At 73.5% G+C, this 56,615-nt stretch carries 47 protein-coding genes and 1 tRNA gene (1 of these 48 cut by a window edge); 21 read left to right on the forward strand and 27 right to left on the reverse strand.

Annotated features, from left to right (window positions below; genetic code table 11):
• Nucleotides 1–269 precede the first annotated feature (269 nt).
• Together ACZ4A5_RS11255 and ACZ4A5_RS11260 are read left to right on the forward strand one after the other, a co-directional pair.
• Nucleotides 270–2,018, forward strand: coding sequence for a TIGR03767 family metallophosphoesterase (locus ACZ4A5_RS11255; protein ID WP_467581355.1), 1,749 nt, complete (start codon nt 270–272; stop codon nt 2,016–2,018).
• An 81-nt stretch (nt 2,019–2,099) separates the two neighbouring features.
• Nucleotides 2,100–2,173: transfer RNA gene (locus ACZ4A5_RS11260), tRNA-Lys, on the forward strand.
• A 49-nt stretch (nt 2,174–2,222) separates the two neighbouring features.
• Here the strand turns inward: ACZ4A5_RS11260 and ACZ4A5_RS11265 are convergent.
• The 8 genes from ACZ4A5_RS11265 to ACZ4A5_RS11300 all read right to left on the reverse strand — a co-directional run bounded on the left by ACZ4A5_RS11265 (nt 2,223) and on the right by ACZ4A5_RS11300 (nt 13,256).
• Entirely contained in the window at nt 2,223–3,938 is a 1,716-nt protein-coding gene (locus ACZ4A5_RS11265; protein WP_467581358.1) for a cholesterol oxidase substrate-binding domain-containing protein, read from the reverse strand.
• Between the two features lie 41 nt (nt 3,939–3,979).
• On the reverse strand, nt 3,980–5,527 hold the full coding sequence (locus ACZ4A5_RS11270) for a type 1 periplasmic-binding domain-containing protein (RefSeq protein ID WP_467581361.1): 1,548 nt from the start codon (nt 5,525–5,527) through the stop codon (nt 3,980–3,982).
• Between the two features lie 81 nt (nt 5,528–5,608).
• The gene (locus tag ACZ4A5_RS11275; protein ID WP_467581363.1) at nt 5,609–7,600 is read right to left on the reverse strand and encodes a hypothetical protein; all 1,992 of its coding nucleotides are present in this window, start codon (nt 7,598–7,600) and stop codon (nt 5,609–5,611) included.
• A 156-nt stretch (nt 7,601–7,756) separates the two neighbouring features.
• Entirely contained in the window at nt 7,757–8,416 is a 660-nt protein-coding gene (locus ACZ4A5_RS11280) for a class I SAM-dependent methyltransferase (protein WP_467581365.1), read from the reverse strand.
• 117 nt (nt 8,417–8,533) lie between these two features.
• Nucleotides 8,534–9,058: a PadR family transcriptional regulator gene (locus tag ACZ4A5_RS11285; protein ID WP_467581367.1), complete on the reverse strand. Its 525-nt coding sequence runs from the start codon at nt 9,056–9,058 to the stop codon at nt 8,534–8,536.
• A gap of 22 nt (nt 9,059–9,080) precedes the next feature.
• Entirely contained in the window at nt 9,081–11,102 is a 2,022-nt protein-coding gene (locus ACZ4A5_RS11290) for an oxidoreductase (RefSeq protein WP_467581369.1), read from the reverse strand.
• 165 nt (nt 11,103–11,267) lie between these two features.
• Complete coding sequence (locus tag ACZ4A5_RS11295) at nt 11,268–11,684, reverse strand: hypothetical protein (RefSeq protein WP_467581372.1); 417 nt, start codon at nt 11,682–11,684, stop codon at nt 11,268–11,270.
• A 27-nt stretch (nt 11,685–11,711) separates the two neighbouring features.
• Nucleotides 11,712–13,256, reverse strand: coding sequence for a glycosyltransferase (locus ACZ4A5_RS11300; protein WP_467581375.1), 1,545 nt, complete (start codon nt 13,254–13,256; stop codon nt 11,712–11,714).
• 348 nt (nt 13,257–13,604) lie between these two features.
• Here ACZ4A5_RS11300 and ACZ4A5_RS11305 point away from each other — a divergent pair, with 348 nt between their 5' ends.
• Together ACZ4A5_RS11305 and ACZ4A5_RS11310 are read left to right on the forward strand one after the other, a co-directional pair.
• A complete protein-coding gene (locus tag ACZ4A5_RS11305) occupies nt 13,605–14,357 on the forward strand; it encodes a lysophospholipid acyltransferase family protein (RefSeq protein WP_467581377.1) in 753 nt (250 codons plus the stop codon).
• Between the two features lie 69 nt (nt 14,358–14,426).
• Nucleotides 14,427–14,717, forward strand: coding sequence for a WhiB family transcriptional regulator (locus ACZ4A5_RS11310; protein WP_467581380.1), 291 nt, complete (start codon nt 14,427–14,429; stop codon nt 14,715–14,717).
• Nucleotides 14,718–14,764: 47 nt separating this feature from the next.
• Here the strand turns inward: ACZ4A5_RS11310 and ACZ4A5_RS11315 are convergent, their stop codons facing one another.
• On the reverse strand, nt 14,765–14,929 hold the full coding sequence (locus tag ACZ4A5_RS11315; protein ID WP_467581383.1) for a CsbD family protein: 165 nt from the start codon (nt 14,927–14,929) through the stop codon (nt 14,765–14,767).
• Nucleotides 14,930–15,123: 194 nt separating this feature from the next.
• Here ACZ4A5_RS11315 and ACZ4A5_RS11320 point away from each other — a divergent pair, with 194 nt between their 5' ends.
• The 4 genes from ACZ4A5_RS11320 to ACZ4A5_RS11335 all read left to right on the forward strand — a co-directional run bounded on the left by ACZ4A5_RS11320 (nt 15,124) and on the right by ACZ4A5_RS11335 (nt 19,431).
• Complete coding sequence (locus tag ACZ4A5_RS11320; protein WP_467581386.1) at nt 15,124–15,666, forward strand: type 1 glutamine amidotransferase domain-containing protein; 543 nt, start codon at nt 15,124–15,126, stop codon at nt 15,664–15,666.
• Between the two features lie 23 nt (nt 15,667–15,689).
• Nucleotides 15,690–16,334: a diguanylate cyclase gene (locus tag ACZ4A5_RS11325; protein ID WP_467581389.1), complete on the forward strand. Its 645-nt coding sequence runs from the start codon at nt 15,690–15,692 to the stop codon at nt 16,332–16,334.
• Nucleotides 16,335–16,341: 7 nt separating this feature from the next.
• Complete coding sequence (locus ACZ4A5_RS11330) at nt 16,342–17,349, forward strand: SMP-30/gluconolactonase/LRE family protein (protein WP_467581392.1); 1,008 nt, start codon at nt 16,342–16,344, stop codon at nt 17,347–17,349.
• Between the two features lie 111 nt (nt 17,350–17,460).
• A complete protein-coding gene (locus ACZ4A5_RS11335) occupies nt 17,461–19,431 on the forward strand; it encodes an APC family permease (RefSeq protein ID WP_467581727.1) in 1,971 nt (656 codons plus the stop codon).
• A 30-nt stretch (nt 19,432–19,461) separates the two neighbouring features.
• Here the strand turns inward: ACZ4A5_RS11335 and ACZ4A5_RS11340 are convergent, their stop codons facing one another.
• Complete coding sequence (locus ACZ4A5_RS11340; protein ID WP_467581394.1) at nt 19,462–19,635, reverse strand: CsbD family protein; 174 nt, start codon at nt 19,633–19,635, stop codon at nt 19,462–19,464.
• A 143-nt stretch (nt 19,636–19,778) separates the two neighbouring features.
• Between ACZ4A5_RS11340 and ACZ4A5_RS11345 the strand changes: the two genes are divergently transcribed.
• From ACZ4A5_RS11345 to ACZ4A5_RS11360, 4 genes are all read left to right on the forward strand, one after another.
• A complete protein-coding gene (locus ACZ4A5_RS11345; RefSeq protein ID WP_467581396.1) occupies nt 19,779–21,077 on the forward strand; it encodes an MFS transporter in 1,299 nt (432 codons plus the stop codon).
• 12 nt (nt 21,078–21,089) lie between these two features.
• Nucleotides 21,090–22,280 carry an anhydro-N-acetylmuramic acid kinase gene (locus tag ACZ4A5_RS11350; protein WP_467581399.1) on the forward strand — a complete coding sequence of 397 codons (1,191 nt, stop codon included), beginning with the start codon at nt 21,090–21,092 and terminating at the stop codon, nt 22,278–22,280.
• Between the two features lie 126 nt (nt 22,281–22,406).
• Entirely contained in the window at nt 22,407–23,342 is a 936-nt protein-coding gene (locus tag ACZ4A5_RS11355; protein ID WP_467581402.1) for a DUF5996 family protein, read from the forward strand.
• Nucleotides 23,343–23,351: 9 nt separating this feature from the next.
• A complete protein-coding gene (locus ACZ4A5_RS11360; RefSeq protein WP_467581404.1) occupies nt 23,352–24,047 on the forward strand; it encodes a YoaK family protein in 696 nt (231 codons plus the stop codon).
• A gap of 22 nt (nt 24,048–24,069) precedes the next feature.
• Here ACZ4A5_RS11360 and ACZ4A5_RS11365 read toward each other — a convergent pair whose 3' ends face one another.
• Nucleotides 24,070–24,927: a maleylpyruvate isomerase N-terminal domain-containing protein gene (locus ACZ4A5_RS11365; protein ID WP_467581407.1), complete on the reverse strand. Its 858-nt coding sequence runs from the start codon at nt 24,925–24,927 to the stop codon at nt 24,070–24,072.
• Nucleotides 24,928–25,139: 212 nt separating this feature from the next.
• Between ACZ4A5_RS11365 and ACZ4A5_RS11370 the strand changes: the two genes are divergently transcribed.
• Together ACZ4A5_RS11370 and ACZ4A5_RS11375 are read left to right on the forward strand one after the other, a co-directional pair.
• A complete protein-coding gene (locus ACZ4A5_RS11370; RefSeq protein ID WP_467581410.1) occupies nt 25,140–25,586 on the forward strand; it encodes a nitroreductase family deazaflavin-dependent oxidoreductase in 447 nt (148 codons plus the stop codon).
• Between the two features lie 199 nt (nt 25,587–25,785).
• A complete protein-coding gene (locus ACZ4A5_RS11375; protein ID WP_467581413.1) occupies nt 25,786–26,673 on the forward strand; it encodes an MBL fold metallo-hydrolase in 888 nt (295 codons plus the stop codon).
• 99 nt (nt 26,674–26,772) lie between these two features.
• On the opposite strand, the gene ACZ4A5_RS11380 is transcribed toward ACZ4A5_RS11375, so the two are convergent.
• A complete protein-coding gene (locus tag ACZ4A5_RS11380; RefSeq protein WP_467581416.1) occupies nt 26,773–27,720 on the reverse strand; it encodes an SMP-30/gluconolactonase/LRE family protein in 948 nt (315 codons plus the stop codon).
• 200 nt (nt 27,721–27,920) lie between these two features.
• Here ACZ4A5_RS11380 and ACZ4A5_RS11385 point away from each other — a divergent pair, with 200 nt between their 5' ends.
• Nucleotides 27,921–28,745 (forward strand): ZIP family metal transporter, encoded by an 825-nt coding sequence (locus ACZ4A5_RS11385; protein WP_467581419.1) that lies wholly within the window; start codon nt 27,921–27,923, stop codon nt 28,743–28,745.
• Between the two features lie 49 nt (nt 28,746–28,794).
• Here the strand turns inward: ACZ4A5_RS11385 and ACZ4A5_RS11390 are convergent, their stop codons facing one another.
• On the reverse strand, nt 28,795–33,354 hold the full coding sequence (locus ACZ4A5_RS11390; protein ID WP_467581422.1) for a caspase, EACC1-associated type: 4,560 nt from the start codon (nt 33,352–33,354) through the stop codon (nt 28,795–28,797).
• Nucleotides 33,351–33,752 (reverse strand): effector-associated constant component EACC1, encoded by a 402-nt coding sequence (locus tag ACZ4A5_RS11395; protein ID WP_467581425.1) that lies wholly within the window; start codon nt 33,750–33,752, stop codon nt 33,351–33,353. The genes ACZ4A5_RS11390 and ACZ4A5_RS11395 overlap by 4 nt, the downstream gene beginning before the upstream one ends.
• A gap of 223 nt (nt 33,753–33,975) precedes the next feature.
• Between ACZ4A5_RS11395 and ACZ4A5_RS11400 the strand changes: the two genes are divergently transcribed.
• From ACZ4A5_RS11400 to ACZ4A5_RS11410, 3 genes are all read left to right on the forward strand, one after another.
• Complete coding sequence (locus tag ACZ4A5_RS11400) at nt 33,976–35,103, forward strand: PP2C family protein-serine/threonine phosphatase (protein WP_467581428.1); 1,128 nt, start codon at nt 33,976–33,978, stop codon at nt 35,101–35,103.
• A 175-nt stretch (nt 35,104–35,278) separates the two neighbouring features.
• Entirely contained in the window at nt 35,279–36,895 is a 1,617-nt protein-coding gene (locus ACZ4A5_RS11405) for a serine/threonine-protein kinase (protein WP_467581728.1), read from the forward strand.
• Nucleotides 36,892–38,481, forward strand: coding sequence for a serine/threonine-protein kinase (locus ACZ4A5_RS11410; protein WP_467581431.1), 1,590 nt, complete (start codon nt 36,892–36,894; stop codon nt 38,479–38,481). Before ACZ4A5_RS11405 ends, ACZ4A5_RS11410 begins: the two co-directional genes overlap by 4 nt.
• Nucleotides 38,482–38,667: 186 nt before the next feature.
• On the opposite strand, the gene ACZ4A5_RS11415 is transcribed toward ACZ4A5_RS11410, so the two are convergent.
• Nucleotides 38,668–39,462 (reverse strand): SDR family oxidoreductase, encoded by a 795-nt coding sequence (locus ACZ4A5_RS11415; protein WP_467581434.1) that lies wholly within the window; start codon nt 39,460–39,462, stop codon nt 38,668–38,670.
• Between the two features lie 491 nt (nt 39,463–39,953).
• On the reverse strand, nt 39,954–40,706 hold the full coding sequence (locus ACZ4A5_RS11420) for a uracil-DNA glycosylase (protein WP_467581438.1): 753 nt from the start codon (nt 40,704–40,706) through the stop codon (nt 39,954–39,956).
• A gap of 72 nt (nt 40,707–40,778) precedes the next feature.
• Between ACZ4A5_RS11420 and ACZ4A5_RS11425 the strand changes: the two genes are divergently transcribed.
• A complete protein-coding gene (locus ACZ4A5_RS11425) occupies nt 40,779–41,141 on the forward strand; it encodes a DUF488 domain-containing protein (protein ID WP_467581441.1) in 363 nt (120 codons plus the stop codon).
• 61 nt (nt 41,142–41,202) lie between these two features.
• Here the strand turns inward: ACZ4A5_RS11425 and ACZ4A5_RS11430 are convergent, their stop codons facing one another.
• The 11 genes from ACZ4A5_RS11430 to ACZ4A5_RS11480 form a co-directional block, all read right to left on the reverse strand.
• Entirely contained in the window at nt 41,203–41,790 is a 588-nt protein-coding gene (locus ACZ4A5_RS11430; RefSeq protein ID WP_467581444.1) for a 2'-5' RNA ligase family protein, read from the reverse strand.
• Between the two features lie 27 nt (nt 41,791–41,817).
• Complete coding sequence (locus ACZ4A5_RS11435) at nt 41,818–43,080, reverse strand: hypothetical protein (RefSeq protein ID WP_467581447.1); 1,263 nt, start codon at nt 43,078–43,080, stop codon at nt 41,818–41,820.
• 49 nt (nt 43,081–43,129) lie between these two features.
• Entirely contained in the window at nt 43,130–44,776 is a 1,647-nt protein-coding gene (locus ACZ4A5_RS11440) for an ABC-F family ATP-binding cassette domain-containing protein (RefSeq protein WP_467581450.1), read from the reverse strand.
• A gap of 564 nt (nt 44,777–45,340) precedes the next feature.
• Nucleotides 45,341–47,899: an ABC transporter permease gene (locus ACZ4A5_RS11445; RefSeq protein ID WP_467581453.1), complete on the reverse strand. Its 2,559-nt coding sequence runs from the start codon at nt 47,897–47,899 to the stop codon at nt 45,341–45,343.
• Between the two features lie 54 nt (nt 47,900–47,953).
• Nucleotides 47,954–48,736 (reverse strand): ABC transporter ATP-binding protein, encoded by a 783-nt coding sequence (locus ACZ4A5_RS11450; protein ID WP_467581456.1) that lies wholly within the window; start codon nt 48,734–48,736, stop codon nt 47,954–47,956.
• 193 nt (nt 48,737–48,929) lie between these two features.
• Nucleotides 48,930–50,192: an ATP-binding protein gene (locus ACZ4A5_RS11455; protein ID WP_467581459.1), complete on the reverse strand. Its 1,263-nt coding sequence runs from the start codon at nt 50,190–50,192 to the stop codon at nt 48,930–48,932.
• Nucleotides 50,193–50,197: 5 nt separating this feature from the next.
• Nucleotides 50,198–50,938: a two-component system response regulator CseB gene (gene cseB, locus ACZ4A5_RS11460; protein ID WP_467581463.1), complete on the reverse strand. Its 741-nt coding sequence runs from the start codon at nt 50,936–50,938 to the stop codon at nt 50,198–50,200.
• A gap of 498 nt (nt 50,939–51,436) precedes the next feature.
• Complete coding sequence (locus tag ACZ4A5_RS11465) at nt 51,437–52,135, reverse strand: hypothetical protein (protein ID WP_467581466.1); 699 nt, start codon at nt 52,133–52,135, stop codon at nt 51,437–51,439.
• A gap of 304 nt (nt 52,136–52,439) precedes the next feature.
• On the reverse strand, nt 52,440–53,612 hold the full coding sequence (locus tag ACZ4A5_RS11470; RefSeq protein WP_467581469.1) for an acyl-CoA dehydrogenase family protein: 1,173 nt from the start codon (nt 53,610–53,612) through the stop codon (nt 52,440–52,442).
• Entirely contained in the window at nt 53,609–54,010 is a 402-nt protein-coding gene (locus tag ACZ4A5_RS11475) for a DoxX family protein (protein WP_467581472.1), read from the reverse strand. The genes ACZ4A5_RS11470 and ACZ4A5_RS11475 overlap by 4 nt, the downstream gene beginning before the upstream one ends.
• Nucleotides 54,007–54,882: a DUF6081 family protein gene (locus ACZ4A5_RS11480; RefSeq protein ID WP_467581475.1), complete on the reverse strand. Its 876-nt coding sequence runs from the start codon at nt 54,880–54,882 to the stop codon at nt 54,007–54,009. The genes ACZ4A5_RS11475 and ACZ4A5_RS11480 overlap by 4 nt, the downstream gene beginning before the upstream one ends.
• 185 nt (nt 54,883–55,067) lie before the next feature.
• Here ACZ4A5_RS11480 and ACZ4A5_RS11485 point away from each other — a divergent pair, with 185 nt between their 5' ends.
• Together ACZ4A5_RS11485 and ACZ4A5_RS11490 are read left to right on the forward strand one after the other, a co-directional pair.
• Nucleotides 55,068–55,958: an NmrA/HSCARG family protein gene (locus ACZ4A5_RS11485; protein ID WP_467581478.1), complete on the forward strand. Its 891-nt coding sequence runs from the start codon at nt 55,068–55,070 to the stop codon at nt 55,956–55,958.
• Nucleotides 55,955–56,615, forward strand: partial view of an acyltransferase family protein gene (locus ACZ4A5_RS11490; protein ID WP_467581481.1) — the 5' portion only. It continues 482 nt past the right edge of the window; only the first 661 of its 1,143 coding nucleotides appear in the window; it begins with the start codon at nt 55,955–55,957; its stop codon lies beyond the right edge, outside the window. The genes ACZ4A5_RS11485 and ACZ4A5_RS11490 overlap by 4 nt, the downstream gene beginning before the upstream one ends.

The raw sequence follows: 56,615 nt of genomic DNA on the forward strand, positions 1-56,615 counted from the left end.
TCCCTCCCCCCCCTCCCCCCCCCCCCCCCCCCCCCCCCCCCCCCCCCTCCCCCCCGCCCCCCCCCCCCCCCCCCCCCCCCCCCCCCCGTCCGCGTGCCGGTGCCGCACCCCTCCTCCTCACCAACCCTTCTCCGTTCGTTCACGGAATGGCCCCTGCCGCTCAGCATGCTGACGGGTGACGATTACCAGCCAGTAAGTACGGCGTCGGGCCACCCGGGACGGTGGTCCGGCGCCGAGGGCTGTCCCCCACGGAGTCAGGAGCACGCGGCATGCCCGCATACAGCAGACGTCAGTTCCTCACCGGTGCCTCGGCCGCGGCGGCCGGAGTCGCGCTCGCGCTGACCGACGGCCCCCTAGCGTCCGCGGCGGTACGCGACCGGGCGGTGGCGGCCTCCGCCGCCCGCGCGGTCCGGACCGGTGGCACCACCCTGGAGCAGGTGGCCGTGCCGACGGGCACCGGCCCGTACAGGCGTCTGCGCTCCGGCCCCGGCTGGCCCCTGGTCGTACGCACCGACCTCGCCGCCGCCTCCCCGGCGCGGGACGGCAGGCGTACGGCGCTTGCGTCCTTCGTGCAGTTCACCGACCTGCACCTGGCCGACACGGAGTCGCCCGTACGCTTCGAGTTCCTCGCCCCGCACAACGACAGCGCGCACCGCCCGCAGGAGGTGCTGACCGTGCGCGGCGCCTCCTCGCTCGTGGAGCGGGTGAACTCCCTGTCCGGCGGCCCCTGGACAGGACAGCCGTTCTCCCTGGTCATGGCGACCGGTGACAACACCGACAACCATGAGCTGATCGAGCTCGACTGGTACCTCTCCGTCATGAGCGGCGGCCGCGTCACCCCGAACAGCGGTGACCCGGCGCGCTACGAGGGCGTGCAGAACTCGGGCAACGCGGCCTTCTGGAACCCGGAGTCCTCCCTCCGGGACGCCTACAAGGGCCGGGGCTTCCCCGAGATACCCCGCTTCCTCTCCGCCGCGGGCAGCCCCTTCACCGCACCGGGGCTGCGCACCCCGTGGTACTCCACCGTCGGCAACCACGACGACAGCATCGAGGGCACGCTGCCCGACCTCGGCCTCCTCCATTCCCTCTACACCGGTGACCGCAAGCTGGAGGGGTGCGACCAGGCGGAGGCCGCGAAGCTGGCGGAGGCGCTGCGCAACGACCCCGCGCAGGCCGTGCTCCGGCTCGCGCACCTGCTGAAGAGCTCGGGCCCGGTGCGGCACATCACCCCCGACGGCCGGCGCGCCCCCTTCACCCCGAAGGAGTTCGCCGCGGCCCACCTCGACCCGAAGTACACCGGCCCCGGCCCCGTGGGCCACGGCTTCACCGCCTCGGCCGCCGACAGCGGGAAGCTCTACTACACCTTCCCCGTCGCGGAGGGGGTGCTGGGCATCAGCCTGGACACCACCAACCCGGCCGGTTTCGCCGACGGTTCGGTGGGCACCGCGCAGCTGAAGTGGCTGGAGTCCGTGCTCCAGGCCCACAGCGGCCACTGGTACGACGCCGACGGCCATGTCGTCAAGGGCGGGCCCGGGGGCCAACTGGTCGTCCTCTTCAGCCACCACACCAGCACGAGCATGGGCAACCTGCTGCCGGACCCGCACCACCCCTTCGAAGGACGGCACGACGGTGCGGCCCTGGTCGCGCTCCTCCAGCGGTATCCCCACGTCGTCGCCTGGGTCAACGGCCACACCCACGAGAACCGCATCACCGCCCACGGCCACACCGTGCCCGAGCGCGCCTTCTGGGAGATCAACACCGCGTCGCACATCGACTTCCCGCAGCACGCGCGGATCATCGAGATCGCGGACAACGGCGACGGCACGCTGTCCCTCTTCACCACGCTGGTGGAGTCGGCGGCTCCGTACACGACGGACTTCTCCGACACCTCCGAGGCCGGCCTCGCGGCCCTCTACCGCGAGCTGTCCTACAACGACCCCTACGCCACCCCCGACCGGAAGCTCGGCTCCCCCGTCGACCACAACACCGAGCTGCTGCTGACGAAGCCCCGGGGCTGACCAAGCCGCGCGGCGGTCCGCCCCGGGCCAGCTCACGGACCCGGGGACGGACCATCCGGAACGTCATGTAATATTTCTTCCGCGCCGCTAGCTCAGTTGGTCAGAGCGGCTGACTCTTAATCAGCAGGTCCGGGGTTCGAGTCCCTGGTGGCGCACCGCAGAAGGCCCCCGCTCCGGCGGGGGCCTTCGTCGTGTTCCCCGCGCTCAGGAGGAGAACAGCCTTTCCAGGAAAGGGCTTCGGAAGACCCCCGCCGGGTCGTGGCGGTCGAGCACGGCGGCGGCGTCCTCCCAGCGCGTGCCCGCGGGCTGGCCCGTCCGGAAGGCGCCGGGCCACGTCCGGCCGAGGAGCGCGGCGTCGGTCCAGGCGCCGTCCGGTCCGTAGGCCCAGCCCTTGGCCCACTCGGGGCGGAGCGCGCACCAGGTGGTGAAGTGGGTGACCATCCACTGTTCGAGGTCGCGGTGGAAGGTGTACTCCCCCGGTGTGCCGGGGAAGGTCGTGGAGTTCAGCCACACGACGGTGTCCCACTCGGGGTGGTCGGGCCGGGGCCGGGCCGGTGACAGCAGCGGGCCTTCGGGAGCGGCCGCGTCGACACCGGTGATCCGCACGTCGACGGGCCCGTTGACCGGATACTCCCCGCGCGCCCGGTGCGCGTCGAGCACCTGCTGGAAGCGGGACCAGAAGCCGTGCAGCACACGCTGCACATCCGCCCGCGCGCAGAGCACCGCCCAGCCGGCGAACACATAGCGCAGCGTGGTGGGCCGCATATAGAGCACCGTGTTCTTCGACCATCCCCACAGGTCCCAGGTGGCGGTCGCGGTCAGGCCGAGCCGGATGCCCTCGGCCAGCCCCGTGGTGAGCAGTGGCGTCAGCGCGGTGGCACCGCGCATGATCTCGCCCGCCAGATCGGACAGTTGCCGGGGGACGGTGTCGTAGAAGACATAGGGGTACGGGGCGTCGACCTCGCGGGAGGTGGCCGGCCGCCGGGGTTCCTCGGTCCAGAGCTTGAGCCAGGCGTGCTCGGTGTACGGCAGCCACAGCACCTCGGCGCGCCCGCCGCCCGCGAGGGCGCGGTCGAGTCTCCGGCCGGGGCCGCCGGGCGGGCCGAAGAGTTCCGCCATGGGGATGTCGTACGAACTGACGCACCGCAGCCGGATGTTCGCGGGGACCCGGAGGGTGGCCTCGGTGACGTACGCCCGGCCGAGGTGCAGGAGGAACGCCGCCGTGTCGGGCTCGCCCCGGTGGAACGTCCGCAGGGCGTGCCGCCCGGCCGCGGCGTCCCAGACCACGGCGGTGAGGGACTCCACGAGGTCGCTGACGGTCGACGCGAAGGCGCGGCCCTCGCCGGTCACCGGGACGCCCGTGCCGTGGCCGCCGATGGCCAGGGCTCCGGCCACGGTCAGGTCTCCGATGGCGGGGACGCACGTCAGCCCGTATCCGGCGGCTTCCAGGGCGGAGTGCACCGCGTCCATGGTGGCGCCGGCCTGCGCGGTGACGGCCGGGGAGCCGCCGTGCCGGAGCGCGATCGCGGTGAGGTGTTCGGTGGAGTCGACCAGGACGAGCCGGCCGGTGTCCTCGCCCCGCCGGGCGAGCAGGGGCGACCAGGTGTGGCCGCTGCCCTTGGGGCGCAGCTTCCAGCCCCGGGCGCGCGCCCAGTCGGCCAGCGTGACCACGTCGGCGGGGGTCGCGGGGAGCGCGGTCCACACCGCGTCCAGGGCGACCTCGCCGGACCAGTTCCGGAAGCCCTGGCGGACGAGGCGGACGCCGGGAGGGAAGGACGGCGGGGTGCTCATGCCCGCGGCGTGGGCCTCCAGGCGGAATGCCGGGGTCCAGCCCATGGCCGTCCCCGCGGTGGCGGCGGCGGCCGCGGTGAGCACATGGCGCCTGCCCGGTGCTCGCGTCGGCGTGGCGTTGTCGGTCACTGGGCCCCTTTCTGCCGCAGGCGGCTACGGCAGTTCGTCCGTCACGGTGTGCGGTAGAGCGGCCCCGGGGATTCCGGGCCGGGCGGCGCCTGGATGATGGGCACCGGTTTGTTGTGCGGCCAGCCGTCGGAGGCGTCGTCGAAGCTGAGCTCGCCGCTGGCGGCGGGCACGGGGCTGGCGTCGTGGAGATTGGTGATCTGGTTGTAGACGTCCTGCACGCCGGGCGCTTCCTTGCCCGTCTGGCCGGTGACGATGCGCGTCGCCCAGACCGCCGTCAGCACGGCGTCGTGGTGCATGATCGCGTAACCGTCGCTGAGCTCGCTGTCCGGGAACTTCAGGTCGTGGAAGCCCTGATGGAAGGGCTTGAAGCCGCTCGGCGCCTGACTGCCCTTGATCCACTGCTCGGAGCTGCTCGCCGACGCCTCCAGGATGGTGATCGCGCTGTCCTTGAGCAGTCCCTTCACCTCCGCCGCCTGCTGCACGGCCCCGGTCGATCCGGTCACGACCGTGACCGGTTTGTCGTGCCCGCACTGGCCGCGCGTCGACAGCGCCCGCACGAGATCGGGCAGATCGCGGCCCCGGCCCGCGTAGAAGACCAGTTGTGCCTTGGTGAGACAGATGTTGTTGACGGCGTTGAAGAACAGTCTGGGTATGCCTTCCGGATCGCGCCCGGTGGCACCGACGAACGATACCCGCCGCTTGTCGATGTAGTCGGGGAAGACGTCGTCGTACGCCTTGCGCATGGTGCGTACGAAATTGTCCTCCCTGCTGTCGAACACGAGGTATCCGCGCCGCTGTTCGGCGGGGAGGCGGTCGAGCCGGGCGCGGAGGGCTTTCGCGTAGTCGGTGTTGGAGGGCGAGACCTTGAACAGACGCGCGGAGTTGACGTTGGTGGCGGTCAGGACGGCGCCGATCGCGGAGATCCCGTCCTTGCCGAGCGCGTCGGCGGCGCTCTGGGTCTCGGAGACGCTGACGCCCATGCCGGTGACGGCGACGAGGGGGTGCGGGCCGCCGGTCAGCGCGGCCAGCCGGTCCACCGCCCGGTGCCAGTAGGTCTGGTTGCGGCCCTCACTGGCCAGCACCAGCTGGATCTGCGGGGTGCGGCCCTGGATCCCGGTGGCGGCCTCCTCGGAGAGCGAAGGACAGGCGTTGGCCCGGCACTGCGCGGCGTAGGCCCCCTCCAGGCTGCTGCGTATCTCCTCTATCGGCAGGGCACTGGTGTCGCTGTCGGTCATCGGACCCAGCACGCCGACCTTGACGTACGGGACGGGCGTCCTGCCCTCGGCGGGCTTCTCCCACTGGTCGCGGACCCGTTGGTTCTCCTTGGCGATCCGCTCGGTGATGTCCTTGAGCTGCGGAGCGAAGGCGTAGGCCGTCTCGTCCATGACGCCGACGCACTCGCGCCGCGCGCCCGAGCCCACCCACTCCAGGCCGGGCGTGCCGGCGGCGCAGCTGTTGTCCGTGTCGTCCGGCCGCAGCAGCCATATGGCGCCCCCGGCGATGAGGGCGAGGACGAGGACGAGCGCGCCCGCCCCTCGCCAGCCCTTCCACCACGGTGGCAGTTCGTCGGGTACCGGGTTGGCGGGCATGGCTGTCTCCCTTGCCGGACGGGTGCGCTCCGCGCGGTTTCAGCGGTCGGTGATACGCGGGTGCGGTCGGTGATACGCGGTTCAGTGGTACTTGGCGGCCTCGTGCCTGAGGCCCGCCCTGCGGGGGTCGGAGTGCAGGGCGAGGTCCTGGAGCATCGAGCTGATCGTGAGATTGAGCTCCGGGCTCGCGCCGGGCAGCCGGTTGCGCGGGTCGGCCGCCAGCCACAGCGCGGTGACCAGGAGGGTCATGGCGCGGTGGGTCACGAAGGAGCGGGGGGCGAGGTCGGCGGCGAGCTGGTCCACGCGGTGGGTCGCCGACCGCTCGGGCACGACCGGCTCGCGCAGCGGGGCGGCGGTGATCGCGTACAGCTCGTACAGCCAGGTGTCGGTGTCGGGCACCTCGACGAGGTGGTGGGCGAGGTGGTCGACGACGACGTCGAGGTGGCCGCGGGCCAGCGCGTGGTACATCACGTCGGGCGTCCGGCCGCGCAGCCGGTGCCAGCTCTGCATGGTCTCGTGCGCCTCGTCCCACCGGTCCGGGTCGCGCGCCAGGGTCTGCAGGAGCAGCAGGCGCAGCCAGGGATGCAGGACAAACGCGCCGGGCGCGGGGTGGACGTGTTCGAGATAGCCGGAGCCGCGGCCGCCGCGCGCGGCCGCGTCCTGGGGCACCGGGTCGACGAGCCACAGGCCGGTGCCCACCACGCGGGCGAGGGAGTTGCGGGTGTGGAGGGAGAAGGTGTCGAGCAGGCCGGCGTCGCCGGCCCAGTCGAAGGCGCGGGCGGCACTGCAGGTGACGAGCGCGGAGCGCTGATCGGGCGTCAGCGCGTGGAGCAGGTCGAGCAGGACGGCGCGGTCCAGGGGCGGCCCGCCGTCGGGCGGGCCGTCGGTGGGCGCTTCCGGCAGGGACAGGATGCCGCGCAGCGCGGCCTCGTGGTCGCCCTGGCCCGCGCGGCGTCCCACGGTGTCGAGGAGGCGGACCACGCTCCACGGGTGGCCGCCGGTCAGCCGGTGCACCAGGGCGGGCGCCTCCGGCAGCCGCGCGGCGACCCCGGCCCCGAGCCGGGCCACCTCGCCCTGGGTCAGGTCGCGCAGCCGCACGCAGTACCAGCGCCAGGACAGGTCGGGCGGCGGGGAGGGGATGGCCCGGACCCAGTCGGCATACGACGCCTGCTCGGGTGTGCGGACGCACACCCCGGCGGGGCCGCGGGCGAACGGGCCGGGGATCCGCCCGGTGTCGGAGGCGGTGGCGACGACCAGCAGCGGGTCGGTGGCGGTGTCCGCGTCGCGGAGCTGGAGGAGCAGGTCGACGAACTCGCGGCCGCCGTCGGCGTCGATGTTGTCCAGCAGCACCACGCAGTTGCGGTCGCGACGGCGGCGGGTGAACTCGCCGCGCAGATCCGCGAGAAACGCCTCGCACAGCCTCCGGTCCACGGCGGCGCGGTCGTCGGGAGCCTCGCTCTTGCTCAGCTGGTTGAGGGCGACGAGTTCGGCGAGGGGCGTGTGGGGGCCCGCGTACCAGGAGAAGCCGGTGCGCCGGGCCACGGCGAGCGGGACCTTGGGCGGGCGGCGGATCAGACCCGCGAGCAGGCCGACGCCGGGTATCTGGACCAGGCTGAGGTCCTGGAGCAGCCCCGCGAAGTCGGTGGCGCGCTCGGCCGCGACGGTGTGCTCCTGCACCTCCTGCAACGCCCGTCGCAGCTGCCGACCGGCCTTGCGGGCGTCGGTGGCGTCCAGGGAGAGGCCCGGATCCACGACCACCAGGCCCAGGGTGAGCCGGGGGAAGCGCAGGGCGGGCTGGCGGGGGAAGCGGTGGGAGAGGCCGTAGGCGAGACGGCCCGCGATCTCGTGGGGCCTTCGGCGGGCGGCCGAGCCGAAGTCGTAGTACGCGTGCGGGCGGTGCGAGCCGAGATAGCCGAGCCACTTCAGGGCGGTGGTCCTGCCGCTGCCGCGGGTCCCGACGAGCACGGTCACGGGAAGGCCGGGCCCGGCCCCTTCCGCGCGGCCGTCCTGCACCCGGGAGCGGCACTCCTGGTAGAGCGCTTCGACGCCCTGGATCCCCACCGGGCGAGTCATCGGTTCCGGCACTCTGCTCACACCCCCTCGAACCGGCGTGCGCCCGGCCCGTGTTGGCATAGTGCCACGGTATGTACGGCGTGGGACACGGTTCCGCGAGCCCGGCCGCACGGGCCGTCGTGGCACGGGTACCGGCGCGTCGCACCCGCGCCGCGGTCAGTCGGCCGACGGCTTGCGCGCCACGCAGAGGGCGGCCAGCGGCAGGGGCCCGCTCCCCTCGGCCGCCCGGAGGAACCCGGTCACGGTGAGCGCGATGTGCCAGCCCAGCGGCGTGAGGCCCGCGGTACGGAGCATCGCCTCGGCCTCCGCGTGCGTCCGCATCCGTCCGCGCTTGCCCACCGCGGCGAAGACCGCCCGCAGCCATCCCGTGGCGAAGTGATCGGCGATCAGGACATGGCCGCCCGGCCGCAGCACACGGGCGGCCTCCGCGAGCCCGCGCCGCTGGTCGGCCCAGTGGTGGAAGGACAGCGTGCTGAGCACCAGCGGGAACGAGGCGTCGGCGAAGGGGAGTTGCTCGGCGCGCCCCACGACGCGGGCCCCGCCGTCCGCCGCCGCGCGGCGGATCATCGACGGGGCGGGGTCGACCCCGGTCACGGCGGCGCGCGGGAAGCGCGCGCGGGCCTGGCGCAGCAGGGCGCCCGTGCCGCAGCCGATGTCCAGGATCCGCGGCGGGTCCGGTTCCACCGCCGCCGCGTGGCGCAGCAGGGCGCGCTGGACGGGCCGGAAGTAGCGTTCCTGGAGCACGCTGTCGTCGTAGGTGGCGGCCCAGCGCTCGAACTGCGCCACGTCCCGTCCGGCCGCCGGATCTTTTCTCACCGCTCCGGTGTACCGGCCCGGCGCCGCTCGCGGGGGCGTTTCGCGCCGGTGCGCGGGGCGCGCCGGTGCGCGTCAGGGGCAGTCAGCCCCGCGCCTGGATCACCGCGGAGCGCCCCGTCACACCTTCGCCAGCGCCTCCCTCAGCCACCCGACCCAGAAGGACTCCAGGTCGATGCCCCCGCGGAGCACCAGGTGGCGCAGCCGGCCGCACTCGTCCTGGGGCCCCGCCGCGAAGTCGCGCCGCTCGATGGCCTCGTATTCCGCCAACTGCTCCTCGTGCAGGGCGAGATGGCGGCGCAGCTCCTCGGCGAGGCCGGCGGAGCCCACCACTCCCGCCGCCCGCATGCGCAGCAGGAGCGGGTCCCGTACGGGCTTCGGGTCCTCCGCGGTGGCCACCCACGCGGCGAGTTCCGCGCGGCCCTCGGGCAGGACCTCGTACTCCTTCTTCTGGCCGCGGGCCGGCTGTGCGGTGGGCAGCGCGCGGATGAGGCCGCGGCCCTCCAGTCTGCCGAGCTCGCGGTAGATCTGCTGGTGCGTGGCCGACCAGAAGTAGCCGATCGACTTGTCGAAGCGGCGGGTGAGCTCCAGCCCCGACGACGGCTTCTCCAGCAGTGCGGTGAGGATGGCGTGCGGCAGCGACATGGCCGCATCCTATCCGCGCAGCTCAGACGGCCGCCGCGAGCTCCGTGCCCTGGCGGATGGCCCGCTTGGCGTCGAGCTCGGCGGCGACGTCGGCGCCCCCGATGACGTGGACGGTGTGCCCGGCGGCGCGCAGTTCCTCGTAGAGGCCGCGGCGCGGTTCCTGCCCGGCGCAGAGCACGACGGTGTCCACGGCGAGGGTCGTGGCGGTGCCGTCGGCCGTGAAGTGCAGGCCCGCGTCGTCGACACGGTCGTACGTCACCCCGGAGATCATGGTGACGCCGCGGTGCCGGAGTTCGGTGCGGTGGATCCAGCCGGTGGTCTTGCCCAGTCCGGCGCCGACCTTGCCGGTCTTGCGCTGGAGGAGGTGGACGGTGCGCGGCGGGGTGGGCCGCTCGGGCGCGCGCAGACCGCCCGGCGCGCGGTAGTCGGTGTCGACGCCCCAGGCGCGGAAGTACGCCCGCGGGTCCCGGCTCGCCCCGTCGCCCGCGTCAGTGAGGAATTCCGCGACGTCGAAGCCGATGCCGCCGGCGCCGATGATCGCGACGCGCTCGCCGACCTCGGCGCCGTCGCGCAGGACGTCGAGGTAGGTGACGACGCTCGGGTGGCCGACGCCGTCGAGGGCGGGGGTGCGCGGGGTGACGCCGGTGGCGACGACGATCTCGTCGTACGCGCCGGGGGCGAAGGTGTCCGCGGTCACCGGTGTGTTCAGCCTGACGTCGACGCCGTGGCGTTCGAGCTGGACGCGGAAGTACCGCAGCGTCTCGTCGAACTCCTCCTTGCCCGGGACCTTGTTGGCGATGTTCAGCTGGCCGCCGATCCGGTCCGCGGCGTCGAAGAGCGTCACCGCGTGGCCGCGCTCGGCGGCGGACACCGCGAACGCCAGGCCCGCGGGGCCGGCGCCGACGACGGCGAGGCGCTTGCGCCGCCGGGTGGGCGCGAGGACGAGCTCGGTCTCGTGGCAGGCCCGGGGGTTGACCAGGCAGGAGGTGATCTTCCCGCTGAAGGTGTGGTCGAGGCACGCCTGGTTGCAGCCGACGCAGGTGTTGATGGTCTCGGCGCTCCCCCGCCGCGCCTTGGCGACGAAGTCGGGGTCGGCGAGGAAGGGCCGCGCCATGGAGACCATGTCCGCGTGGCCGTCGGCGAGCAACTGCTCGGCCTTCTCCGGGGTGTTGATGCGGTTGGTGGTGACGAGCGGGATCGAGACCGCGCCCATGAGCTTCTTGGTGACCCAGGCGTAGGCGCCGCGCGGGACCGAGGTGGCGATCGTCGGGATGCGGGCCTCGTGCCAGCCGATGCCGGTGTTGATGATGGTCGCGCCCGCCGCCTCGATGTCCTTGGCCAGGGCGACGACCTCTTCGAGCGAGGACCCGCCGGGCACGAGGTCCAGCATGGAGAGCCGGTAGATCAGGATGAAGTCCGGTCCGACGCGCTCACGGACGCGGCGGACGATCTCCAGGGGGAAGCGGACGCGGTTCTCGTACGGGCCGCCCCAGCGGTCGGTGCGGTGGTTGGTGGCGGGGGCGACGAACTCGTTGATCAGATAGCCCTCGGAGCCCATGATCTCGACGCCGTCGTAGCCCGCCCGCCGCGCCAGCCCGGCGGCCCGCACGAAGTCCTCGACGGTCCGCTCGATCTCGGCGTCGGTCAGGGCGTGCGGGACGAATCCGGAGATGGGCGCCTGGAGGGCGCTGGGTGCCACGAGTCCGGCGTGGTGGGCGTAGCGGCCGAAGTGCAGGATCTGGAGGGCGATCCTGCCGCCCTCGCGGTGGACGGCGTCGGTGACGACGCGGTGCCGGCCGGCCTCCTCCTCGGTGGTGAGCGAGGCGCCGCCCGCCCAGGGGCGCCCGGCCTCGTTGGGCGCGATGCCGCCGGTGACGATGAGCCCCACGCCGCCGCGCGCCCGGGCGGCGTAGAAGGCGGCCATCCGCTCGAAGCCGTTCTCCGCCTCTTCGAGGCCCACGTGCATGGACCCCATCAGCACCCGGTTGGGCAGCGTCGTGAAGCCGAGGTCCAGCGGGCTGAGGAGGTGCGGATAGGAATTCACGGCGGGGCCCTTCGCTGCGTGCCAGGTCCTGGGGGACAAGCCTCTTTTCCGGGAGCGTACGACTCGCCGCCTCATTGTGCAACTAGTTGCATAACCTTGGCCCGCCGCACGCCGCGCCGTCGCCGCGGCGCCGCGATCACCGGGTACGAGGGGCCGGCGCCCGCCTCACGCGGGCGCCGTCGGCGCGGCCTCGCGGCCCGGGTGGGCGACGGATTCGATCAGCGGCAGCACCGCGGCCCCCGCTCCGGCCGCGGCCATGCGCCGCAAGGCGCGGCGCCGGGTGGTGGCGCTGTCCGGCTCGCCCACGGGGGCGTCGAGGAGATCCCTTGCGTGCAGCTCGGCGAGCGCGAGCCGTACGACGTCGGTGTCGGCGGCGGGGTGGACGCGCGCCACCGCCGCCGCGAGCGCCTCCAGAGCGCGGGAGCCGTCGGCGAGCCGGAAGACCGCGGCGCACACGGGGCTCAGGATGTGCCCGGTGTCGGTGAGCTCGTCGTAGACGGCGAGCCTGTGGTCGTCGGTCTCCTTGCCGCGCAGGTGGTCCTGGCGGGCGCGGGGCGTGAGCGTGGCCTGGGGCGTGTGCATGAGCCCGGTCTTCCCTTCGTCGGCCGGTCAGCGGCGGAACTGGTCGCGCAGGTCCTCGGGAAGCTGCCCCAGGTGGTCCTCCTGGGCCGCGATGACGGGGACGGTGCGATAGCAGCCGGGCTGGTCCCAGTGGGCCAGGTACTGGTCGAGGGAGGTGTGGCGGCGGATCCATTCGGCCATCGCCTCGACGGTGTCGGGCAGTTCGGCCAGCATGCGGGTGAAGACGCCGCGGTGGTAGGCGATGGCGTGCAGGGCGGTGACGCCGGTGACCCCTTCGAGGTAGTGGCAGCCCTCGGCGCGCGGGAAGGTGTGGCACCGGTCCCGCCCGCCGAGGCAGAGCACCGACCAGGGCCGCGGGCAGAGTTCCGCCAGGGCGCGGCGCAGCACCCAGGTCGCCCCGTCGAGGAAGACCGCGTCGTCCTCGACGACCAGCAGATTCTCGAGGCCGTCGGCGTGGGCCTCCGCGATCGCCCTGCGGTGGGAGAGGGCGCGGCCGACGTGGTGGTCGCCGGGGGTCTCGGTGGCCGGCAGCCGGTGCACGCGCCCGGGGCCGATGCCCACGCCGGCCAGCCGCGGCCGGATCCGCTCCCAACGGTCGTGCCGCGCATCGAGGTTGACGCAGGTGACGGCGTCGAAGGCGGAGAAGGGGCTGCGCCGCTCGGCGTCGTGGTCGGCGAGGGCGCGCTCCACCGCCGGAGCCCCGACGAGACCGGTGAAGTGGTCGACGGCCGCGTCCACCGGCAGCTCCAGCTCGTGCAGCGCGATGAGGTGGTTGCGCAGCCGCTCGGCCCAGGCGCGGGGGCGGGGCGCGGGCCGCGAGGAGGTGGAGCGATGGGTCCAGCGCAGCGCGGGCAGGCACAGGACGCGGTGGCCGGCGCGGCGGAACTTCTCGTGCAGATAGCCCTCTTCGCCGCCGTGGCCGGTGAAGGCGGGGTTGAGTCCGGGCCACGCCTTGGTGCGGCAGGCGAAGGCGCCGAGCCCCTGCATGCCGATCTCGAAGGCGGGTCCGCCGGGGTCGGTGCCGCGCTCGTCGGTGGCCGGGATCCCGTACGCCCCGCGGTGCCAGGCGGGTTCCCGGTGGGTCCACACCGTCCGCTGGTCCTCCGAGAGGAGCGGGCCCTGGACGAGGTCGCCGCTGTCGGGGTCCTCGTCGATGTGCGCCAGCAGCGCGGCGAGGGCACCGGGGACGAGCTGCACGTGGGAGTCGAGGCACAGCACCCAGTCGGAGGCCGCCTCGCGGAAGACGCGGTCGCGGGCGGCGGTGCCCGTGCGCCGGTCGTACGGCACGTACCGCAGCTGCGGCACGCGCTGTTCGAGCCGCTTGAGCGCCCACGCGTGCGGCCCGCCGGGGTGGTTGTCGACGACCAGGACGCTGATCCGGTCGGCGGCTTCCGGGTGGTAGAGCAGCAGGCTCATGACCGTGAAGTACACGCCGTCGTAGTCGTCGTACGCCGCCATGCCGACCGTGAGGGTGCGCCGCTCCCCCACCGGTCCCGCGGCCGGGCGGGCTCGGTGGCGGTCGTCCTGCGCGGCGGCCAGCTCCGCGAGCGCGGCAAGCGCCGTACTGTCCATGGGCGTTCCCTCCGGGCGTGCGCTCCGACGGCGGGGCGGGCCGGACGGCCGCGGACCCCGCCGTGTCCGTGCCGCCAGCGTGCCCGGGTGACGGGCGGGTCCCAAGGTGACAGGGGCGCACCGGGCCTGGGTACGGAAACACCGGGGTCCCTTGTCGTACGAATTCGCGCCCCCGTGCCGCCCCTCGCACGCCGTGCGCGGGCGCGGCGGCCCATGTCCGTGGCACGGCCGCCGGTGGTGGCACGCAGTGCCGCGGGGAATGGCTCAATAGTCCCTCTCCCCATGATCCGGGCGGCCGACTAGCGTGCGTCGGCGCGGGGGCCAAGTCGGCCGAAGGGATCATTGATCTTGTTCTACTTCGCTTTCAAATCCGTGGTGTTGGTGCCGTTGCTGCGCTGGCTGTTCCGGCCGCGGGTGGAGGGGATGGAGCATCTGCCGCGGTCCGGTGCGGCGATCATCGCGGGCAACCACCTGTCGTTCTCCGACCACTTCATGATGCCGGTCATGGTCAGGCGCCGGATCTCCTTCCTGGCGAAGCAGGAGTACTTCACCGGGCCGGGCCTCAGGGGCCGGATCGTCGCGGCCTTCTTCCGGGGCATCGGGGCGATACCCGTGGACCGGTCGGGCAAGGAGGCGGCACAGGCCGCGGTCGACACGGCACTGGGTGTCCTGGGCCGGGGCGAGCTGCTCGGCATCTACCCCGAGGGGACCCGCTCGCACGACGGCCGGCTCTACAAGGGCCGGGTCGGCGTCGCGGCCATGGCGCTCCGGTCGGGCGCGCCCGTGATCCCCTGCGCGATGATCGGCACGTTCGAGGCACAGCCGACCGGACGCCGCCTGCCGCGCCTCGTGCCGATCACGATCCGCTTCGGGGAGCCGCTGGACTTCTCGCGCTACGACGGGATGCAGGACCACCGCGCGGTGCTGCGCGCCGTGACGGACGAGATCATGTACGCGATCCTCAAGCTCTCGGAGCAGGAGTACGTGGACACGTACGCCACCGAGGCGAGGGCGGCCCTCGGTGCGAACCGGCCGCCCGCCGGCACCGGTGTCCGCACGTGGAACGCGCGGCCCGCGGCGGAGCGGCCCGCGGCGGCGTGAGGGATCCGCGGCCGGGCGGAACCGTGTTTTCGATTGCCTCACGGGGTCACCCGCGAAGAAACGGGCCGTATGAACCGGCCCCCTCCATCGGGCAATCGAATTGAGCGAGACGTGAATTGGCGACAGCACGCGGAATGCAGGAAAGAGGACCCCGAGCTGTTCTTCCCCATCGGCACGCGCGATCCGGCCCGCACGCAGGCCGACGCGGCGAAATCCGTGTGCCGGCGATGCCCGGTCGTGGAGGAGTGCCTCACCTGGGCACTGCGCTCGGGCCAGGAATACGGGATATGGGGCTGCACGACGGAGTCGGAACGCCGGGCACTGCGCCGTGCCCGGCGCCCGGGCCGGGCCGTGCGCTGAGGACCGGGGCCCGGGGCACTGCCCCGAGAACGGCCCCGGTCACCCGCTCAGCCGCCGAGATCCTTCTTCGCCTTGGCGACGGCCTCCTGTGCCTTCCCGGCCACCTTCTCCGCCCGGCCCTCGGCCTCCATGCGCTTGTCGTTCGCGGCCCGCCCCGCCGTTTCCTTCAGCTGGCCCTTGGCCTGCTTGGCCTTCGCCTTGCCCTTGCCCATGACCGGGTCTCCTCGTCTGTGAAGAAGGGTTCTGTGAAGAAGGGTGGTTCCCGGCTCCACCCTGAGGTCGGCCCCCGGCGCCCGCAACCGCACCGGGAGCACGGGCCGTACGGGCGGATTCAGGGAGCACCGGGTTTTCCCGGCCCGCTACGGGTCACCCGTAGCGGGACACCGAAACGGAAAGGACCACCCGAATGCGCGTCGCGTTCCTCACGGCACCGGAGGGTGTCGAGCAGATCGAATTGACCGACCCGTGGCAGGCGGTGCTCGACGCGGGCGGCACCCCCCGGCTGCTCTCCACGGAGACCGGGCGGATCCAGGCGTTCCACCACCTCGACAAGGGCGACACCTTCGCCGTGGACGGCACCCTGGACGGGGCCGGGCCCGAGGAGTACGACGGGCTGGTGCTGCCCGGCGGCGTCGCCAACCCCGACGCCCTGCGGACGGACGAGCGGGCCGTGGCCTTCGTGAGGTCGTTCTTCGAGGCGGGCAAGCCCGTCGCCGCCATCTGCCACGCCCCGTGGATTCTCGTCGAGGCCGACGTGCTGCGCGGCCGTACCCTCACCTCCTGGCCCAGTCTGCGCACCGACATCCGCAACGCGGGCGGCACCTGGGCCGACCGGGAGGTGATCCGCTGCGAGCAGGGGCCCAACACCCTGGTCACCAGCCGGAAACCGGACGACCTGAAGGCGTTCTGCCCGGCCTTCGTCGAGGAGTTCGGCAAAGCATCGGCGTGACACCGCGCCCGGAGAGGAGTTCCATGCGCAAGCTCGTGTCCAGGACCGGCCCGGCACGGCGGTGGCTGCGGTGGCGGGAGCGGCCCGCCCTGCGCATCCCGCCGGGCGCGGACGACGTGGAGAACGCCAGCCGCCGGTTCCTGATGTACGGGGTGCTGCCGCTGTGGTTCGTCCCGAGCGTCGCGGACTGGATCATGCACCGGCGCACCCGGATCGAGGAGACCAGCGGGGTGCGGGAGTCGGCGGTGCACGCGCTGATGATGACCGAGGCGGGCGTGCCGGTCGTCACGGCGCTCGTCGCGAAGGTCAACCCGCTGGTCCTGTCCCTGATGGGCGGCGCGGCCGTGGCCCACGGCGCGACCGCCGTGTGGGACGTCACCCTGGCCTCCCAGGAGCGGGAGCTGCGCCCGATCGAGCAGCACATCCACAGCTTCCTGGAGGTGCTGCCCCTCTCGGCGGCCGCGTTCACCGCGTGCCTGCACTGGGACCAGGTCCGGGCGGGGCTGCGCCGTGGCGGGGGCGGGCCGGACGACTGGCGGCTCGTGCCCAAGGAACAGCCGCTGCCCGCGGGCTATCTCGCCGCGATCGCGGCCGCCGTGGGAGCCTTTGTCGTCCTGCCGTACGCGGAGGAGATGCTCCGCTGCGTACGGGCCGAGCGGAGGGGATGAAGCGCCGATGGCACAGAAGCCGCCCATGGAACCGGTGGTCTGGCGGCCGCCGCCGCGCCCGCGCGCGGCGGCGGGCGGCCGCGCCACCATGCCGGCCCCCCGGCTGCTGCCGATCGGCGGGGAGGGGCCGGAGCACCTCGCGCTCGACGCTTCGGGGAAGCTGCTCACCGGTGTGGCCGACGGCCGGATCCTCCGGGTGGACCCCGACAGCGGGCAGGTGGAGCAGGTGGCCCGTACGGGCGGGCGGCCGCTGGGGCTGCACGCGCTGCCCGACGGCCGGGTCCTGGTCTGCGACGCCTACAGCGGCCTGCTGCGGATCGACCCGGCGAGCGGGGCGGTGGAGGCCGTGCTGACCGAGGTGGCGGGTGAGCCGTTGCGCGTGTGCAGCAACGTGGCCGTGACCCGCGACGGCACGGTCTATGTGAGCGACGCCAGCCGCAGGTTCTCCCTCCGCCAGTGGAAGGGCGACCTGCTGGAGCACTCCGGCACCGGCCGCGTCGTGCGGTGGGTGCCGGGGGGCGAGGCGGAAGTCGTGCTGGACGGGCTGCAGTTCGCCAACGGCGTCTGCCTGGCACCCGACGAGTCGTTCCTGGTGGTCGCGGAGACGGGGTCCTACCGGCTGCGGCGGCTGTGGCTCACGGGGCCGCGGGCGGGCGAGGACGACATCTTCGCCGACAACCTGCCCGGCTTCCCCGACAATCTGACGACCGGTGAGAGCGGTCTGATCTGGGTGGCGCTGGCCTCCGCCAGGGACGTCACGCTCGATCTGCTGCACCGTCACCATCCGTTCCTGCGCAAGGCGGTCTGGTCCCTGCCGGACGCGCTGCTGCCGGACGCGCGCCGCACGGCGTGGGTGCGGGGCCTCGACGCCGAGGGCCGTACGGTGCGCGACCTGCGGCGCGACGACGGCGCCTACCACATGGTCACCTGCGCCCTGGAGCACGACGGCCGGCTCCACCTCGGCAGCCTGGTGAAGCACGCCGTCGCCACGGTGCCGCTGCCCCGCACGGCCTGATCCTCACCTGACACACCTCCACATGCACCGCGAACCGTCACATACAAGACATACGCTCACACCGTGATCAATGTGACGGCCCTCCTCAAACGGCTGGCCCTCGGCCGCGCCATGCGCAGCGAAGAGCTCCAGGAGACCCTTCTCCCCAAGCGTCTGGCCCTGCCGATCTTCGCGTCGGACCCGCTGTCGTCGGTGGCCTACGCCACGCAGGAGATCCTCCTGGTGCTCACGCTCGGCGGTCTGGCGTATCTGCACTTCACGCCGTGGATCGCGGCGGCGGTCGTGGCCCTGATGGCCGTGGTGGTGCTCTCCTACCGGCAGGTGGTGCACGCCTACCCCAGCGGCGGCGGTTCGTACGAGGTGGTCTCGACCAACCTGGGCGCCTCGGCGGGGCTGGTGGTCGCGGCCTCCCTGCTGGTCGACTACGTGATGACGGTGGCGGTCTCGGTCGCCTCCGGTGTGGACAACATCATCTCGGCGGTGCCCGCGCTCGCGGACCACCGGGTGCTGATGGCCGTCTGCTTCGTCGCGCTGCTGACCGGGGTGAACCTGCGGGGGATGCGCGAGTCCGGGCGGGCCTTCGCCACCCCCACCTATCTCTTCATCACCGGCGTGCTGATCATAGTGGCCACCGGGCTGCTGCGCTATCTGCTGGGGCACGCGCCGGTCTCCGAGAGCGCCTCGTTCGGCGTCACGGCGAAGCCCGCGGACGCCGGCCTGGCGGGCTTCACCCTGATCATGCTGTGTCTGCGGGCCTTCTCCAGCGGCTGCACGGCGCTGACGGGCGTGGAGGCGATCTCCAACGGCGTACCCGCGTTCCGCAAGCCCAAGTCGAGGAACGCCGCGAGCACCATGAGCATCATGGGCACCATCGCGGTGGTGATGTTCGTCGGCGTCACCACGCTCGCGCTGATCACCAAGGTGCACATCACCGCCGACTCCTGCCGGCTCACCGGGGTGCCGGGTGACTGCGGGTCCTACACCCAGCGGACCGTCATCGCGCAGCTCGCGGCGGCCGTCTTCGGGGGCGAGCACAGCTTCGGGTTCTACTTCGTGCAGGCGGCGACGGCGCTGGTGCTGATCCTGGCGGCGAACACCGCCTTCAACGGCTTCCCGCTGCTGGCCTCCATCCTGGCCCAGCACCGCTATCTGCCGCGGCAGCTGCACAGCCGCGGCGACCGGCTGGCCTTCTCCAACGGCATCCTCGCCCTGGCCCTCACCGCGGGCCTGCTGCTGTGGTTCTACAAGGCGGATGTCACCAGCCTCATCCACCTCTACATCCTGGGCGTCTTCACGTCCTTCACACTGTCGCAGACCGGGATGGTCCGGCACTGGAACGATGAGCTGCGCGACCCGGCCACCGACGCGGAGAGGCGGCGGCACGGCCGGGTGGCCCGGGTCATCAACGCGCTCGGCGCCGTGGTCACCGGCCTGGTGCTGGTGATCGTGCTCGCCACCAAGTTCACCCAGGGCGCGTGGCTGGCGGTGGTCGCCGCCGTCGTGCTGTGGCTGATGATGCGGGGCATCCGCCGCCACTACGACAGCGTCGCCGCCGAGCTCGCGGTCGACGACCCCAGGACCGAACTCGTGCGGCCCTCAAGGGTGCTGGGCATCGTGCTGATCTCCACCCTGCACAAGCCGACGCTGCGGGCCCTGGCCTATGCCCGTGCCTTCCGGCCGGACGAGCTGGAGGCACTCACGGTCGCGGTCGACCGCGAGGAGACCGCCCACTTGCAGGAGCAGTGGGCGGCCCTCGACATCGACGTCCCGCTCAAGGTGGTCGACTCCCCGTACCGCGAGATCACACGTCCGGTCGTGGAGTACATCCGCTCCGTACGCCGGTCGAGCCCGCGCGACGTGGTGGGCGTCTTCATCCCCGAGTACGTGGTGGGTCACTGGTGGGAGCACCTGCTCCACAACCAGTCGGCGCTGTGGCTCAAGAGCCGGCTGCTCTTCACACCCGGCGTCATGGTCACCAGCGTCCCCTGGCAGCTCACGTCCTCGGCCAGGGCCGACCATCCGGCGGGGCGGGCGCCGGGCGCGGTCCGCCGCGGCGAACCCCAGCCGCGCGCCCGCTCATAACACCCTCGGGCGGCGGATGGTGACGAAGAATCAGTCCTTGAAGGCGTCCTTGGCCTTCTCCTTCGCCGAGCGCAGGTCGCCCTTGGCCTTCTCGCCGCGGCCCTCGGCCGTCTTCCGCTCGTTGCCGACCTTGCGGGCGGCTTCCTCCTTGGCCTTGCCCTTGAGCTGCTCGCCCTTGGCCTTGGCCTTCTCGTGGGCGCTCATGGCGTTCCTCTCTTCGTAGGAGTGTTTCTCCGGCCTCCGATCGCGTGCCCGGGCCGCCGCGCGCCAAACAGCCCGGCGCCCGGGCTGCCCCGCGCCCGCCCGGCTGCTACACCTGTCTGGACGCCCCTTCCCAGGGAGGCTCCGTGTCCGTACTGACCGGCGACAGCCGCGGCACCGACCGCCGGACGCGGGCCCGGCGCGCGCTCCTCGCGGGGTCGGTGGGCAATTTCATCGAGTGGTACGAGTTCGGGGTGTACGGCGCCTTCGCCACGGTCATCGCCGCCGAGTTCTTCGGCGGCGGCCCGGGGAACGGCGCCGAGGGGCTGGTCAAGACGTACGCGTCGTTCGCGCTCGCCTTCTTCTTCCGGCCGGTCGGCGCGGCGCTGTTCGGGCGCGTGGGCGACCGGCTCGGCCGCCGTCCCGCTCTCGTGACGGCCGTGCTGCTGATGACGGCCGCCACCACCGCGATCGGCCTGCTGCCCACCCGCGCCACACTCGGCGCCGCCGCTCCCTGGGTGCTGACCTTTGTGCGCGCGCTCCAAGGGCTGTCCGCGGGCGGGGAGTTCGGCGGCGCGGTGTCGCTGATGACGGAGTCGGCCCCGCGCGGCAAGCGCGGGCTGTACGGCGCGTGGCAGTCGTTCACGGTCGCGCTGGGGCTGCTGGCCGGGGCGGGCCTGGCCGCCGGGACGGCGGCGGTCCTGGGGGAACGGGCGCTGTTCGCCTGGGGGTGGCGGCTGCCGTTCCTGCTGGCGCTGCCGCTCGGCCTGGCGGCGCTGTGGCTCCGGCTGGCACAGCCCGGAGCCGAGCCCGTGCGCGGGCCGGAGGCGGTCCCGGCCGCCGCGCCGCGCGAGGTGCTGCGGGCCGTGGCGCTGGGCGTCGGGCGGATCATGGGCTGGTCGGCGGCCGGTTACACCTTCCTGGTGGTCCTGCCCACGTATCTCCAGCACACCCTGGGCGCCACCTTCCAGCAGGCGCTGACCGCCACCTTCCTGGCCAACCTCGGGTTCGCGCTGTCCATCCTGCCCGCCGGCGCGCTCAGCGACCGCGTCGGCCGCCGGCCGGTGATGGCCGCGGGGGCGGTGCTGGTCGTCCTCCTCGCCTTCCCGCTGCTCAGGGTCGTCCAGGCCGAGGGCACGCCGACGCCGGTCAAGGGCCTGGCGGTGCTCCTGGCCGGGGCGGTGACCGGGCTGATGGCCGGGCCCGGGCCCGCGATGCTGGCGGAGATGTTCCCCGCCCGGGTGCGCTGCACGGGCCTGGGGCTGGCCTATGCGCTGGCCAACGCCGTCTTCTCCGGCTGCGCCGGGCTCATCCTCACCGAGCTGCTCGACCGCACCGCCGACGCCGACATCCCCGCGTACTACGCCATGGCGACCTGCGCGATCAGCGGTGCGACGCTGTTGACGCTGCGCGCCGACGACCACCGGCGCGCCCTGCGCGACTGAGAGGCGGCGGGCATGCGGGTGATCGGGCTGATGTCGGGGACGTCGTACGACGCGGTCGACGCCGCGGCGGCCGACCTGCGCCTCGACGGTGACACCCTGCGCCTGGCACCGCTGGGCGCGCTCGGTCAGGCGTACGGCGAGGAGCTGCGCGCGGAGCTCGCCGCCGCGCTGCCCCCGGCGGCGACCACCCTGGAGACCGTGTGCCGGCTCGACACCGGGGTCGGACGGGCGTTCGCGGAGGTCGCCGCCCGCGCCGACCGCGAACTGTGCGCGGGGCGCGCGGAGCTCGTCGCCTCGCACGGCCAGACCGTCTTCCACTGGACGGAGAACGGCCGTGTCCACGGCACCCTGCAGATCGGCGCGCCGTCCTGGATCGCCGAACGCACCGGGCTGCCGGTCGTCTCCGACTTCCGCTCCCGCGATGTGGCGGCGGGCGGCCAGGGCGCGCCGCTGGTCGCGCTCTTCGACACCCTGTGGCTGCGCGACCGGCCGGGCCGCCCCGTCGCCCTCAACCTCGGCGGCATCGCGAACATCACGGTGCCCGACGGCGGCCGGGCCTACGACACGGGGCCCGGCAACGCCCTGATCGACGCGGCCGTCCGGCACGCCACCGACGGACGCCGCGCCTTCGACGCCGACGGCGCGCTGGCCGCGCGCGGCACCGTGCACCGCCCGCTGCTGGCGCGGCTGCTCGCCGAGCCGTACTACGCGCGGCCCGCGCCGAAGACCACCGGCAAGGAGCTCTTCCATCTGCCGTATCTGCTGGCCGCGTCGGCGGGGCTCGGGCCGCTGCCGGCGGAGGACGTCGTCGCCACGGTCACCGCGCTCACGGCGCGCACCGTGGCCGACGCCGTCCGGGCCTGCGGGGGCACGGAGGTCGTCGCCTCCGGGGGCGGGACGCGCAATCCGGTGCTGATGGGCGCGCTGGCGGCGGCGCTGCCCGGGGTCCCGGTGCGGACGTCCGACGAGCTGGGCGTGCCGTCGGCGGCCAAGGAGGCGTACGCGTTCGCGGTGCTGGGCTTCCTGACCGCGCACGGCCTGCCGGGCACGGTCCCGGCGTGCACGGGAGCGCGGCACGCCCGCGTCCTGGGCTCCCTGACTCCCGGCGCCGCGCCCCTGCGGCTCCCCTCTCCCCCGCCCGCGGCCCCGGCCCGGCTCCGCCTCGCGCCCGGTGACGGCCGCGCCCGGGACGCGGGGTCGTAGGCAGCAACGCCACCGCACCGCGCAAAGGCGTGACGGCGGCGGCCGGGATGCGGGGCCCGGAGCGCTCGCCTAGCCTCGGAAGCCGCGGCCGGGCCCGGCCGGGGCGAGCGCGAGGAGTGAGGCGGCGTGGAGGTCTTTCCCCCGATCCCGCTGGCCCAGTGGCAGGCGTCGAAGGAGACGCTGCACCGCTTCGCGCAGTTCATCGGGAAGATCCGGCTGGCCGGGAGCACCCGGCGGAACCACTGGTGGAACGTCCCCTTCCATGTCACCGGGTCCGGCATCACCACCCGCCCGATGGGGCTGCTGGACGGCAATCCGGTCTTCACGATCGACTTCGACTTCGTGACCCACCGGCTGATCGTGCGTGCCCTGGACGGCGGCCAGCAGTCGTTCTCCCTGCTCGGGCAGTCCGTGGCCGCGTTCCACCACAGGACGCTCGCGGCCCTGCGGGCGATCGGGGCGGAGGTGACCGTCGCGCATCCGCACCCGTTCGACCTGCCCGACGCGCGGCGGCCGTTCACCGAGGACACCGAGCACGCCTCCTATGACCCGTTCTGGGTCAACCGGTACTGGCAGGTGCTCAGCCAAGTGAGCCTGGTGCTGGAGGAGTTCTCGTCGCGCTACTCCGGCAAGATCAGTCCTGTCCATCACTTCTGGCACACCTTCGACCTCGCGGTCACCCGCTTCTCGGACCGCAGAGCCGACCCACCGCCGGAGGCCGACCCCGTGACCCGGGAGGCGTACTCCCGCGAGGTCGTCAGCGCGGGCTTCTGGTTCGGCGACGACACCTTCCCCCACCCCGCCTTCTACTCATACGCCGCGCCCGAGCCCACGGGCCTGGCCGCCCAGCCCCTGCGGCCGGAGGCGGCCCGGTGGGCCGAGCGGCGCGGCAGTCACCTGGCCACGCTGGCCTACGACGACGTGCGCGGCGAGCCGGACGCGGTGGCGAAGGTGCTCGACTTCTACGAGACGGTCTATCAGGCCGCGGCCGGGCTCGCGGGCTGGGACACCGAACGCCTCGCCTGCCCGGGGGGCGTCACCGATCCGCGCGCCGACACCTGACGGCATGTCATGAGGAAGGTGCTGGAGGGCGCCGCCGACCGGCTGTTCCCCGGCGGCGGCAACGCGCACGGCACTCTCCCGGCCGCGCTCGTCCTGCTCACACTCGTCACCGGTTTCGTGGACGCGGTGAGCTATCTCGGCCTCGACCACGTCTTCGTGGCCAACATGACCGGCAACGTCGTCTTCCTGGGCTTCGCCCTGGCCGGGGCCCGGAACCTGTCGGCCTGGGCGTCGCTGCTCGCCTTCGGCGCGTTCATGGCGGGCGCGTGGACGGCCGGGCACCTCGGGCGGCGGGTCCCGCACACCGGACGGCTGTTCGCCGCGGTCACCACCGCCCACGCGGCCCTGGTCACGGCGGCGCTGGTGGTCACGCTGACAGCGGGGCACAGGGCGGCCCCGGCGAAGGCCGCGCTCATCGCGCTGCTCGCGTGCGGGATGGGCATGCAGAACGCGGTCGTCCGCGCGCTCGGCGTCCCCGACCTGACGACCACCGTGCTGACCCGCACCGTCACCGGCCTCATCGCCGACGAGCCGGGCCCCGCGAGCGTACGCCGCTTCGTCTCCCTGGCCACCATGTTCGCCGGGGCGCTGTGCGGCGGCGCCCTCTTCCTGCGGGCGGGGGCGCCGCAGGCGCTGGCCGCGGCGGTGGCGCTGCTCGTCGTGGTGACGGTGACCGGGGGCCACGGCCGGCCGACCGCTGGGTGAACTACCTTGCGGAGCCGGGGAGTCAGGGGCTGGCGATGAGCTCCGTGAGGCGGGTGGCGAGCCACGGCCTGCGACCGGCGGCCCGCACCCGGCCGCGCGCGATCGCCTTCCAGAGCGGGACGCGCCGGAAGCCGATCAGCAGGAACGTGACCGGCGCCGCCGTGATCCGGCAGTCGTAGGAGCGCGGCGGGGCGTCGCGGGTCACCGTCGCGGCCCCGTCCTCCACGACGACCGCCAGCCGGGGACCGCCCTTGACGGCCACGTCGAACGCGAGGCGGACCCCGCGCGCCTTCGCCACATCCAGGGCCATCGGCATCATCGCCGGGAACGCCTGCCCGATGACCAGGCGCGCCTCGTCCGGCGATATCGCCCACGGCAGGCGGGCGCCGCGCGCCACGTCGAGGCCGTGGACGAGCGTCTCGCTGAGCATCAGCCCGGTCGCCGCCGCCAGCGTGAGCACGACGCCCCCGCCGTACCAGGGCGTCGGGACGGCTGTGTCGGGCGCGAGCCTCTCGGTGAGCCGGAGGAACGCCTCGCCCCGCTCGGCGACCGCCTCGCCGGGGCGGGCCCGCGCCTCCTCGGCGAAGACGCCGATCGCCTTGGCGTTCACGGCCGTGATCCGCTCGGCGAACGGCCCGTCGCCGGGCGGCAGTACGTCGTCCCAGCCGTCGAACTCCCCGGTGAACGCGGAACAGTACGCCAGATACACGGCGCACAGGTGCGCGTCGACATCGCTCACCGTCCACGCCGGGAGGCCGGAGGGCGCGCCCCTGTCCGGCGCGTCGCGGAGCAGCCCGGCCAGGCGCGGGACGGCGGCGCGCAGCGCGGCGCGGGTCCGCTCGTGCTCGACGGCGGGATCGAAGCCGGCGGCTGCGCCCACAGATCACTCCTCACAGCGAACGACATCGCAGGTTACCGCCGGTAGTCCGGCGGTGGAAGGCGTCGGCGCGGTCCTCGTGCGCGGGAGGGGGAAGGAGGGGATGATGTCAGCGGATGTGATGGTTGAAGGAGAGAACAGGGCGGCCCCGGCGACAAGTCCGTGACCGCCACTGCGTGTGTTCCGAGACGAGACTCCGAAGACAGGACGGCAGCATGCCTCTTGAGGGTGAGTACGAACCGAGCCCGGACCGGCGGGCCCGCGAGCAGGTCGAGCTCTACGAGAGCTCGGGCGGCACACAGGGGACGACGATGCGGGGCATGCCCGTCGTCGTCCTCACGACCCTGGGCGCGAAGAGCGGCAAGATCCGCAAGACCCCGCTGATGCGGGTGGAACACGACGGCCGCTACGCCGTGGTCGCCTCCCTGGGCGGCGCGCCCAAGCACCCCGTCTGGTACCACAACATCGTGGCCGACCCGCGCGTGGAGCTCCAGGACGGGCCCGCGCGCCAGGACATGACGGCCCGTGAGGTCACCGGCGAGGAGAAGGCCCGCTGGTGGGAGCGCGCGGTCGCGGCCTACCCCGATTACGCCGACTACCAGAAGAAGACCGAGCGCGAGATCCCGGTCTTCGTCCTGGAGCCGACGCCTTCCGGGCACTGACCCGCGTACGTCCGGCCGACCGGCCCGCCCGGTCGGCCGGAGTAACAACGTGGTCACCGTGTGTCATCGCAGGTGCCGCCAAGAGCAGCGCCGCCCCACAAGCACAAGGCCCGGGCCCCGTTCCCCTTTCCCCGCGGCGCGGGATATCCCTGAGGGTGAGCCGCCGGTCGGCGGGCGCGGCACGTGAGGGAGTGGGGCCATGGGTGCGGAACGGTTCGAGGGCGAGTGGCGCGTGGACGAGCGGTGCACCAACTGCGATGTCGCACGGCAGCTGGCCCCCGGCCTGATCGGGGAGGCGGACGGCCGGTCGGTCGTTCTCCGCGCGCCGCGCGACCAGGCCGAGGTCCAGGCGCTCCACGCCGCGGCGTACGCCTGCCACACCCGGTCGATCCACCCGCCGGCGGGGCGGCTGGGCACGGAGCTGGACCCCTTCCCGATGGCCCTGGACGAGGGCGTGTACCTGTGCGGGCACAACTCCACGCGCACCGCGGGGGCCAACTCCTATGTGCTGCGCCGCCCCGGCGGCACCACGATGATGATCGACACGCCGCGCTGGAGCGCCCCGCTCGCCACGCGGTACGAGGCGCTGGGGCCCGTCACCGACGTCCTGCTCACCCACCGCGACCACGCCGCGCACGGCCGCCGCTACGCCGACCGCTTCGGCGCCCGGCTGTGGATCCACGAGGGCGACCTCGACGCGGCCCCGGACGCCGACCGCGTGCTCAGCGGCACGGAAGCGGTCCGGATCGCCGACGGCCTGGTCGCCCACCCCCTTCCCGGGCACACGCGCGGGAGCGTCGTCTACATCGCGGACGAGCGCTACTGCTTCAGTGGCGACAGCTTCTACTGGTCGCGCACGACCGGGGACATCGAGGTGGCGGACAGCGTCACGTGGTATTCCATCGAGGTGCTGGCCGCCTCCCTGGCCCGGACCGCCGCCGAGCTGCGCTTCGAGTGGCTGCTGCCGGGCCACGGCGACCGGCGGCACCTCCCCGCCGACGACATGGCCGCGCGCATGCGACGGCTGGCGGACCGCACGCGGGAACTCCGGCCCCGCGCCGTCGACTTCAGCGCCCTGCGCTGGTGACGGCGCGCACGGACCGCCGGACCGCCCCGGGCAGCGGGCCGGCCGACGGCGTGGACGGTGGGACCCCGTCGGCCCGGCGCCGTTCCGTAGCGCCCCCCGTCAGCCGACCGTCACCTTGACGACGCGGCCGGACGCCTCGGACACGAACAGCTCGCGCCGCCCGTCGTGGTCGCCGAAGCCACGGGGGACGCGGACGCTCGTGGGCATGCGCAGCCCCGACACCAGCACGCAGGAGCGGCCGGTGGCCGGGTCGACCTGGATGAGCTCACCGTCGCGGAAGCTCGCGACCACCAGCTTGCCCTCGAAGGCGGTGAGGTCGTCGAGGACCTTGGTCTTCAGCGGGTTCGGGCTGAGTTCGACGACCCTGGTGTGGGCCGCCGGATCGTTCAGGGGGACGCGGACGACCGGGGACGCGGTGTCGGTGATGACGCTCGCGTACAGCTGGTCACCGACGATCTCCAGGCCGTTGGTGCCGAAGACGTCCGCCGCCCGCGTCCACTGCTCGTCCTTCGTGCCGTCCGGCCGGATCTTGAGGATGCCGGTGGCCAGCTCGCGGCTGACGTAGAGATTGCCTCCGGAGTCGATGACCAGGCCGTTGACGCCGGACAGCCCGTCCACGAACGTCTCCGCCTTCGGGGCGGCGGCGGTCGGATCGAACCGCACGATGCCGCCGCCCGTCGCCCAGGAAGACAGCGGATTCACGCCATAGTTGACGTACATCTTCCCGTCGGGACCGCGCCGGATCCCGCCGGGGCCGCTCACGGGGACGCTGGCCTTGAGCCTGCCGTCCGGGGCGTAGCCCTCGACCCGGTTCTTGGTGAGGTGCGCGACCCAGAGGGTGCCGCGCCCGTCGAACTCCAGGTTCTCCTTCCAGTCGAGCAGCGGCACGCCGCCCTTGTGGAAGACCTCGGTGCCCGCCTTCTCCGTACACTCGGCGAGGGCCCTGGCACCGGACGCCTGAGCCGCGGCGGCGGGCAGCTGCGAGCCGCCGGCCAGCAGCGCGGACACGAGGCTCGCGGCGAAGACCGCTCTGCGTAAGCGTGTCATGACGGGTGGGTCCTTTCGATCGCGGGGCGCGTCGGAGCAGTTCGATTGCCCTGACGGTACGGCGCTGATAATGCCCCGACCTGCGAGGTAACGAGCTTCTCAAATTCACGGCCGAACTGTTTTTAGGCAAGCCTCACTTGACCTAAAGTCGACGGTCGCCTCCCCCCACTTCTCCGCTCTCCCCACCACGGAGGCTCCCCGTGTCCAGCTCGAACATCGCCCTGCTCGGCGCCATCGCGGGCTTCACCATCTACCTCGGACTCCCCGTCGGCCGGCTGCGCGGGCCCACCCCCCGCCTGAAGGCCGGCCTGAACGCCACCGCCATCGGCATCCTGATCTTCCTCGTCTGGGACGTCCTGGCCCACGCCTGGGAACCGGTCGACCAGGCACTCACCGACCACACCTGGGGCACCGTCGCCTCCGACGGGTCCGTCCTCGCCCTCGGGCTCACCCTCGGGCTGGCCGGCCTCGTCTCCTACGACACCTGGGCCGCGCGCCGCCGCGCCGCCGCCCGACGGACGGACGGCCCCGGCGCCGCCGTCGCCGAACCCGCGCGTGACGCCCGTACGCAGGCGGGCGAGCTGGCCCTGATGATCGCCACCGGCATCGGGCTGCACAACTTCGCCGAGGGCCTGGCCATCGGCAACTCCGCCGCCAAGGGGGACATCTCCCTGGCCGTACTGCTCATCGTCGGATTCGGTCTGCACAACGCCACCGAGGGCTTCGGCATCGTGGCCCCGCTGGCCGCCGAGGGCGAACGCCCCTCCTGGCTCACGCTGCTGTGGCTCGGCCTGATCGGCGGCGGGCCCACGTTCCTGGGCACCCTCGTCGGCCAGCGCCTGGTGAACGACACCCTCTCGACCGCCTTCCTGGGCCTGGCCGCGGGCTCGATCCTCTACGTCGTCATCGAACTCCTCGCCGTGGCCCGCAAGGCGGCCGTGAAGCGGCTCACGACGTGGTGCGTCCTGCTCGGACTCCTGCTCGGCTTCGCCACGGACGCCGTCGTCACGGCGGCGGGGGCCTGACCCACGAGGCCGGGACGGGCGGACCGAACTCCCGCCCGTCCCGGCCTCGTCACTTACAGCCGGTGCGGCGGTCGACGCCGGGCAGGAGGTCTTTCCACTGCTTGTCGGACATGGGGGCGCCGCGGACCGAGCACAGGGTGCGGGTGAGCTGGGTGAAGTCGGTGCTCACCACGAGACCTTGGCTGCCGAAGGCTTTGAGGGGATTTCCCCCTCTCGCCGTCATGAAAAGATCACCAGCAGGGCTCACGTCGAGCACGTTCACGCCCTGTGCTCCTCCGTCGGACATCACGAGCTGTTCGTCGTCGCCGCCGGGCCGGGCGCCGTCCGGGTCCGAGATGCGCCACAGGCCGAGAAAACCGTCGCTGTTCCAGGCCACCAGCAGCCGACGGTCCCGGGCAGCCTTCACATACTGGAACTTGGGGGCGGGGCCCAGCAGTGGAATCCCGCGCTGCTGCGGCTTGCGCAGGTCCCACAGCATCGGCCGGCCGGCGTTGGAGAGGGTGGCCAGGGCGCGGTCGGAGGCGAGGACGGAAATCGTCCAGTCCTTGCTGTTGATCGAACCGTTCAGCTTCGCGGTGCCGTCGTCGGCGACGGCCCATATGTGCGCGTTGGGTTCCTCGGTCGAGCGTGCCTTCTCCCTGCTCACCAGGAAGGCTCCCCGAGAGGCGCCGAACATCGCCGACGGCTTTTCCTTCACCGTGTCCGCCCGTCGGGGGTGCCGGGGGTCGCGTACGTCCCACAGCTGGGTCTCCAGCGGGGCCATCAGCACCAGCACACCCCCCGACTGAATACCCATCAGCTTCTGGCCGTCGCCCTCCGGCCAGGGCACCTGGGCGAGGCGCTCCGGGTGGTCGATGTCGCGGATGTCCCAGATCTCGACCGCACTCCCGGATTCGCCCCGCAGAGCGAGGAGGGTGGCCTCGCGATTCACCGCGGCATCCGCGGGATTGTCGTCCTTCACCGCTCCGGCCGGCAGCATGAACTCGTGTCCCGGCCGCAGCCGGCCGTGGTCGAAGTGCCACAGCTTGAGGCGGTCCTGGTCGCTGTTCCGACTCAGCAGCAACCGTCCGTGCGCGATGAACGAGGCGGTGTCCCAGGGCTTCGGCAGCTCGGCGATCTGCTGTGGAGCGGAGGGCGTAGCGCCGATGTCCCAGATCCGCACCGGGCCTTTGGTGCCGTAATCACCCGCTGTCACCACATAGCGTGCGGCCGGGTCGAACCCATCACCCGGCACGTTCACCGTGTTCACGAGCGTCGACGGCAGGGACCGCGCCGGGGATTCGCGCACGGTGACCTGCCCGGTCGCGTCACCGACCGCCACACCCCGGCCGTCGGGCTGGTAGGCGACCGAGCGTGCGAACTCCCCCGTCGGCACATCGCCGTCCAACGAGGGATCGCGGGACTCGGGGAATTCGTAGGTATGGAGCGAGCGGCCCCCCTCGTCCGCCACCGCCATGAACGCCCCGTCGCCGCGGAAGGCAAGGGACTTGTAGAGACCATTGGACAGGCTGTATCCGGAGACATCGTCCCGGCTCCGGGGATGAGCCGGGTCCGTCGTGTCCCACAGCTTCAGCTTCTGCTTGCCCCCGCCGACCAGCAGCCGACTGCCCGGTTTGAAGGCCAGGGAGAACACGTGGACATCCTTGAGCGTCACGAGCGGCTTGAGCGTACGCGCCTGGCTCGGGTCCAGCAGCCGCACGGATTCGTCCTGGACCGACGCCGCGAGCACCCGCCCGTCAGGGCTGTAGGCCACCTCCCCGACGATCCTGCCGTCCTTGTCGTCGGCGACCTGGACCATGCTGGACACCGGGTGGGCGGGATCGCTCACGTCCCACAGCCACACCCGCCCGCGCTCCGCCGGCACCGCGAAGGTCCGGCCGTCCGGGCTGAAGGCGACCCCGCTGGAGATATAGCCCGCCGCCGCCGGCACCCGCGCCACCTGGCGCGGGTGGAGCGGGTCGGCCGCGTCCCAGACGAAGAGGGCTTCATGCGTGGCGCCCATGAGATAGCGCCCGTCCGGACGCCAGGCGGCGCTCACCGCCTGACCGGTCCGCAGCACGGGACCGGCGGCCGGGTGGTACGGGTCGCTGGTGTCCCACAGCCGTACGGTGCCGTCCTTGGACGAACTGGCCAGCACCTTCCCGCCCTTGTGGAACGCCAGCTTCAGGACTTGGTCGGTGTGCCCGGTCAGGCGGATGCTCACCGGGGCCATCGCGCTGCGGAGCAGGCTCGTCCGCGCCTCGACCGTGTGCGCAGCGCCGTACGCCGCGAGGCTCAGATCGAGTGCCGCCCCCGCGTCCAGCGCTCGCATGGATTCCGCCTGCCCGGCGATGAGCTTGGAGTCCAGCACCGCCGCCCGCTGCTGCGAGCGCCCCCGCTCGATGACGGCGAACGTGCCGACCCCGGTGAGCAGCAGTGCCAGGCAGGCCGCCACGGCGGCGAAGGCCACGCGGCGGCGCCGGCGGCGGCGCGCCGCGCGCACCCCGGCCTCGGCGAAGGCCCGTTCCGTCGCGGTGAGCGCGATGGACGGGCCGGTGTCCGACGGGGCCAGCCAGGCCCGGATCCGCTCCAGGCGGCTGCCGGTGTAGAGATAGCCGGGGTCGCGGCCGTTCTCCTCCCAGGCCGTCGCCGCGTCGGACAGCTCCTGGTGAGCGAGGAGTTCGGCCCGCGCGTCGCGGATCCACGAGCGCAGCCGGGGCCAGGCGCGCAACAGCGCCTCGTGGGATATCTGGGCGCCGTCCTGGTCGACGGTGACCAGGCGGGCGGCGGCGAGGCGGTCGCACACGTCCCCGATGAGCCGCCGCTCGTGCTCCGGCCGCTCGGCGAGCAGGCGGGGGAGGTCGACCCGGCGGCGTACGGCCTCGGCGTTCGCGGTCAACTGGATCAGGCGCAGGAGGAGTTCGCGCAGGGCCTCTCGGGAGGGTGCGTCCAGTTCCTGGTAGAGGGTCTCGGTGGTGGTGGCGACGGACTCCCGGATGCCGCCGGTGGCCTGGTAGCCGGCCAGGGTGAGGAGGGCGCCCGAGCGGCGCAGCCAGGTCTCGCGGAGGGCGTGGGCGAGGAACGGCAGCGCGGTGGCTTCGGGTGTGTCGTCCGCCGGGTCGTCCCGCCCGGAGTCCTGCCGCAGGTCCGCCATGAGGCGGTCGGTGAGGCCGTCCTCCAGGGCGAGCCCGGCGCGGAGCGCGGGCTGTTCGACGGCGGTCCGTAACGCCGCCTCGCCCATGGGCGACACCGTGAACTGGCCGTGTTCCAGGGCCCGCACGAGCTCGGGGTGGGCCAGGCAGCTGCCGTAGTGGTCGGCGCGCAGCCCGAGGACGACGCGCGGGCGTGCGGGCCCGGCACCGCCGGTGGCACACAGCAGGCGTACGAAGCGGGTGCGTTCCTCCGGATCCGCGCAGCGGGTGAAGGTCTCCTCGAACTGGTCCACGATCAGTGACCGGCAGGCCGGGAAGCCCGGCCGTGGTGCGGGGAGTTCCTCTCCCGCGGCCAGCGCGCGGTGGACCTCGTCGGCCGGGTGACCGGTCGCGGCGGCCCAGCGCTCGGCGAGGGCGCGCAGCGGGTGCGGGCCGGGCGCGGGCAGCAGCAGGGCGGGCCAGGGCACGCCGGGACGGCCTGCCGCGTGCCGGTCTTCCAGGCCCGCGAGCAGCCCGGCCCGCAGCAGCGAGGACTTCCCCGCCCCCGAGGCCCCCACGAGGACGAGCGGCCGGCCGTCGGCCGCCGGGTCGCAGACGGCGTCCAGCAGTCGCTCGGTGACCTCCTCTCGGCCGAAGAAGTGGGCGCGGTCCTCGGGCCGGAAGGGTTCCATGCCGGGGTACGGGCAGGGCACGTCGGCGGGCGGCAGCGCGGCCGCGGGGCGCTCGGGGCGGTAGGCGTGGTTCGGGGCGACGACCAGCGCGCCGAGGGTGCCCCCGCTCTGCCGGTGCGGGCGGGCCGGCCCGTCCCGGAAGGCCCGGTCGAGGTACGCGTGGACGTCGTCCATCGTCAGCAGGGGCGGGCCGGACGGGTCGCCCTCCTCCAGCAGCCGCAGCAGCCGGCCGCCGAAGAGGGTGTGCCGCTCCCCCTCCGGCGCGTAGGAGAGGGCGAAGTCGGAGGCGGAGGTGAGCAGGAAGCTGCCGTTGGGGAGGGCCGAGTCGTAGACGCCGCGGTGACGGCCGGGAGCGGCGGCGCGCCCGGAGAAACAGCAGTCGAGGATCACGACGCTGCCGCCCATGGCGCCGCCGAGCAGGTCCTTGACGACGCCGTACGGCACGCCGTGGGAGATCGTGTCCTCGGCCAGTGAGCCGCGGGTGGCGAGGTAGAGCTGGTCACCGGGGCCGAGGAGGCCGTGGCCGGTGTAGCAGAAGAGCACGGTGCCGGTGGCCTCGGCGACCGCTTGTTCGACCGCGCCGATCACCTCGGCGGCGGTGGCGTCGGCGGGGACCCGGCGGATGTGTCCTTCCGGCATTCCGCAGCCGTCGCGGAGGATCCGGCCCAGGTCGTCGAGTGTGGTGTCGACGCCGGGCAGCGCGGGGAGGGCCGATCCGGACGCGTGCCTGCCGGTGCCGACGAGCACGGCCCGGGTGCCCGGCGCGGCCAGGCCGGTCGCGGGGGCCGCCGTCGCGTCGCCGGTCACGGCGCCGGCGGCGTGGCGGGCGGCACTTCGGCGGGGCCGTCCTCCAGGGTGGCGGCCAGCCGCTGGGCCAGCTCGGCGGCCTGCCGGGCGTCGAGCCCCTTGACCTCGGTGGTGCTGAGGGTCAGCCGCGTGCCGTCGGGCCGGGTGATCGTCACTGTCTGCGTACCGCGGCGGGTCCGCACCCAGGCGACCACCGCCCCGGCGAACGCGGCGGCCACACCTCCTGGCTCGAGCAGCGCCAGCACGACGTCCCCGGCGGTCCCCATGGCCCCCGGCAGCGGCTCGTCCGCCTGTCTGCGGACCCTGCCGCGCAGCGCGGGCTGCCCGCCGAGCCAGCGCCTCAAGTCATCGGGCCCCGCGGGGCCGTGTCCACTCTCCACGGTGATGGTCACCTGCATGCTGTGAGCGTAGTGACGGCGAGGGGCGCGTGGGAGGCATTGACGGGAACGGCTGTCCGATCAGGGCGCCGGGGTGGCCGCCGACATGGCCCGTCATCGAACGTTACTTCGAAAGCATCCGCCGATCACCGGCACAGCACGGACCCCCGCCCGGCGGCGGGCGCCCAGCGATGGGCGCCCAAAAGAAGCCATATATCCATATTGCACAGATATGATGCCCAGCATGGGCAAGCCTGGGCAGCAGCGTCTCCACCGTCCCCAAGGCCGGTGGTCGCCGGTTCTGCTGTCCCCCGTGCTCCTGACGGCCGTCATCGCCAGCCTGGCGTACACCACGCCCCGGAGCATGGCCTTCAGCCGCATCCTGCCCGCGGCCCCCGCCCTCGCGGCCGCCATGTGGCCCGTGCTGCCCACGGTGCTGCTGGGGACGGTCTGCTTTCTGCTCATGATCGGGCTCGGCATCGTCTTCCCCGACCTCGGGACGGGGTACACGGCGGCGGGGATCGTCGCGGTCACCGTGGCGGCGGCCTACGGCAGCCACGTCCGGCTCCAGCGCGAGCAGTCCCTGTTCCAGGTCCGGCTCGTCGCCGACGCCGCGCAGCAGGTGGTCCTGGGCCCGATGCCGCGCTGCTACGGCGGCATCGAGGTCGAGTCGCTGTATCTCGCGGCCGCCGCGGAGGCCCGCATCGGCGGCGACTTCTACGAGGTGGCCGACACGGGCTTCGGCGTCCGGCTGCTCATCGGCGACGTACGGGGCAAGGGCCTGCCGGCGGTCGGCGCGGCCGCGGCGGTGGTCAACTCCTTCCGGGAGGCGGCCTACGACGAACCCGACCTCGCCGGCATCGCCCACCGCCTGGAGGCCAGCAGCACCCGCTACAACGCCGCCTTCCCCCCTGACGACCTGATGGAGCGCTTCACCACCGCCGTCCTCGTCGAGATCCCCTACGAGGGCGGCATCGTCAGAATCCTCAACTTCGGGCATCCCCCGCCGCTGCTCCTGACCCGGGAGGGGGTGCGCGTCCTGGACCCGACCGCCCCCTCACCCCTGCTCAACCTCGCGGACCTGATCGGCGATCACTACCAGACCGACACGTTCGCCTTCGCCCGCGGCGACCAACTGCTCCTCTACACCGACGGCGTCACCGAGGCCCGCGACCGCGCGGGCGAGTTCTTCCCACTGGCGGACTGGATGCGCCGGCAGACCCCGGTCCACCCCCGCGAACTGCTCGACCGCCTCCACCGCGATCTCCTCCAGTACAGCAGCGGCGGCCTGGACGACGACATCGCGGCGCTGGCCGTACGCTCCCACGAAGCCCCGGCTCCGCTGGACGGCCCGAAGGGGCGGGCTGCGTAGACGACCGACCGGCCACAAGCCGAGCCTTGCCCTCGTCCAGGGCACAGGTGCCGGTGTCCCTCGCGAAGGCCCCCCACGCCCCCGTCCGGAAGGACTCCCACGTCCCCCTCACCCCAAAGCTCGCACCCTTAGTAAGATCCACCCGTTCCAGGGGGAGGACGGATTCGGCATGGGCATGCTGGGAGCGGACAGACCGACGCACGTAGGGCCGTTTCGGACGGTCGGGGTGCTCGGGCAGGGTGGCATGGGGCAGGTGCTGCTCGGGGTGGCGCCCGACGGGCGGCTCGTGGCCGTCAAACGGGTGCACGCCGATCTGGCGGAGGATCCCGGGTTCCGTACGCGGTTCCGGCGGGAGGTGGACGCCTCGCGGCGGGTGTCCGGGGCCTACACCGCGCCGGTCGTCGACGCCGACCCGGACGCGCCGACGCCGTGGCTCGCCTCCCTCTTCCTGCCGGGGCCCGCGCTGAGTGAGGCGCTGGACGCGGGCGGCACGCTGCCCGAGGAGGCCGTACGGCTGCTCGCCGCCGGGCTCGCCCAGGCCCTGGACGACATCCACCGGGCCGGCCTCGTGCACCGGGACCTGAAGCCGTCGAACGTGCTGCTGACGGAGGACGGCGTACGCGTCGTCGACTTCGGGATCGCCCGCGCCGCCGACCACGAGACGAAGCTGACCCACACGGGCGCGGTGATCGGCTCGCCCGCGTTCATGTCGCCGGAGCAGGTCCGGGGCGAGCGGCCGGGGCCGGCGAGCGATGTGTTCTCGCTCGGCGTCACGCTCGTCACGGCCGCCACGGGCCGGAGCCCGTACGCGGGGGACTCGCCGCTCGCGCTCATGCACGCCGTCGCCCACGACGTCCCCGACCTCGGCTCCCTGCCGCCCCGGCTGCGCCGGATCGTCGAGCCGTGCCTGGCGCAGGACCCGGCCGCACGGCCGGCCCCGGCCCAGCTCCTCGACCTGATCGGCCCGCTCGCCCCTTCCGCCCGGCCCTGGCCGGCGGCGGTGTACGAGCGGATCGCGGAACGCCGGTCCTGGGCGGCCCGGCTCGCGGCCACGGCCGGCACGGCGCCGCCGGCCGTCCCGGCTGTCCCGGCTGTCCCGCCCGCCCCTGCGGCACCTCCCACCGTGGGGACGACACAGCCTCCGACGACGCCACGTCGCCGCTCCCGTCGGCTCGTCACCGCGATCGTGGCGGGCGCCGTGCTCGCGGCGGCCGCGGTCGCGGTCCTGGTGATCGGCCCGGCCGACGTCTACTACACGTTCGTCCCCGAGCCCGTGCCGACCCCCGGCTCGGTCCCGCTGGCGCAGGTGCGGGACAAGTACACCAAGACGGTCCCGACCTGTGTGCAGGTCCGCGGCAGCATGAAGGCCCCGTCCGGTTTCGGCGACCCGGGGGGCAACTTCCCCGACTCCGTGTGGCAGGCCCAGGACGGCGGAGGGCACACACACCCGCAGACCACCTGCGACTGGACCACCCGCTCCGGCGACCAGATCACCGTCATCTGGGACCTCTACCCCTCCCGTCCCGGCGGTCCCACCGGCGCCGAGCTGGCGAAGCGGCACTACGAGGACCTGTACATGCGCAACAGCACCCCGCGCGACTCCGGGCTCGGCTTCGTGGAGGAGGGCATGTGGCTGAAGCCCTCGACCGGGAGCAACTGCGTGCTGTACGCCCGGGACGTCAACCTGGCCCTGTTCGTCGAGGTCAAGGGCGTGCACTACCCGAAGGGCGTCTGTGAGGGCGTCACGAAGGACATGGCCCGCCAGAGCGTGCGAGCGGTGGCGTCCCTGTGAGCGCGCCGCACCCGCTCCCGGAGAAGGCCGGGCCGTACGTCCTCCTCACCGAGCTCGGCCGGGGTGGCATGGGCCGGGTGCTGCTCGGTGTCGCGCCGGACGGCCGGCCCGCGGCGGTGAAGCTGGTGCACGCCCGGCACGCGGCCGACGACGGTTTCCGGTCCCGCTTCCGGCGGGAGGTGGCGGCCTCGCGGAGGGTGTCCGGCGCGTACACCGCGGCCGTCCTGGACGCCGACGCGGACGCCGAACTCCCCTGGCTCGCCTCTGTGTTCGTGGCGGGCCCTTCCCTGGGGTCGGCCGTGGAGCGCGCGGGCGCGCTGCCGGAGCCCGCCCTGCACCGGCTGGCGGTGGGCCTGGCGACGGCGCTGGGCGAGATCCACCGGGCCGGTCTCGTCCACCGCGACCTCAAGCCGGAGAACGTCCTGCTCGCGGAGGACGGCGCCCGCGTCATCGACTTCGGTATCGCGCGGGCGGCGCAGGCCGGGGAGGTCACCGAACTCACCGGCACCGGCTGGGTGGTCGGCTCGCCACCGTACATGTCGCCCGAGCAGGCGCAGAGCCGGGAAGTGACGGGCGCGAGCGACGTGTTCTCGCTCGGGTCGGTGCTCGTGATGGCGGCGACCGGCCGCAGCCCCTTCTCCGGCCCTTCCGCGCTCCAGACGCTCTACAACGTCGTCCATACCGAGGCCGACCTGAGCGGCGTGCCCCGGTCCCTGCACGGGATCGTCGCCCGCTGCCTGGCGAAGGACCCGGCCGCCCGGCCCGCCCCCGGCGAACTGCTCGCCCTCCTCGGCCCGGTGGCCCCGGCGGCCCGGCCATGGCCGCCCGCCGTGCACCGGATGGTCGACGAGCAGCGGGCCCGCGTCGCGGGCCTGCTCGACGGCGCCACCGAGCGCACGGCACCACCGCCGCGCGCCGCCGCTCCGGGGACGGCCGTGCTCACGACGTACGACACCCCCGCCGCGCCACCGACAGCCGTGCTCACCACGTTCGCCACCCCCGCCGCACCACCCCGCCACCGGCGTCCCGTGACCTGGGCCGCGGTGGGCGCGGTGCTCGCGGCGGCGGTCGGCGTGGGTGCGTATCTGCTGCTGCGTGGGGACGGCGGAGGCAGCGGCGGCACGCCGGACAAATACGTGACGATGCCGGTGTGTTCGGAGGCCGTGTCCAAGCTGCCGCTCCAGGGGGAGCGGAGGAAGGACAAGGACATCGAGCAGCAGGACCCCGCGCGGACCGAGTGCTCCTGGTACGACAAGGACCAGCCCCAGCCGGACGGCTGGAACTTCACCCCCAGCGCGGACGTCTCCTGGGAGCTCTACCGGTCGGACGACGGCCGCAACGGCACGGCGAGGGCGCGCAAGGAATTCGCCCACGACCCCAAGGACACACGCGACGAGGCCGGCTTCGGCGACGCCGCGCACTGGACGGCCTCCGCGAAGGACCGCAAGACCTGCCAGCTCAACGTCCGTGACGGCAACCTCGTCGTGCGCGTCTTCCTGGACGGCACCCGGCACCCCGACTGCGAAGCCGAAGCCAAGGGCGTCACGAAGGCCGCGCTGGCGGCCATGCCGCCGCGGGCCGGCTAGGGTCTGTCGTGAGAGTGCTGGTCACAGTCACTCGTTGCCGCGTCCATACCGGCGGACGGCCCGGCTTGATGCCCCGCGGCGACAGCGGCTCAAGCCGGGCCCACTGCCCGTTCGTCAGGTCCCCACGTCCCGCAGGACGTGATCATCAACGATCGAAATCAACCTCGCCAACAGACCCTGGACGGCCTACGCGGTTGTGGCGATGCCGCCGTCGACGGGGATCACGGCCCCTGTCAGGTATGCGCCTGCCCGGCTGGCGAGGAACACCGCGACTCCCGCCATGTCGTCGTCGCGGCCGATCCGGCGCAGTGGGGCCGACGCCGCGATCGCCTCGCCGAACTCGTCGAGGGTTGCGGCCATCATCGCCGACGGGAACGGTCCCGGCGCCACGGCGTTCACGGTGACGTGCTGCGGTCCTAGTTCCTTGGCGAGCACTCTGGTGAGCTGATGCAGTGCGGCCTTGCTGCTGGAGTACGAGTAGTTGGGCCGCTGGGGAATGTGGATGGCGGCGATGCTGCCGATGTTGATGATCCGCGCGGGATCGTCGGCGGTGCCCGCCCTGCGCAGTGCGGGCAGCAGCGCCTGGACCAGCCAGAACGGCGACTTCAGGTTGAGGTCGACGACCGTGTCCCAGGCCGCGTCCGGGAACGTCGCCAGCGGCTCGTCCCACATGGCGCCCGCGTTGTTGACGAGGATGTCGAGGCCCTCCGGGTCGGCGGTGACGAGGTCGGACAGCCGCCGGCACTCGTCATGGCGGGACAGGTCGGCGGGGACGGCCCGCACCTCACCGAATTCGGAGAGCTGTTCCTGCGTCTGCGCGCACGCTTCTGCGTTGCGTGAGCTGATGACCACGCTGGCGCCCGCCTGGAGAAGGCCACGCGCGATCATCATTCCGATGCCTCGGGTACCACCGGTGACGAGCGCGCGCTTTCCGCACAGATCGAAAAGTTCCGCATGCGTCGTGAATCGGTTGTCTGCCACTTGCCGCCTTCCAGTTGGTCGTGCGGGATGACGCGTCGACGCGTTGGGGGTTCGGTTCAGCTGTCTCAACGCTATGACCTTGGAGTGCACTTCAAGCAAGCGGATCAAGGTCCCGACGGAAGCGTCCGCAATCGCCTCAAGCGCCACCGGGCTGTAGCCGCGCGGTATGACAGGCTCGCGGTCCGCTACGTGGCGACCGTGCTGGTCGCAGTCCTCAACGAGTGGCTGTGACCAGCACTTTCACAAGACCCTAGGCGACGGACCTGCGGGAACACCTCTGGTCCCGTTTCCGTTCACACACGTGCACACGGCGACGCGGGTGTGCCACCCGCACGCCCAGGGTGTGCTGCTGGAGATGTACCGCGAGGCGCGCGAGCGGCTCGGCGACCCTCGGCGGCCGGGTCACCGCCGTCCACCCGCGACTCGTCGTGTGCCATGGTCACTTGTTGTAGGCGGTCGAAGCCCGCACGCCGATGCCGGGAACAGAACGCTCAACGCACCGGCCCGACCGGCAGCCCCGCGACGTCGGCTCCACGGCGCAGCACGTCGCGGAGCATGTCAGGGGTCAACGTCCGTGTGGACATGTTGCGTTGGCTCGGATGGTAACTGCCGATCAGACGCAGGCGCTGGTCACCGCCGTGGGTGACGAGCTGTGACTCGGCGCCGTGCCCGAAGGCCGGGCGCGGGCGGGGCAGCCGCCAGCCCGCGCTCGCCAGCACGGGCAGCAGCGCCTGCCAGCCGAAGGCACCGAGCACCACGATCGCCCGCAGCGCCGGGCGCAGCAGTTCGAGTTCGCGGGCGAGCCAGGGGCGGCAGGTGTCCCGCTCGACGGTGGTGGGCCGGTTGTCCGGCGGCGCGCAGTGCACCGGCATGGTGATCCGCACCCCGGACAGCTCCATCCCGTCGCCGCGGTGGGTGGCCGTCGGCCGGGAGGCCAGGCCGAGCTCGTACAGCGCGGCGAACAGCGCGTCACCGGACGGGTCCCCGGTGAAGACCCGCCCGGTGCGGTTGCCGCCGTGCGCGGCGGGGGCCAGCCCGACGATCGCCAGCGGGGCGTCCGGCGGCCCGAAGCCGGGGACGGGCCTGGCCCAGTAGTCCCACTCCTGGAAGGCCCTGCGCTTCACACGGGCCACCTCCTCCCGCCAGGCCACGAGCCGCGGGCAGGCCCGGCAGGTGACCACCGCCGCGTCCAGGTCCCGGACCGTGCCCATCCGGGGAGCGGTCACCGCGGGGAGGTCCTGCATCCTCGCGCTCCTGTTCATAAAATGGATGAATCGGAAGTTGCCTGCCCGCCGCGCGGTCCGGAGGGTGCCGTCATGGCCACAAAGATCACGTACCGGCGAGTCTACGAGGAGACCTCGCCCGAGGAAGGGCGGCGCGTACTGGTCGACCGCGTCTGGCCGCGCGGCATGCGCAGGGAGGACGCGCACCTGGACGAGTGGCTGCGCGACGTGGCCCCCTCCACGGAGCTCCGCCGCTGGTACGCCCACGACCCCGACCGCTTCCCGGAGTTCCGCCGCCGCTACCGCGCGGAACTGCGCGACGCCGAACACCGGCAGGCCGCGCGGCACCTGCGCGACCTGGCCACGCGCGACCGGCTCACGCTGCTGACGGCGACGAAGGACGTCGACCACAGCCAGGCGGCTGTCCTGGCGGAGTGGCTGAGCGGGAAGGGCTGACCGGGGCCCTTCAGTGCGGCGGGCGCCGGCCCACCCGGCCCTCACTCCCCCTCCGCAGCGACTACTCCCCCAGCCGGTGCACCTCCCCCGTGCCCAGCGTGACGCGGGCGCGGGCCCGCATCGGGCCGTCGGCCCGGCGGGAGAGCAGGGTCATCTCCTCGACCTCCGCCGTCAGCGTGCCGAGGCGGGCCGCGCATTGCGGGGCCAGGTGCCGTGGGTCCCGGGTGCGGCCGAGGGACAGGTGGGGGGTGAAGCGGCCGCCGCAGAGCGGGAAGCTCCGTCGCAGAGCTTCGTGGAGGCGGGTCCACGGCCCCGACCCGGCCGCGGCCGGGTCGAGCCACACCGTCGCGTCACGGCGGTGCCTGAAGTACCGCACGCCGGCCAGGTGCGCCGTGAACGCCGGGCTCTCCGCCGCCACGGCGGCGAGCAGCGGCAGGGCCCGTGCGAACTCCTCCTCCGGCACGAAGCCGAAGAGCAGGTTCACATGCGGGGGCCACCGGCGGATCTGCGGGTCGTGCTCCCAGCGGATGTCCTGGATCGCGGGCCAGAGCTCCCGCGGCGGCAGCCACGCCACGGCCGTACGGGCCGTCGGCGGCACCTTGAGCGCGGCCGGCGGCCCGGCCCCGCCGGCCAGCGGATTCCCGTCCACGCTTCCATCGTCCCGGCCGCGCCCCGGTCACACGAGTCGGGGCCGTCCCGCCGCCGCCCGTCCGAGCAGCTCGCTGACCGAGCCGGTGAAGCGCGGGCCCTCGACGAGGCGGCAGCCGATGGTCCAGGCGCCCGGGTCCTCCCCCAGGTGGTGATCGGCCAGCTCCGTGATCCCGCGGACCAGCCGCGCCGGTCCCTCCTCGTCCTGGCGCGAGATCACACACTGCATCGGGTGCCATCGGGCGATCCCGGGCAGGCCCGCCGCGTCACGGAGCACGAGATCGGCGGGGCGCGCCAGTTCGAGGATGTCACCGACACCGACGCCGCCCTCGCCCACGTACGAGAAGGGCGCCGCGAGGGAGCGGTCCGGCCGCATCGGCAGGGTGCGCAGCAGGTGGCGGCCCGTGGGCCGGTCCGACAGCAGCCGGGACCACACGAACCGGTCCGGCCACCGGGTGGCCGCCAGGACCCGCAGGTCCTCCGGACACCCCGGGTGGGCCACGAGGTCGGGAGCCTGCCCGCGCAGCCGCCTGCTGCCGGCCTCCGCCGCCTGCCGGACGCGGTCCCAGTCGAGCGCGATCCACCGCTGGTCGGGCTCCGGGTCGGGTTCCGCGGCGAATCTGTCGAAGAGGTGGTCGCGGCGGCGCCGGTCACCCGCCAGGGCCTCGCGCAGCGCCCCCGCCCCCGCCTCGCGCACGGAGGCTTCGAAGGCCGGACGCACCTCGTCCAGGAGGGCCCGGTCGCCCGCCGCCACGACCTGTCCGAGCAGGTCGAAACGGTCATGGCGCGCCAACAGCAGGCCGGCCGCGAGCTGTTCACCGGCGTCCAGGTGGACGCGGTCGCGCCCGTAGCCCGGCTCGGGCCAGTCGGGCAGCAGGGCGCGCAGGCGCAGCATCGGGTGGCCGGCGAGGAGGAAGTCGCGGGGGAAGGGGGCGTCGGCGAAGGGCCACGCCGCCTCGCCGTCGCGCCAGGCGGTCAGGAACGGCGGCAGGCCGGCGCGTGCGAAGAAGCCGGCCAGGGAACCCGGACCGAAGACCGTGGTCCTGCGGGCCCACTCCTGCCCGGGATCCCACAGCAGGCCCTCGAACGAGTCGCGCTGCCGGGCCGCCTGTTCTTCCCTCTCGGCCGCTTCCTTCGCGGTCCGGCGTATGCCGTGGTTCTTCTCCCACAGCCCGTCGGGGAGCCGGTCGCGGGGTGTGGCGATCAGACGCAGCCGGGTGGCGACCTCGATCAACAGGCCAGGGGAACCGGCGTAATACAGCAGCGAGGGGATCCGGGCGGTGGCGATCATGCGCCCACGGTATGCGAGGCCCGGCTCCCCGGGGCCGGGCAGCACGTGCTCAGTCCGCGGCCGTCCCGGCGCACACCTCTTCCTCTGTCGTGTCCCGCAGTTCGCCGTCCAGGCGGAGCCAGCGCGTCACGCCGATGGACCGCAGGAAGTGGAGGTCGTGGCTCGCCACGACGAGTGCCCCCTCGTACGACTCCAGGGCGGTCGTCAGCTGTCGCACGCTCGCCATGTCGAGGTTGTTCGTCGGCTCGTCGAGCATCAGCAGCTGCGGGGCGGGCTGCGCGAGCATCAGGGCCGCCAGGGTGGCCCGGAAGCGCTCGCCGCCCGAGAGGGTCACGGCCCGCCGGTCCGCGCGGGCGCCCTTGAAGAGGAAGCGGGCCAGCCGGGCCCTGATCTCGTTCCCGGTCGCCTCGGGGGCGAACCGGGCGAGGTTCTCCGCGACGGTCAGCCCGTCGTCGAGCACGTCGAGCCGCTGGGGCAGGAACCGCAGCGGCACATGGGCCGTCGCCTCCCCGGAGAGCGCGTCCAGCTCGCCGGCGATCGTGCGCAGGAGCGTCGTCTTGCCCGCGCCGTTGCGGCCGACGAGCGCGATCCGCTCGGGGCCGCGCAGCTCGAACTCGCCGTCCACGCGGGCCCCGTAGCGCAGGCGCAGCTCGCGCAGCGTCAGCACCGAGCGGCCCGGCGGGACGGTCGTGTGCGGCAGGTCGACGCGGATCTCGTCGTCGTCGCGCACGGCCTCCTCCGCCTTGCCGAGCCGGTCCCTCGCCTCGGCGAGCCTCTCCTCGTGCATGATGCGGTGCTTGCCCGCGGAGACCTGGGCCTGGCGTTTGCGCGCGCCCATGACGATCTTCGGCTCGCGCTTGCTGTCCCACATCTTCTGGCCGTACCGCTTGCGGCGCGCCAGTTTGACCTGGGCGTCGGCCAGTTCGCGCTGCTGCTTGCGCAGATCGGCCCCGGCCACCCGGACCATGCGTTCGGCGGCCTCCTGCTCGGCGGCGAGCGCCTCCTCGTACGCGGAGAAGTTGCCGCCGAACCAGGTGATCCCGCCCGCGCGCAGGTCGGCGATCTGGTCGACGTGTTCGAGCAGTTCACGGTCGTGGCTGACCACGACCATGACGCCCGGCCACGCCTCGACGGCGGCGTAGAGCCTGCGGCGCGCGTGCAGGTCGAGGTTGTTGGTGGGTTCGTCGAGAAGGAGGATGTCGGGCCGGCACAGCAGCAGGGCGGCCAGGCGCAGCAGGACCGACTCGCCGCCGGACAGCTCGCCGGTGGTGCGGTCCAGGCCGATGTGGCCGAGGCCCAGCCCGGCGAGCGTCGCGGTGGCACGCTCCTCGACGTCCCAGTCGTCGCCGACGGCGGCGAAGTGCTCCTCGCGCGCGTCCCCCGCCTCGATGGCGTGCAGGGCGGCGCGGGTGCGGGCGATGCCGAGGACGTCCTCGACGCGGAGCGCGGTGTCGAGCGTGACGTTCTGCGGGAGGTAGCCGATCTCACCGGCCACGCGCACGGTGCCTTCGGCCGGAAGGAGTTCCCCGGCGAGGAGCTTCAACAGGGTTGATTTTCCCGATCCGTTGAGGCCGATGAGCCCGGACCTGCCGGGGCCGAAGGCGGCCTGGAAGCCGTCGAAGACGGTGGTGCCGTCCGGCCAGGCGTAGGAGAGGGACGTGCAGGTGAGGAAGGCGGGGGAAGAGGTGGGTGACATGGGCATACGGGCCTCGCGGGGTCGCTTGAGGTGGGAGGTGGCCAAAAAGCGCACGGAGACACCGCGGGGCGACCGCGAAGGGGCGGGGGAGGCGTCGTCAAGGATCCCCGCACCGACGGGAGGACGGCTGAAGCGTCGAGGTCGCACACGGAACGCGGACAGCGGACGCGATGACGGCGTGGCTGCGCGGCGCGGTGTCTCAAGACCTCAGACGAGCAACGTCCTTCTCCGATCGACGGCAACAGGGGCGTGACAAACGTATGAGGGGTGCCGGTGGTGCGTCAACGTATTTCTCGACGGCGGCGGGCAGCGCGGCTTCGCCGAGGGTGCCGGGCCGCCTGCTCGATCCCCCGCCCGGGGAAGACTTCCGGAGCGAGCGGCCGCTCCGGCGTCAGGCACATCCGCGGCCGGAGTGAGGTGACCGCGGTCGTCCGCCGAACCGGGAGGGACGGCCCCACCCACGGAAAACCACACACGGGACACACGCCTTCGCCGGTTCACGGTCGACCACGACCGTGAACCGGCGAGGACAGCGCTCGGTGATCTGTGGCCCGGAGGCCGTCCTCACGCTTCCGCGACGGCCTCCAGCGGGCTCAGGGCGGCTGCCCGGCGGGCCGGGACGGCGGCGGCGAGCGCGCCGATCGCGAGGGATGCCACGCAGATGAGGAGCAGGGTGCCCCAGGGCATGGCCAGGGAGTACTGTTCCATCGCCCCGTTGGCCAGGGCGCCGACCGCCCAGGCGCTGAACAGCCCGCCGGCCAGGCCGAGGAGGGTGCCGAAGGCGGCGACGGTGACCGCTTCCAGGCGGATCATCCGGCGGATGCCGGCGCGGTCCATGCCGATGGCGCGCAGGGCCCCGATCTCGCGGGTGCGCTCGGTGACGGACATGGCCAGGGTGTTGACGATGCCGAGCGAGGCGATCACGATGCCGATGGCGAGCAGCCCGTACATCAAGGTCAGCAGGTCGCCCACGGTGCCGGCCTTCTCGCGGACGATGTCCTCGCGGTCCTGCACCTTCAGCAGCGGGTTGTTGCCGACGGCGGTGCGCAGCCGGTCCTCGGTGTTCGCGGAGACGGTGCCGGTGCGGACGAGGACGCGCTGGACGGAGTCGGGCAGGTAGCTGCTCCTCGCCACTTCGGTCCGGGCGCCGAGTGCCGCGTCGGCGATGGGGTTGTCCTTGTAGACGGCCGCGACGGTGTACTTCCTGAGCTCCTGGCTCCGGCCCATGCGGGCGTCGATCTCGCCGCCCGCGCGGACGCCGAGGTGCTGGGCGGTGGTGCTGGAGAGGGCGACCCGGCCCGGCCGGAGGTCCGCGAGGGAGCCGCTGGTGAGGTCGAGCTTCATCACGTCCTTCACGGTGGCGGGGTCGACGCCGGAGATGCCCTGGGCCATGCCGCCGAGGACCGCGGTGGAGTCGGTGACGGCGGTCGCGGTCCGTACCCCGGAGGTGTCGGCCACCCGCTTCACGGCGGCCGGGTCGATGCCGTCCAGGTTGCCGCGGGTGCTGATCACGTAGTCGGCGCCGAGGCCGGAGGCGGCCTGGTGGTCGAGGGCCTGTGAGGTGGAGTGGCCCAGGACCGCGAGCCCGGCGACCATGGCCGTGCTGATGATCAAGGCGGAGGCGGTGGCGGCGGTGCGCCGCGGGTCGCGCAGCGCGTTCTCCCGGGCGAGGTGGCCGACGACCCCGAAGCGGCGGGTCAGGAGTCCGGTCAGCCGGATCACGGGGGCGGCGAGCAGCGGGGCGAGCACGATCAGGGCGACGACGAGGAGGGCGCAGCCGAGCATCGCGTTCTGCACGTTCTCCTCGGAGGCGCTCTCGGCCCCGGTGAGGGAGATCAGCCAGCCGGCGCCGAGGACGAGGAGGACGAGGCCCGCCACGGCGCGGACGCGGGACCGCGTGGTGGTGGGCGGCTGCCCGGCCGAGCGCATCGCCTCGACGGGCGCGACCTTCGCGGCCTTGCGGGAGGGCAGCCACGCGGCGAGCACGGTGACGCCCACGCCCACGCCGAGCGCCGCCAGCACGGAGCGCGAGCCGATCACCAGGGGGCCGCTGGGCAGCGGGTCCGCGCTGGTGCCCAGGAGGTCGGGCAGTACGGAGGCGACGCCCAGGCCGAGGACGAAACCGGCCGCCGAGGCGACGAGGCCGACCAGGAGGGCTTCCCAGAGGACGGAGCGCACGACCTGGCGGCGCGTGGCGCCGATCGCGCGCAGCAGCGCGATCTCACGGGTGCGCTGGGTGACGAGCATGGTGAAGGTGTTGACGATGAGGAACGAGCCGATGAACAGCGAGACCCCTGCGAAGATCATCGGGATCTTCTTGTAGCCCTGGGTCCGCATGTCGATGCTGGTGGCCTGCTGCGCGGCCCGGGCGCTGCCGGTGGTGGCCTCGGCCCGGTCGGCCGGGAGCACGTCGGAGACCCGCTTGGCGAGCTCGGCCTGGTGGGTGCCCGGCGTCGCGGACAGGTCGATCCCGGTGTAGTGGCCCGGGGTCGCGAACAGCTTCTGGGCGGTCGCCTTGTCGAAGAGGGTGAGGGTGCCGCCGGCGGTCACCCGGGGGTCCTTGGTGGTGACGATGCCGACGAGCCGCTTGGTCATCACCGGGCCGTCGGTGGCCAGTGTGACCGTGTCACCGACGCGGAAGTGGCCCGCGGCGGCGGTGCCGCTGTCCACGGCCAGTTCACCGCTGTTCGTGGGGGCGTGGCCCTTGACCAGGGGATAGCGGCTGTCCTTGCCGTCCGCGCCGGGTACGTAGGCGTCGGCCGGGTGCGCCCATGCCTTGTCGGCCCGCAGCGGGCTGCCGTCCGCGGCGTTCAGGGTGGCCACGCCGTCGGCCGTCGGCCGCACGGAAGCGACGCCCGGTACGCCGGCCAGCTTCCGCGCGAGCGCGTCGTCGAGCACGTCCGCGCGCTCGGTCACGGCGGTCCCCAGCGGGGGCGCCTTCGGGCTCACGGTGACCGCGATGCCCGCGAAGTTCTGCGACGCGGCGGCACGGCGGGCCGCCGCGGAGGAGTCCGCGAAGACGAGGGTGCCGCAGACGAACGCGACGCCCAGGCAGACCGCGAGGACGGTCATGACCAGACGGGCCTTGTGCGCCAGGACGTTGCGCAGGGCTGTTCTCAGCATGGGGAGCTTTCGGGAACGTAGGGGGGAAGGGCGTGCGTGCGGTGCGGGAGCGGGTCAGCTGGTGCGGGAGAGGGTGTCGAGGGCCTTCATCCGGTCCAGGACCCGGTCCGGGGCGGGGTGTGTCATCTCGTCGACCAGACGGCCGTCGGAGAGGAAGACCACGCGGTCGGCGTAGCCGGCGGCGACGGGGTCGTGGGTGACCATGACCACGGTCTGGCCCAGTTCGCGCACCGACTCGCGCAGGAAGCCGAGGACTTCGGCCCCGGCGCGGGAGTCGAGGTTGCCGGTGGGCTCGTCGCCGAAGATGATCGCGGGGCGGGAGACCAGGGCGCGGGCCACGGCGACGCGCTGCTGCTGTCCGCCGGAGAGCTGCGCGGGCCGGTGGCCGAGGCGCTGGGAGAGGCCGACCATGGCCACCACGCGGTCCAGCCACTGCCGGTCGGGGCGGCGTCCGGCGATGGCGAGCGGCAGCGTGATGTTCTCCAGCGCGGTCAGCGTCGGCAGCAGGTTGAACGCCTGGAAGATGAAGCCGATCCGGTCCCGGCGCAGCTCGGTGAGCTGCCGGTCGTTCAGGGTACCGAGTTCGGTGGTGCCGATGCGCACGGAGCCGGAGCTCGGGGTGTCGAGCCCGGCGGCGCAGTGCATCAAGGTGGACTTGCCGCAGCCGGAGGGTCCCATGATCGCGGTGAACTCGCCCTCCCGGAAGGCGATGCTGACCCGGTCCAGGGCGGTGACGCGCGTGTCACCGCTGCCGTAGACCTTCGACAGGTCGACGGCCGCGGCCGCGACTCCGGACGTCGGGTCCGGCGCGTACGGGGCAAGGGGATCGGCGATCACAAGGACTCCTCTTCGGAATGCGCGAAGGTGCACTCCGAAGGGTGTCCGGGGAACGTATCGGGGCCTGGGCGGCCGTGTATCGGTGACCGCTCCGCTGCGTATCGGTTGTGCGGGGGCCGGTTCGCAGCGGTTGTGCGGGGGCCGGGTGTCGCCGCTCCGCAGCAGTTCTGCGGGAGGGGCGGGCGCCGGGCGGTCAGGCCGGGAGGCGCAGGGTGGCGACGGCGCCGCCGTCCGGGGCGTTGTCCAGGCGCAGCTCGGCGCCGAGGAGCCGGGCCTGGCCCAGGGCGATGGTCAGGCCCAGGCCGTGGCCCGTGCCGCGTTCCGCCGCGCCGGTGTGGAAGCGGCGCGGGCCGTCGCGCAGCAGGTCGGCGGGAAAGCCGGAGCCGTGGTCGCGTACGGAGACCGTACGGCCCTCGACCGCCACCCGTACCGGGGTGGCGCCGTGCCGGTGGGCGTTGACGACGAGGTTGCTGACGATCCGCTCCAGGCGGCGCGGGTCGGTCTCCACGGTCGTGGCCTCGTCCGCGACGGTGACCTCGGCGTCGTGGCCGGTGCGCGCCACGGCCTCCAAGACGACGGCGCCGAGCGGGACATGGGCGCGCACCGGCTGTTCGGCGCCCGCGTCCAGCCGGGAGATCTCCAACAGGTCCTCGACCAGGCCGCGCAGGTCGCGCACCCGGGCCCGGAGCAGGTCCTCCGTCTCACCGGCGGGCAGCAGGTCGGCGGCGGCCAGCAGACCGCCGACGGGGGTGCGCAGTTCGTGGGCCACGTCCGCGGTGAACTGGCGCTCGGTGCGCAGCCGCCGGCCGAGGCTGTCGGCCATGGCGTCGACGGTGGCGGCGATGTCGGCCACCTCGTCGTCGCCCTTGGTGGGCCCGGTGCGGGCGTCCAGGTCACCGGCGGAGATCCGGCCCGCGGTCTCGGATACCCGCCGCAGCCTGCGGGCGAGCAGCCCGGCGCCGTACGCCGCGAGCGGCACGGCCGCCGCGACCGCGATCAGCGAGGCGACCGCCATGGTCACGTCGAGCTGGCGCAGCGTATGGAATTCGGTGCTCATATTGATCTCGACGGCGAGGACCGGGCTGCCCGGGCCGCCGGTCCGCTGGGCGGCCCAGTAGCTCGGCCCCGCGTTGGCGTCGGCGTCGACGTGCCCGTCGTAGGCCGTGTGCCGGTCGCCGTCGGACGGGTGGCGCAGTCTGGCGGGCAGGCCGGCCGGGTCGAGCTCGGCGCCGTCCGTCAGCGTCCCGGTGCGCCGGTAGACGTCCATGGCCGCGTACACGCTGTTGAAGGCCCGTGCTTCGGCGCGTTCGCGGATGTCGCGCGCGGTCCACAGGTGCACCAGCACTCCCACCGCGACCGCCACCAGGCACGCGGTGGCCGCGGCCAGCGCGGCGATCTTCCAGCGCAGGGACGCGCGGGCCGGCCGCAGCCGGGGGAACCGAGAGGAGGCGCGCACCGGGCTCAGCGCCTGAACTTGTAGCCGAAGCCGCGGACCGTCTCGATCCGGTCCCGGCCCAGCTTCCTGCGCAGCCGCTGCACACACAGGTCGACGACCCGGCTGTCGCCGTCCCAGCCGTACTCCCAGACGTTGCGCAGCAGGGTGTGGCGCTCCAGCACGACGCCCGGGTGGGCGGCGAACTCCAGGAGCAGCTTCAGCTCGGTCGGGGTCAGCGCCACCGGGCTGCCGGAGACGAAGACCTCCATCCCGGCGGTGTCGATGGTGAGGTCGCCGAAGGTCAGCGTCTCCCCCGCGGAGGGCACCGGTTCCTCCCCCGCGGCGTGCCCGGTGCCCGGGGCGGCGGCGTACGTCGCCCGCCGGAGCAGTGAGCGGATGCGTGCCACGAGGACGTAGGTGTCCACGGGCTTGACCACGTAGTCGTCGGCTCCGGCCTCCAGGCCCGCGACGACGTCGAGCCCGTCGCCGCGGGCGGACATCATCAGCACGGGCACCAGGCTGGTCTCCCGGACCCTGCGGCACAGGCCGATGCCGTCCAGTCCGGGCAGCATCACGTCCAGGATCAGCAGGTCGAAGTCCTCGTCCCGGAAGAGTTCGAGCCCCGTGAGGCCGTCGGCCGCGGCCCTCATCTCGTAGCCGTAGCGCTCCAGGGCGACGGTGAAGGACCGGCGCATCAGGTCGTCGTCCTCCACCAGCAGCACGCGAACGGGGCGCGGGGAGGCCGGAGCCGGGGCGGGCGAGGACACGGCGGATCGCTCCTGTTTCGGACGGTCGGGGGGACTGCGGTCCCGGTCGCACGCACATCCGGCGACCTGAGGGGAACGATACGGGGGGCCACGCGCGCCGGCTCCCCGTGCGCCCTTCGCCGTGGGGCGTCGCACCGATCCGATGGGCAACGAAGCGCTTCCTGATACGTGCCCGATACAAAACCCGACGGCCTGGCCTGTCGGCCCAGGCGCACAGCGGTGCTCCGGGAGCATCACTCAAGCGTGGGCACGGCCCCGCTCCACCCGGCGGTCGGCCCCACCGTGCGCCCGGCCGGCCTGCCGGCCGTGGTCCGCGGGCTCACGGGCGGCGGGCTGGCCGTCGTGGTGACCTGGCTGGTCCACCGGGCCGAGGACGTCTTCGCCCGGCTGCCGTTCCGCCGGCAGCGCGCGGGCGTCGGGGTCCGGCCCGGGCCGCGCCGCGGGGCCCGGAGGCGCGGCCCGGAGGCGCGGCCCGGAGGCGCGGCCCGGAGGAACCGCTCAGAGGAAACGCTCGGGGAATCGCCGGATGATGCCGTCGGACAGCATGTCGGCCATGCCGAGGATCTGCCGGTGCACCTCGTCGAAGTCGGCGATGTCCTGGGCGTAGTGGCCCCGGAGGCGGTCGGTCGCCTCCTGGAGCGTCAGGTCGAGGTGGTTCTTCATCATGGCGCGCAGGCCGGCGCCGGGCCAGGGGCCGGGGTTGAGGGCGTGCAGGAAGTCGGCGATCCGATCGGCGTTGGCGTACCACGTCTTCTCCGCCGCCGTGAGCTTGGCGGTGTCACCGGCCTTCGCCGCGGCCAGGATGTCGACCGCGGTGAGGATGTGCGTACGCAGCAGGGCGGTGAGGTCGTTGCCGGCCTTGGTCCCGAAGAAGGGCTTGAACGCGTCGCCCAGATCCGTCTGGTTGCGCAGCAGGCGTTGCTCGGTGGGCTGGAGGTCGGGCAGGTTCCCGGCGAAGCTGACGATCGCGAGCCGGGTGTAGGTGATGTGGTCCTCCCACAGTGCGCGCATCTGGTCGTGGAGCCGTTGCGCGCGGGCCGGCTGCGGGAGCCCGCGGGCCTGGGCGGGGACGCTCTGCCGCACGCCTCCCCCGAGGGCCGTCAACGACAGCGCCAGAGCTGTCACGACCGTGCCGCGCCCCAGCGCCCCCGGGCGGAACGGTCTCGGCGGGCGGCGCGGTGGACGAAGACCGGACATGCGCAAACCTCCCCAGTATGGCAACAAACGGTGGGAGCATGGCATAGCGCCCTATTCGCCAACAGAGCCGCGGGCACGAATTACCCCGGACAGCCCAACGCGGGTCCCCGGGGCGGGGAATCGCGGCAGGCGGAGCGCACACGGTCGCGGCCTGCGGCCTCCGGCGGGGCCGCTTCCGCGTGGCCTTCGATGCCCCGAGTCGAGAGCCGGGCGGGAATGTGCGCGGTTACCGCCCTGCCGAAGTGGCAGGAGAACGCCGGGGGCCCGCCGGGCGCACCGCCCGGCGGGCCCTCTTCTCCCCCGGTCACCTGTGCGCGAGCACCTGCTCCGCGTACGCGGTGGCCGCCGGGTCCATGCGCAGCACCAGGTGGCTGGTGGCGGAGTTGACGTCCCGCCAGGCGCGTTCGAACGGGCCGCCGGCGGTCTGGCCGGAGGTGCCGGTCGCGCGGAAGACGCGGTTGACGGCCGCGAGCAGCAGCTCCGAGGCGAGCGCGCAGTCCCGGGCGCCGCGCGCGGTCAGCAATCCGGTGGCCGCGCCCTCGTCCGCGGTGACGGCGACCCGGTGCACCAGGAGCTCGGCGGCGTCCAGTTCGCCCGACGTGCGGGCCAGTACATCCCGGAAGCCCGCGTCACGCGCGGCGTTCAGGACGTCGCCCCCGCCGGCCGCCTTGGTGGCCCCCCAGTCGGTCCACTCGGTCAGCATGCCGCGCGCCGCCCCCAGCACGGGGGCCACGAAGGACAGCCCGTTGACCGCTTTGAGCGGCACCCGGTGGCAGGGGGCCGGGGACATCGAGCCGGTGCCGTCCATCGCGCGGTCGCGGGCGAACGACATGCGGGCGGGCACGAACACCTCTTCCAGTACCAGGGTGTTGCTGCCCGTGCCGCGCATCCCGACGGAGAACCAGGTGTCCAGCACGGTGCAGGCGGAGCGCGGTACGGCGAAGTAGCGTGCGTGCGGCGCGGCGCCGTCGCCCGACTGCGTGGTCGCGCAGACCAGCGCCCACTGGGCGAAGTCGACGGCGCTGATGAACGACCACTTCCCGGACAGCCGCCAGCCGCCGGGCACCGGTTCGGCCCTGCCGACCGGCATGAGCGCGCCCACCAGCAGGGCGTCCGGCCCGTCCGCCCACACCTCCCGCTGGCCGTCCTCGGGCAGATGGGCCGCCATCCGGGAGACGAACGCGCTGAGCGAGGCCACCCAGGCGGCGGCCGCGCACCCGGCGCCGGTGGTGGTGACCGCGTCGACGAGGCCGGCGAAGGTGCCGGCATCGCCGCCCCAGCGGGCCGGGACGAAGTGCCGGGCGAAGCCGGCGTCCACGACGGCGTGGACGACGTCGGGGTGGGGCCGGCGGTCCTGGTCCATGGCCTGGGCGTGCTCCGCGGCGATCCGGGCGACGTCCACCGCCCGCTCCGCCAGCCCGCCGGGACCGCCGCGGACTTGACCGCCCTCCCGTTCGACCGCTCCGGTACTCGTCATCGCTGTGCCTCCTTGCCTTCCGTGAGGGCGTCGACGGCGGCGAGCGCGAGGGCGCCGAGCAGGCTGAGGTTCTTGAAGAACTCGTGCCGCTGGGCGTGCCGGCGAGCCGGGTCCTGCTGCCGCCAGAAGTCGTGCACGGTCATGGTCGTGGGGATCAGGCACACGGCCAGCAGGCCGCCGCTGAGCGGGGGCCGGTACCCGGCCCCGAGCGCCACCCCGCCCAGGACCATCCCGGCCGCCGCGCAGCGGGTCGCGGCCCTGGGCAGCGGGACCCCGTGGCGCTCGGCCAGCGCGGGCAACGGGCCGGGGTCGCGCAGCACGCCGTAGCCGCCGGTGACGAAACTGGCGGCCAGCAACGGCCGGGCCAGGCCGCGTACGGTCTTCTCCGCCGTCCTCATGTTGTCCCTTTCTCCGTGGTGACGTTCTCCGTGGTGACGGTGATCCGGCGGACGGTCAGGCGTACTCCCTGACCCCACAGCCGGTGCGGTGCGGGGTGACCGTGGGGCAGCCCCCGGCCGTCCGGTCCTCTTGCGTCGAGCAGGGTGAACAAGCCGATCCCGCAGGCGAGTTGCCGAGGAGTCACCCGCTCGGCCGGGCCGCCGTGGTCGATCACCAGGTGCTCGCGGAGCGGAGTGCCCAGGTCGCCGACGGAGAGCACCTCCCGGCCGTCCACCCGCCAGCGGACCGTGCCCCGGGACCGGTCGAGGCCGATCTCCAGAAGGTGGGTGAGGCCGGGGGCCCGGTCGGCTACCGGCACCAGGCAGGTGAAGGCGCCGCACCGCGCGCCGGGCGGCCGCATCCGCTCGTACACGGCGTGGATCCGCCGGTTGGAGACGAAGAAGTCGAAGACCAGACCGGTTTCCCGGTCGATGGCCAGCAGCGCCCCGGCCCCGAGCCTGGGGTCGCCCTCGGGGTCGGTCACCGCGTCGCCGAAGGGGTGGCGGCCGGCGTTGAAGACGCGCGCCGCCAGCTCACCCCGGAGGGTCAGTTCACCGGTGGCGGGCGCGTCGTAGCCGGGCAGGCCGGAGGAGGCCGTGTGCGCGGTCAGGGCGCACCACTTGAGGTGGTCGTCGCCACCGGGCCGGAAGGCCGGGGTCCCGGTCTCCGGGTCCGTGGCCGCCGGCTCGACGACCAGCCCCGCCGGGGTGGCGCGCGCGGTCGCGTCGCCGTGGGGCGGGGGGCCGGCGGTCCTGATCTGCCAGTCGGCTCGTGGTCCGGCGGCGTGGAAGCCGGCCGCGCCGTGCCAGTCGAACAGCGTGACCCGTGTCATCTGATGCATCGTCATGGCACTTGCTCAGCCCCTCACTCGTGCCGGGTGTCGCGTCCGGAGGCTCGTGGCCGGGGCTCGAAGTCCGCTCGACCGACGGTGGACGGGCGGCTCGACCCCCTCTCCACCCGGATTCCAGTGGGCCCTCTGACCGTGGGCGGCCGGAACGAGCGATGAGGAGGAACGCGATGGCAGTCGGCGGAAACGGTGCGGAACGCTGGGTCCTGGTGCTGGGAGCGACGGGCCGGCAGGGCGGTACGGTCGCCCGCCACCTGCTCGAACGAGGCTGGGCGGTCCATGCGTTCGTACGCGATCCGGGCAAGGCCGGCGCTCAGGAGCTGGCCTCGCGGGGGGCGGTGCTCGTCCAGGGCTCGCTCGACGACCCGGCTTCCGTGCGCAAGGCCATGACGGGTGCGTACGGCGTCTTCAGCGTCTTCACGCCCACCCACGGCAACGGGCTGGACGGCGAGGAGCGGCACGCGGCCCTGGTCGCCGAGGCCGCCCGGGAGGCCGGGGTGGCCCACCTGGTGCACAGCTCGGTCGGCGGCGTGGAGAACCCCGGCGGCGTGGGGTGGCGGGAGACCAAGCTCGAGGTCGAGCGGACCGTGCGGTCGGCGGGGCTGCCGACGACGTTCCTGCGCGCCGTCTACTACATGGAGAACTTCCTGGACCTGCCGCCGGTCCTGGACGCCGAGGGCACTCTGGTGCTCAGCCGCGGCCTGCTGCCCACCACCACGCTGCAGATCATCGCCTCCCGGGACATCGGCTGGTTCGCCGCCGACGCCTTCGACGACCCGGACCGCTTCATCGGAGCGGAACTGGAGATCGCCGGGGACGAGTTGACGGGGCCGCAGATCGCGGAGGCGATGGGCCGGCACGCCGGTCGCGCGGCGCGCTTCGTCCCGGTGCCCATCGAGGAGATCGCCCGGCAGAACGAATGGATGGCCAAGACGTTCGTATGGTTCAACGAGGTCGGCTACAAGGCGGACATCCCCGCGCTGCGCTCCGCCCATCCGGGTCTGCTGACCTTCGACGCGTTCCTGCGCCAGTCCGGATGGACACCCCAGGAACCGCGGTGACCCCCGCGGAGGCACCGCGACGCCTCCCCGCGCTTCCCTCGCTCACCGGGATGCGCTTCCTGGCCGCGGCCGCGGTCTTCTTCTCGCACTCCTTCTACCAATTCGTGCCGGGCAGCTGGGCATCGGACACCGGAGCCGGGTTCTTCTGGAGCAAGGCCGGGTCGGCCGGGGTCTCCTTCTTCTTCGTCCTCAGCGGCTTCGTGCTCACCTGGTCGGCCCGGGCGGACCAGCCCGCCCGGGCGTTCTGGCGCCGACGGGCCTGCAAGATCTACCCCAACCACCTCGTCACGGCGGCGGCCGCGGTGCTCCTGATCATCTGGCACGGCGGCACGGTCTCCACCGGGCAACTGCTGCCGAACCTCGCGCTGCTGCACACCTGGCTGCCCATCGGCTCGGTCCTGAACGGCGTCAACACGGTGAGCTGGTCGCTGTGCTGCGAGGCGTTCTTCTATCTCTCCTTCCCCCTGCTGCTGCGCGCGGTGCGGGCGGTGCCGGAGCGGCGGCTGTGGTGGTGCGCCGGGGTCCTGGTGGCGATGGTGTGGTGCGTGCCCCTGGTGGCCCGGCTGCTGCCGGGCGAACCGGCCCTCTCGCCGCGCATGCCGTACTCCGAGGTCCAGCTGTGGTTCGTGTACTTCTTCCCCGTCACCCGGTGCCTGG

Source organism: Streptomyces sp. NPDC025618 (genome assembly GCF_055558795.1).

Excerpts from the sequence above, each read along its gene's own strand:
- ACZ4A5_RS11295 (WP_467581372.1), bottom strand. The coding sequence starts at position 11,684 with ATGCACACGCCCCAGGCCACGCTCACGCCCCGCGCCCGCCAGGACCAC.
- ACZ4A5_RS11425 (WP_467581441.1), top strand. The coding sequence starts at position 40,779 with ATGGCCACAAAGATCACGTACCGGCGAGTCTACGAGGAGACCTCGCCC.
- ACZ4A5_RS11475 (WP_467581472.1), bottom strand. The coding sequence starts at position 54,010 with ATGAGGACGGCGGAGAAGACCGTACGCGGCCTGGCCCGGCCGTTGCTG.
- ACZ4A5_RS11485 (WP_467581478.1), top strand. The coding sequence starts at position 55,068 with ATGGCAGTCGGCGGAAACGGTGCGGAACGCTGGGTCCTGGTGCTGGGA.
- ACZ4A5_RS11320 (WP_467581386.1), top strand. The coding sequence starts at position 15,124 with ATGCGCGTCGCGTTCCTCACGGCACCGGAGGGTGTCGAGCAGATCGAA.
- ACZ4A5_RS11400 (WP_467581428.1), top strand. The coding sequence starts at position 33,976 with ATGGGCAAGCCTGGGCAGCAGCGTCTCCACCGTCCCCAAGGCCGGTGG.
- ACZ4A5_RS11480 (WP_467581475.1), bottom strand. The coding sequence starts at position 54,882 with ATGACACGGGTCACGCTGTTCGACTGGCACGGCGCGGCCGGCTTCCAC.
- ACZ4A5_RS11270 (WP_467581361.1), bottom strand. The coding sequence starts at position 5,527 with ATGCCCGCCAACCCGGTACCCGACGAACTGCCACCGTGGTGGAAGGGC.
- ACZ4A5_RS11360 (WP_467581404.1), top strand. The coding sequence starts at position 23,352 with ATGAGGAAGGTGCTGGAGGGCGCCGCCGACCGGCTGTTCCCCGGCGGC.
- ACZ4A5_RS11325 (WP_467581389.1), top strand. The coding sequence starts at position 15,690 with ATGCGCAAGCTCGTGTCCAGGACCGGCCCGGCACGGCGGTGGCTGCGG.
- ACZ4A5_RS11370 (WP_467581410.1), top strand. The coding sequence starts at position 25,140 with ATGCCTCTTGAGGGTGAGTACGAACCGAGCCCGGACCGGCGGGCCCGC.
- ACZ4A5_RS11405 (WP_467581728.1), top strand. The coding sequence starts at position 35,279 with ATGCTGGGAGCGGACAGACCGACGCACGTAGGGCCGTTTCGGACGGTC.
- ACZ4A5_RS11440 (WP_467581450.1), bottom strand. The coding sequence starts at position 44,776 with ATGTCACCCACCTCTTCCCCCGCCTTCCTCACCTGCACGTCCCTCTCC.
- ACZ4A5_RS11330 (WP_467581392.1), top strand. The coding sequence starts at position 16,342 with ATGGCACAGAAGCCGCCCATGGAACCGGTGGTCTGGCGGCCGCCGCCG.
- ACZ4A5_RS11335 (WP_467581727.1), top strand. The coding sequence starts at position 17,461 with ATGCGCAGCGAAGAGCTCCAGGAGACCCTTCTCCCCAAGCGTCTGGCC.
- ACZ4A5_RS11285 (WP_467581367.1), bottom strand. The coding sequence starts at position 9,058 with ATGTCGCTGCCGCACGCCATCCTCACCGCACTGCTGGAGAAGCCGTCG.
- ACZ4A5_RS11380 (WP_467581416.1), bottom strand. The coding sequence starts at position 27,720 with ATGACACGCTTACGCAGAGCGGTCTTCGCCGCGAGCCTCGTGTCCGCG.
- ACZ4A5_RS11315 (WP_467581383.1), bottom strand. The coding sequence starts at position 14,929 with ATGGGCAAGGGCAAGGCGAAGGCCAAGCAGGCCAAGGGCCAGCTGAAG.
- ACZ4A5_RS11420 (WP_467581438.1), bottom strand. The coding sequence starts at position 40,706 with ATGCAGGACCTCCCCGCGGTGACCGCTCCCCGGATGGGCACGGTCCGG.
- ACZ4A5_RS11300 (WP_467581375.1), bottom strand. The coding sequence starts at position 13,256 with ATGGACAGTACGGCGCTTGCCGCGCTCGCGGAGCTGGCCGCCGCGCAG.
- ACZ4A5_RS11470 (WP_467581469.1), bottom strand. The coding sequence starts at position 53,612 with ATGACGAGTACCGGAGCGGTCGAACGGGAGGGCGGTCAAGTCCGCGGC.
- ACZ4A5_RS11445 (WP_467581453.1), bottom strand. The coding sequence starts at position 47,899 with ATGCTGAGAACAGCCCTGCGCAACGTCCTGGCGCACAAGGCCCGTCTG.
- ACZ4A5_RS11310 (WP_467581380.1), top strand. The coding sequence starts at position 14,427 with ATGAACCGGCCCCCTCCATCGGGCAATCGAATTGAGCGAGACGTGAAT.
- ACZ4A5_RS11340 (WP_467581394.1), bottom strand. The coding sequence starts at position 19,635 with ATGAGCGCCCACGAGAAGGCCAAGGCCAAGGGCGAGCAGCTCAAGGGC.
- ACZ4A5_RS11375 (WP_467581413.1), top strand. The coding sequence starts at position 25,786 with ATGGGTGCGGAACGGTTCGAGGGCGAGTGGCGCGTGGACGAGCGGTGC.
- ACZ4A5_RS11255 (WP_467581355.1), top strand. The coding sequence starts at position 270 with ATGCCCGCATACAGCAGACGTCAGTTCCTCACCGGTGCCTCGGCCGCG.
- ACZ4A5_RS11350 (WP_467581399.1), top strand. The coding sequence starts at position 21,090 with ATGCGGGTGATCGGGCTGATGTCGGGGACGTCGTACGACGCGGTCGAC.
- ACZ4A5_RS11275 (WP_467581363.1), bottom strand. The coding sequence starts at position 7,600 with ATGACTCGCCCGGTGGGGATCCAGGGCGTCGAAGCGCTCTACCAGGAG.
- ACZ4A5_RS11435 (WP_467581447.1), bottom strand. The coding sequence starts at position 43,080 with ATGATCGCCACCGCCCGGATCCCCTCGCTGCTGTATTACGCCGGTTCC.
- ACZ4A5_RS11395 (WP_467581425.1), bottom strand. The coding sequence starts at position 33,752 with ATGCAGGTGACCATCACCGTGGAGAGTGGACACGGCCCCGCGGGGCCC.
- ACZ4A5_RS11465 (WP_467581466.1), bottom strand. The coding sequence starts at position 52,135 with ATGTCCGGTCTTCGTCCACCGCGCCGCCCGCCGAGACCGTTCCGCCCG.